The organism is Akkermansia biwaensis (genome assembly GCF_026072915.1).
Taxonomy (GTDB): Bacteria; Verrucomicrobiota; Verrucomicrobiia; order Verrucomicrobiales; family Akkermansiaceae; genus Akkermansia; species Akkermansia biwaensis.
Genome location: NZ_AP025943.1, coordinates 1,556,665 through 1,614,335, shown reverse-complemented (window position 1 = coordinate 1,614,335; position 57,671 = coordinate 1,556,665). Strand labels below are relative to the sequence as shown.

Annotated in this window: 42 protein-coding genes (2 of these 42 only partly in view); 26 read left to right on the top strand and 16 right to left on the bottom strand. The window is 57.3% G+C overall.

From position 1 onward, the window contains the following. The 8 genes from carB to OQH67_RS06545 form a co-directional block, all read left to right on the top strand. Window positions 1–2,547, top strand: the 3' portion of a protein-coding gene (gene carB, locus OQH67_RS06580) for a carbamoyl-phosphate synthase large subunit (protein ID WP_215434110.1). Its footprint begins 657 nt before the window's first position; only the last 2,547 of its 3,204 coding nucleotides appear in the window; its start codon lies off the left edge, out of view; it ends in the stop codon at window positions 2,545–2,547. Between the two features lie 30 nt (window positions 2,548–2,577). Further along, window positions 2,578–3,684, top strand: a complete 1,107-nt coding sequence (gene carA / locus OQH67_RS06575) for a glutamine-hydrolyzing carbamoyl-phosphate synthase small subunit (protein WP_215434111.1) — start codon at window positions 2,578–2,580, stop codon at window positions 3,682–3,684. 157 nt (window positions 3,685–3,841) lie between these two features. Continuing rightward, window positions 3,842–4,909 (top strand): GDP-mannose 4,6-dehydratase, encoded by a 1,068-nt coding sequence (gene gmd / locus OQH67_RS06570; RefSeq protein WP_215434112.1) that lies wholly within the window; start codon window positions 3,842–3,844, stop codon window positions 4,907–4,909. Window positions 4,910–4,911: 2 nt separating this feature from the next. Beyond that, window positions 4,912–5,991 carry a GDP-L-fucose synthase family protein gene (locus OQH67_RS06565; protein ID WP_215434113.1) on the top strand — a complete coding sequence of 360 codons (1,080 nt, stop codon included), beginning with the start codon at window positions 4,912–4,914 and terminating at the stop codon, window positions 5,989–5,991. Between the two features lie 52 nt (window positions 5,992–6,043). Then, window positions 6,044–7,384: a Na+/H+ antiporter NhaC family protein gene (locus tag OQH67_RS06560; RefSeq protein WP_215434115.1), complete on the top strand. Its 1,341-nt coding sequence runs from the start codon at window positions 6,044–6,046 to the stop codon at window positions 7,382–7,384. Between the two features lie 118 nt (window positions 7,385–7,502). Continuing rightward, window positions 7,503–8,753 (top strand): hypothetical protein, encoded by a 1,251-nt coding sequence (locus OQH67_RS06555; protein ID WP_215434117.1) that lies wholly within the window; start codon window positions 7,503–7,505, stop codon window positions 8,751–8,753. Window positions 8,754–8,849: 96 nt separating this feature from the next. After that, window positions 8,850–9,773: a type I phosphomannose isomerase catalytic subunit gene (locus OQH67_RS06550; protein ID WP_215434119.1), complete on the top strand. Its 924-nt coding sequence runs from the start codon at window positions 8,850–8,852 to the stop codon at window positions 9,771–9,773. A gap of 145 nt (window positions 9,774–9,918) precedes the next feature. Further along, entirely contained in the window at window positions 9,919–10,650 is a 732-nt protein-coding gene (locus OQH67_RS06545; protein WP_215434121.1) for a peptidoglycan recognition protein family protein, read from the top strand. A 351-nt stretch (window positions 10,651–11,001) separates the two neighbouring features. Here OQH67_RS06545 and OQH67_RS06540 read toward each other — a convergent pair whose 3' ends face one another. Continuing rightward, the gene (locus OQH67_RS06540) at window positions 11,002–13,332 is read right to left on the bottom strand and encodes a glycoside hydrolase family 95 protein (protein ID WP_215434123.1); all 2,331 of its coding nucleotides are present in this window, start codon (window positions 13,330–13,332) and stop codon (window positions 11,002–11,004) included. Window positions 13,333–13,600: 268 nt separating this feature from the next. Between OQH67_RS06540 and OQH67_RS06535 the strand changes: the two genes are divergently transcribed. Further along, the gene (locus tag OQH67_RS06535; RefSeq protein WP_215434124.1) at window positions 13,601–14,758 is read left to right on the top strand and encodes a metallopeptidase domain-containing protein; all 1,158 of its coding nucleotides are present in this window, start codon (window positions 13,601–13,603) and stop codon (window positions 14,756–14,758) included. Window positions 14,759–14,979: 221 nt separating this feature from the next. Here OQH67_RS06535 and OQH67_RS06530 read toward each other — a convergent pair whose 3' ends face one another. Next, window positions 14,980–16,866, bottom strand: a complete 1,887-nt coding sequence (locus OQH67_RS06530; RefSeq protein WP_215434126.1) for an LTA synthase family protein — start codon at window positions 16,864–16,866, stop codon at window positions 14,980–14,982. Between the two features lie 147 nt (window positions 16,867–17,013). After that, entirely contained in the window at window positions 17,014–18,150 is a 1,137-nt protein-coding gene (locus OQH67_RS06525) for a radical SAM protein (RefSeq protein WP_215434128.1), read from the bottom strand. Window positions 18,151–18,359: 209 nt separating this feature from the next. On the opposite strand from OQH67_RS06525, the gene OQH67_RS06520 reads away from it, so the two are divergent. After that, window positions 18,360–19,331, top strand: coding sequence for a uracil-DNA glycosylase (locus OQH67_RS06520; protein ID WP_265145405.1), 972 nt, complete (start codon window positions 18,360–18,362; stop codon window positions 19,329–19,331). A gap of 213 nt (window positions 19,332–19,544) precedes the next feature. Here the strand turns inward: OQH67_RS06520 and OQH67_RS06515 are convergent, their stop codons facing one another. Next, a complete protein-coding gene (locus tag OQH67_RS06515; RefSeq protein WP_215434131.1) occupies window positions 19,545–20,606 on the bottom strand; it encodes a tyrosine-type recombinase/integrase in 1,062 nt (353 codons plus the stop codon). Window positions 20,607–20,920: 314 nt separating this feature from the next. Here OQH67_RS06515 and OQH67_RS06510 point away from each other — a divergent pair, with 314 nt between their 5' ends. Together OQH67_RS06510 and OQH67_RS06505 are read left to right on the top strand one after the other, a co-directional pair. Continuing rightward, window positions 20,921–25,003: an autotransporter outer membrane beta-barrel domain-containing protein gene (locus OQH67_RS06510; RefSeq protein ID WP_215434133.1), complete on the top strand. Its 4,083-nt coding sequence runs from the start codon at window positions 20,921–20,923 to the stop codon at window positions 25,001–25,003. Window positions 25,004–25,077: 74 nt separating this feature from the next. Beyond that, entirely contained in the window at window positions 25,078–25,500 is a 423-nt protein-coding gene (locus OQH67_RS06505; protein ID WP_215434135.1) for a hypothetical protein, read from the top strand. A gap of 159 nt (window positions 25,501–25,659) precedes the next feature. Here the strand turns inward: OQH67_RS06505 and ilvD are convergent, their stop codons facing one another. Then, window positions 25,660–27,336 carry a dihydroxy-acid dehydratase gene (ilvD, locus tag OQH67_RS06500; RefSeq protein WP_067570568.1) on the bottom strand — a complete coding sequence of 559 codons (1,677 nt, stop codon included), beginning with the start codon at window positions 27,334–27,336 and terminating at the stop codon, window positions 25,660–25,662. 215 nt (window positions 27,337–27,551) lie between these two features. On the opposite strand from ilvD, the gene OQH67_RS06495 reads away from it, so the two are divergent. Together OQH67_RS06495 and OQH67_RS06490 are read left to right on the top strand one after the other, a co-directional pair. Next, complete coding sequence (locus tag OQH67_RS06495) at window positions 27,552–28,256, top strand: response regulator transcription factor (RefSeq protein ID WP_215434137.1); 705 nt, start codon at window positions 27,552–27,554, stop codon at window positions 28,254–28,256. Between the two features lie 12 nt (window positions 28,257–28,268). Then, window positions 28,269–29,498, top strand: a complete 1,230-nt coding sequence (locus OQH67_RS06490) for a sensor histidine kinase (protein ID WP_215434139.1) — start codon at window positions 28,269–28,271, stop codon at window positions 29,496–29,498. Window positions 29,499–29,960: 462 nt separating this feature from the next. Here the strand turns inward: OQH67_RS06490 and OQH67_RS06485 are convergent, their stop codons facing one another. Continuing rightward, on the bottom strand, window positions 29,961–30,674 hold the full coding sequence (locus OQH67_RS06485) for a hypothetical protein (RefSeq protein WP_215434141.1): 714 nt from the start codon (window positions 30,672–30,674) through the stop codon (window positions 29,961–29,963). A 177-nt stretch (window positions 30,675–30,851) separates the two neighbouring features. Here OQH67_RS06485 and OQH67_RS06480 point away from each other — a divergent pair, with 177 nt between their 5' ends. Further along, the gene (locus tag OQH67_RS06480) at window positions 30,852–31,652 is read left to right on the top strand and encodes a hypothetical protein (protein ID WP_215434143.1); all 801 of its coding nucleotides are present in this window, start codon (window positions 30,852–30,854) and stop codon (window positions 31,650–31,652) included. A gap of 105 nt (window positions 31,653–31,757) precedes the next feature. Here the strand turns inward: OQH67_RS06480 and OQH67_RS06475 are convergent, their stop codons facing one another. The 6 genes from OQH67_RS06475 to OQH67_RS06455 form a co-directional block, all read right to left on the bottom strand. Beyond that, window positions 31,758–33,047, bottom strand: a complete 1,290-nt coding sequence (locus tag OQH67_RS06475; RefSeq protein ID WP_215458906.1) for a hypothetical protein — start codon at window positions 33,045–33,047, stop codon at window positions 31,758–31,760. 128 nt (window positions 33,048–33,175) lie between these two features. After that, entirely contained in the window at window positions 33,176–34,645 is a 1,470-nt protein-coding gene (locus OQH67_RS06470; RefSeq protein WP_215434146.1) for a hypothetical protein, read from the bottom strand. Beyond that, the gene (locus OQH67_RS06465) at window positions 34,627–36,984 is read right to left on the bottom strand and encodes a ligand-binding sensor domain-containing protein (RefSeq protein WP_215434148.1); all 2,358 of its coding nucleotides are present in this window, start codon (window positions 36,982–36,984) and stop codon (window positions 34,627–34,629) included. Before OQH67_RS06465 ends, OQH67_RS06470 begins: the two co-directional genes overlap by 19 nt. Window positions 36,985–37,283: 299 nt before the next feature. Continuing rightward, window positions 37,284–37,388 carry a hypothetical protein gene (locus OQH67_RS13130; protein ID WP_012420149.1) on the bottom strand — a complete coding sequence of 35 codons (105 nt, stop codon included), beginning with the start codon at window positions 37,386–37,388 and terminating at the stop codon, window positions 37,284–37,286. Between the two features lie 40 nt (window positions 37,389–37,428). Next, on the bottom strand, window positions 37,429–38,304 hold the full coding sequence (gene hisG / locus OQH67_RS06460; RefSeq protein ID WP_067570581.1) for an ATP phosphoribosyltransferase: 876 nt from the start codon (window positions 38,302–38,304) through the stop codon (window positions 37,429–37,431). Window positions 38,305–38,369: 65 nt separating this feature from the next. Beyond that, a complete protein-coding gene (locus tag OQH67_RS06455; protein ID WP_215434149.1) occupies window positions 38,370–39,653 on the bottom strand; it encodes an aminopeptidase P N-terminal domain-containing protein in 1,284 nt (427 codons plus the stop codon). A gap of 155 nt (window positions 39,654–39,808) precedes the next feature. On the opposite strand from OQH67_RS06455, the gene OQH67_RS06450 reads away from it, so the two are divergent. Further along, the gene (locus tag OQH67_RS06450; RefSeq protein WP_215434150.1) at window positions 39,809–40,543 is read left to right on the top strand and encodes a hypothetical protein; all 735 of its coding nucleotides are present in this window, start codon (window positions 39,809–39,811) and stop codon (window positions 40,541–40,543) included. Here OQH67_RS06450 and lgt read toward each other — a convergent pair. After that, window positions 40,540–41,598 (bottom strand): prolipoprotein diacylglyceryl transferase, encoded by a 1,059-nt coding sequence (gene lgt / locus OQH67_RS06445; protein WP_215434152.1) that lies wholly within the window; start codon window positions 41,596–41,598, stop codon window positions 40,540–40,542. The two genes, OQH67_RS06450 and lgt, sit on opposite strands and share 4 nt — an antisense overlap. Next, complete coding sequence (locus tag OQH67_RS06440) at window positions 41,595–42,689, bottom strand: M42 family metallopeptidase (protein WP_215711667.1); 1,095 nt, start codon at window positions 42,687–42,689, stop codon at window positions 41,595–41,597. Before OQH67_RS06440 ends, lgt begins: the two co-directional genes overlap by 4 nt. Window positions 42,690–42,882: 193 nt before the next feature. On the opposite strand from OQH67_RS06440, the gene mul2A reads away from it, so the two are divergent. The 7 genes from mul2A (at window position 42,883) to rho (ending at window position 52,488) form a co-directional block, all read left to right on the top strand. After that, window positions 42,883–43,599 carry an Amuc_1102 family pilus-like protein gene (gene mul2A, locus OQH67_RS06435; RefSeq protein WP_215434156.1) on the top strand — a complete coding sequence of 239 codons (717 nt, stop codon included), beginning with the start codon at window positions 42,883–42,885 and terminating at the stop codon, window positions 43,597–43,599. A gap of 73 nt (window positions 43,600–43,672) precedes the next feature. Continuing rightward, on the top strand, window positions 43,673–45,514 hold the full coding sequence (gene mul2B / locus OQH67_RS06430) for an Amuc_1101 family PilM-like pilus complex protein (protein WP_082770028.1): 1,842 nt from the start codon (window positions 43,673–43,675) through the stop codon (window positions 45,512–45,514). 29 nt (window positions 45,515–45,543) lie between these two features. Continuing rightward, window positions 45,544–46,500 (top strand): Amuc_1100 family pilus-like protein, encoded by a 957-nt coding sequence (locus tag OQH67_RS06425; protein WP_215434161.1) that lies wholly within the window; start codon window positions 45,544–45,546, stop codon window positions 46,498–46,500. Window positions 46,501–46,534: 34 nt separating this feature from the next. Further along, window positions 46,535–47,548, top strand: a complete 1,014-nt coding sequence (locus tag OQH67_RS06420) for an Amuc_1099 family pilus-like system protein (protein ID WP_067570598.1) — start codon at window positions 46,535–46,537, stop codon at window positions 47,546–47,548. Window positions 47,549–47,619: 71 nt separating this feature from the next. Continuing rightward, complete coding sequence (locus OQH67_RS06415; RefSeq protein WP_215434163.1) at window positions 47,620–50,352, top strand: Amuc_1098 family type IV pilus outer membrane protein; 2,733 nt, start codon at window positions 47,620–47,622, stop codon at window positions 50,350–50,352. 95 nt (window positions 50,353–50,447) lie between these two features. Next, on the top strand, window positions 50,448–51,053 hold the full coding sequence (gene coaE, locus OQH67_RS06410; RefSeq protein WP_215434165.1) for a dephospho-CoA kinase: 606 nt from the start codon (window positions 50,448–50,450) through the stop codon (window positions 51,051–51,053). Continuing rightward, a complete protein-coding gene (gene rho, locus OQH67_RS06405) occupies window positions 51,046–52,488 on the top strand; it encodes a transcription termination factor Rho (RefSeq protein ID WP_215434167.1) in 1,443 nt (480 codons plus the stop codon). Before coaE ends, rho begins: the two co-directional genes overlap by 8 nt. Before the next feature lie 240 nt (window positions 52,489–52,728). Here rho and OQH67_RS06400 read toward each other — a convergent pair whose 3' ends face one another. Together OQH67_RS06400 and OQH67_RS06395 are read right to left on the bottom strand one after the other, a co-directional pair. Further along, window positions 52,729–54,663, bottom strand: coding sequence for a heavy metal translocating P-type ATPase (locus OQH67_RS06400; RefSeq protein WP_215434169.1), 1,935 nt, complete (start codon window positions 54,661–54,663; stop codon window positions 52,729–52,731). Window positions 54,664–54,742: 79 nt separating this feature from the next. Next, the gene (locus OQH67_RS06395) at window positions 54,743–55,720 is read right to left on the bottom strand and encodes an ROK family protein (protein ID WP_067570606.1); all 978 of its coding nucleotides are present in this window, start codon (window positions 55,718–55,720) and stop codon (window positions 54,743–54,745) included. 144 nt (window positions 55,721–55,864) lie between these two features. Between OQH67_RS06395 and tadA the strand changes: the two genes are divergently transcribed. From tadA to OQH67_RS06380, 3 genes are all read left to right on the top strand, one after another. Further along, window positions 55,865–56,422 (top strand): tRNA adenosine(34) deaminase TadA, encoded by a 558-nt coding sequence (gene tadA / locus OQH67_RS06390; protein WP_082770030.1) that lies wholly within the window; start codon window positions 55,865–55,867, stop codon window positions 56,420–56,422. Beyond that, complete coding sequence (lipA, locus tag OQH67_RS06385; RefSeq protein ID WP_336296851.1) at window positions 56,323–57,411, top strand: lipoyl synthase; 1,089 nt, start codon at window positions 56,323–56,325, stop codon at window positions 57,409–57,411. Before tadA ends, lipA begins: the two co-directional genes overlap by 100 nt. Before the next feature lie 64 nt (window positions 57,412–57,475). Continuing rightward, window positions 57,476–57,671 carry the beginning of a cytochrome c peroxidase gene (locus OQH67_RS06380; RefSeq protein ID WP_067570610.1) on the top strand. The gene runs 1,184 nt beyond the window's last position, so the window shows 196 of its 1,380 coding nt (coding positions 1–196); the start codon lies at window positions 57,476–57,478; its stop codon lies off the right edge, out of view.

Sequence of the window (57,671 nt, the reverse complement as noted above, 5' to 3'; positions counted from 1 at the left end):
GAAGTCATGCGGGACCGCGCGGACAACTGCGTGGTGATCTGCTCCATTGAAAACATAGACCCCATGGGCGTGCACACCGGGGATTCCATCACCGTGGCCCCCATCCAGACCCTGACGGACCGGGAATACCAGGTCATGCGGGACGCCTCCTTCGCCGTCATCCGGGAAATCGGCGTGGAAACGGGCGGCTCCAACATCCAGTTCGCCATCAATCCGGCCAACGGCCGCATGATCGTCATTGAAATGAACCCGCGCGTCTCCCGCTCCTCCGCGCTGGCCTCCAAGGCCACCGGGTTCCCCATCGCCAAGCTGGCCGCCAAACTGGCCGTGGGCTACACGCTGGACGAACTCAGCAACGACATCACGCGGGAAACGCCCGCCTGCTTTGAGCCCACCATCGACTACGTAGTGACCAAGGTTCCCCGCTTCACCTTTGAAAAATTCAAGCAGGCGGACGAACACCTGACTACCTCCATGAAATCCGTGGGCGAGGCCATGGCCATCGGCCGCACCTTCAAGGAATCCCTGCAAAAGGCCCTGCGCTCGCTGGAAACGGGCCGCTGGGGCTGGGGATTCGACGCCAAGGCGCCGCAAAACCCCTCCGCAGAGGAAATCACGCGGAAGCTGGCCGTCCCCACGGCGGAACGCATCTTCTGGATCCAGACGGCGTTCAGCAGCGGCTTCTCCCTGGAAGAAGTGCACCAGCTCACCCAGATCGACCCCTGGTTCCTGGCCCAGATGCGGGACCTGGCGGAAGCCGGCGGCCGCCTGGCCTCCCTGGACCTGCGGGAAGCCAAGAAGCTGGGCTTTTCAGACCGCCAGATCGCGCTGGCGCGCGGTACTACGGAAGAAGCCGTGCGGCAGGAACGCCGCGAACAGGGCATCATTCCCGGCTACCGCCTGGTGGACACCTGCGCCGCGGAATTCGAGGCTTACACCCCCTACTTCTACTCCACCTACGGGGACGAAAACGAAGCCCGCGACACGGGACGGAAAAAAATCCTCATCCTGGGCGGCGGACCGAACCGCATCGGCCAGGGCATCGAATTCGACTACTGCTGCGTGCACGCCTCCATGGCCCTGCGGGAAATGGGGTATGAAACCATCATCGTCAACTCCAATCCGGAAACCGTCTCCACGGACTACGATTCCTCGGACAAGCTCTTCTTCGAACCCCTGACGCTGGAAGACGTGCTCCACATCTGCGGGCAGGAAAAGCCGGACGGCGTCATCGTCCAGTTCGGCGGCCAGACGCCGCTGAACCTGGCCAACGCCCTGGAAGCCCATGGCGTGCCCATCATCGGCACCAGCCCGAAGGCCATTGACCTGGCGGAAGACCGAGAACACTTCTCCGCCCTGCTCAGGGAACTGGGGCTGAAACAGGCGGAAGCGGGAACGGCCACCAACGTGGAAGACGCCGCCGCCATCGCCGGACGCATCGGCTATCCGGTGCTGCTACGCCCCTCCTTCGTGCTGGGCGGCCGCGGCATGATCATCGTGTATGAGGAAAAGGAACTGCGCCAGTACATGAGCGAAGCCGTGGAAGCCTCCGAGGAACGCCCCGTACTGATCGACCGCTTCCTGGAAAACGCCGTGGAAATAGACGTGGACGTCATCGCGGACCGGGAGCGTGCCGTCATCGGCGCCATCATGCAGCACGTGGAACCCGCGGGCATCCACTCCGGGGACTCCGCCAGCATGATCCCGGCCATGGGCATCTCCATGAAAATGCACAAGGAAATCACGCGCGCCTCCAAGGAACTGGCCCGGCGCCTGAACGTCTGCGGCCTGATGAACATCCAGTTCGCCGTGAAGGACGAACAGCTCTACGTCATTGAAGTGAATCCGCGGGCTTCCCGCACCGTGCCCTTCGTCTCCAAGGCCATCGGCAAGCCCCTCGCCAAGATGGCCGCCCAGATCATGGCCGGCAAAACGCTGGCGGAACTGGGCTTCACCCAGGAAATCACGCCGGAATACCACTGCGTGAAGGAAGCCGTCTTCCCGTGGGGCCGCTTCCCGGGCATCGACGTGGTGCTGGGGCCGGAAATGAAATCCACCGGGGAAGTCATGGGCATTGACCCGGACCCGGACATCGCCTTCGCCAAATCACAGGTCAGCGCCTTCAACCCCCTGCCCACGGAAGGAAAGGTCTTCATCTCCGTAAATGACCGGGACAAGGAGCGGGTGCTCCACATGGCCCGCCAGCTGGCGGACATGGGCTTCACCCTGTGCGCCACGCGCGGCACGATGATCCACCTGCTCCAGCACGACATCGAATGCGAACGCGCCTACAAGGTGAACGAGGCGCGCCGCCCGAACATCGTGGACCACATCAAGAACGGAGACATCGACTTCATCATCAACACGCCCGGCTCCCATGACGCGCGGGCGGACGACATCATCATCCGTTCCTCCGCCATCGCCGCCAAGACCTCCTACTGCACGAACCTGGCCTCCGCCCAGGCCTGCGTGAACGCCATTGAGGCGCTGAAGAACAGGAACCTCCAGGTGTGCACCATCCAGGAATACCACGCCCAGACCCTTTAACCCCATACCACACAGCATTTTTATATCATCATGAGAGCCATTCTCGCACTGGAAGACGGGAGCGTCTTCATCGGTTCGCACTTCGGAACCACGGGCACGGAAGTAGGGGAAGCCTGCTTCAACACCTCCATGACCGGCTACCAGGAAGTCCTGACGGACCCGTCCTACAGCGGGCAGATCGTCACCATGACCTACCCGCTCATCGGCAACTACGGCATCAACCCGGAAGACAACGAATCCGCCGGGGCGCAGGTCAGCGGCTTTGTGGTGGCGGAACTGGCGAAGCTCCATTCCAACTGGCGCGCCACGGAAGCGCTGGGCCCGTGGCTGGAAAGGCAGGGGGTCATCGGCATTGAAGGGGTGGACACCCGCAAAATAGCTAAGCACCTGCGCTCCGCCGGAGCCATGCGCGCCTGCCTCACCACGGAACTGGCCCCGGAGGAAGCCGTGGAAGCCGCCAGAAAGGCCCCTTCCATGGAAGGCTGCAACATCGTGGACAAAATCGGTTCCCACCCCATGACGCCGGAGGAAGTGGACGCGCTGGTGACGGATACGGAACTGCCCCCCGTGGAACACGACATCGTGGCCTTCGACTTCGGCATCAAGTACAACATCCTGCGCCAATTGAGGGAAAACGGCTTCCGCGTAACCGTGGTGCCCGCGCACACGACGGCGGAGGAGGTGCTTGCCATGAAGCCGGACGGCGTCTTTCTCTCCAACGGTCCGGGGGACCCCGCCACGCTGACGGACATCCACCGGGAAGTGGCCGCCCTGATCGGGAAAATCCCCATGTTCGGCATCTGCCTGGGGCACCAGATCATCTCCCACGCGCTGGGGGCGAAAACCTTCAAGCTCAAATTCGGCCACCGCGGCGCCAACCACCCGGTCAAGGACCTTAAAACGGGCAAAATCAGCATCACCTCCCAGAACCACGGATTCGCCGTGGACCCGGCCACCGTGCCGGACGACGTGGAAATCACCCTGCTGAACCTCAACGACAACACGGTGGAGGGCATCGCCCACAAGACGCTGCCCGTCTTCAGCGTGCAGTACCATCCGGAGGCCGCCCCCGGCCCCAGGGATCCCCAGTACCTGTTCCGGGACTTCAAACAGATGATTGCCTCACGCGGGCTGTAGGCGGAGCACAAAAAACGGTCACTCTTCATGCCGGCGCATTTTTCCTCGTCACTTCCGGAAAAATGCGTTATCTCTTACCCGCGGCTCTGAATGAACGGAGCCGGTTTTCCGGTTCACAAACGTTCCGGCGGACGAACCCTGAACAGACATTCCATCCATGAGTAAAATTGCATTGATCTCCGGCATCACGGGGCAGGACGGCTCCTTTCTGGCTGAATTCCTGATTGAAAAGGGCTATGAGGTGCACGGCATCCTGCGCCGCTCCTCTTCCTTCAACACGGGCCGCATTGAACACCTGTACCTGGACGAATGGGTAAGGGACATGAAAAAAAGCCGCCTGGTCAACCTGCACTACGGAGACATGACGGACTCAAGCTCCCTGATCCGCATCATCCAGACCGTCCAGCCGGACGAAATCTACAACCTGGCCGCGCAAAGCCACGTGAAAGTCAGCTTTGACGTGCCGGAATACACGGCGGAAACGGACGCCGTAGGTACCCTGCGGATGCTGGAAGCGGTGCGCATCCTGGGCATGGAAAAGAAATGCCGGATCTACCAGGCGTCCACGTCCGAACTCTTCGGGCTGGTGCAGGAAGTCCCGCAGAAGGAAACCACCCCGTTCTATCCGCGCTCCCCGTATGGCGTCGCCAAGCAATACGGCTTCTGGATCACGAAAAACTACCGGGAATCCTACGGCATGTTCGCCGTCAACGGCATCCTGTTCAACCATGAAAGCGAACGCCGCGGGGAAAACTTCGTCACGCGGAAAATCACTCTGGCGGCCGCCCGCATTGCCCAGGGGATGCAGGACAAGCTCTACCTGGGCAACCTGAACGCCCTGCGCGACTGGGGCTACGCCAGGGACTATGTGGAATGCATGTGGCTGATTCTCCAGCATGACGTTCCGGAAGACTTCGTCATCGCCACGGGGGAAATGCACACCGTGCGGGAATTCTGCACGCTGGCCTTCCGGGAGGCGGGAATCGAACTGGAATGGGAGGGGAAAGGCGCGGAAGAACGCGGCCGGGACAAAAAAACGGGCAACATCCTGGTGGAAGTGGACCCCAAATATTTCCGGCCCGCGGAAGTGGAACAGCTCCTGGGCGATCCCACCAAGGCCAGAACCCTGCTCGGCTGGAACCCCACCTCCACGCCGTTTGAGGAACTGGTGCGCATCATGGTCCGCCATGATATGGAATACGTCAAACACGTCGATTTCCGCTAAGCATGGACAAAAATAGCAGGATATTCGTGGCCGGGCACCGCGGGCTGGTGGGGTCCGCCATCTGGAAAGCGCTGGAAAGCCGGGGCTACACGCATCTCATCGGCCGCACCCACCGGGAACTGGACCTGGAAGACCCGGCGGCCGTCCGGGAATTCTTTGACCGGGAAAAGCCGGAATACGTCTTTCTGGCGGCGGCGTTCGTAGGCGGCATCGTCGCCAACTCCCGCTACCGGGCGGACTTCATCTTCCGGAATCTGCAAATCCAGCAGAACGTCATCGGGGAAAGCTTCCGCCACGGCGTTTCCAAGCTCCTCTTTCTGGGGAGCACCTGCATTTATCCTCGGGAGGCTCCCCAGCCCATGAAGGAGGACGCCCTGCTCACCTCCCCGCTGGAATACACCAACGAACCGTACGCCATCGCGAAAATCGCCGGGCTGAAAATGTGCGAAAGCTTCAACCTCCAGTACGGCGCCAACTACATTGCCGTGATGCCCACCAACCTGTACGGTCCCAACGACAACTTTGACCTGGAAAAAAGCCACGTGCTGCCGGCCATGGTCCGCAAAATCCATCTGGCGAAATGCCTGGAGGAAGGGGCCTGGGACGCCGTGCGCCGGGACCTGGACATGCTCCCTGTGGAACAGGTGGACGGAAACGCCTCTGAAGAAGCCATTCTGGCCGTACTGGGAAAATACGGCGTCACGCCGGGAGCCGTGGAACTGTGGGGGACGGGAACGCCCCTGCGCGAATTCCTGTGGAGCGAGGACATGGCGGACGCCTGCGTCTTCGTGATGGAAAACGTGGACTTCCCCCAACTGCGCGGTGAAGGTCCGGAAATCCGCAACTGCCACATCAACATAGGTACAGGGAAGGAAATCTCCATCCGCGGACTGGCGGAACTCATTGCCGGAACGGCAGGCTACCGGGGCAAAATCACTTTCAATACATCCAAACCGGATGGCACCATGCGCAAACTGACGGACGTTTCCAAACTCCATTCCCTGGGCTGGAAACACCGCGTGGAACTGGAACAGGGCATTGCCTCCATATACCGGTGGTACCTGGACCGCCGGAGTTCCTGAGCCGCCGACCGGGGAACAGACATCCCTGCCCCGCCGCCTCCCTTTCCGCCACATGCACCACGCCTTTCACAACGATTCCGGAAACCCGGCCCCCAGCCTGTGGGCGCTGAGCCCCCTGCTGGTGTTCTTCCTGCTCTACCTGGCCATCTCCGTGGCGGTGCAGGACTTTTACGCCGTGCCGGTCACCGTGGCGTTTACGGCGGCGGCCATCTGGTCCATAGCCATCACGAAAGGGAAAAGCATCACGGAACGGGTGGACCTGTTCTCCGCCGGAGTGGCCAACCGGAACATCCTGATGATGATCTGGATCTTCGTGCTCGCGGGGGCCTTCGCCCAGTCCGCGCGGGACATGGGGGCCATAGACGCCACGGTCCGACTCACCCTGCACCTCCTGCCGGACAACCTTCTCCTGGCCAGCGTCTTCATCGCCTCCTGCTTCATTTCACTCTCCGTGGGAACGTCCGTGGGAACCATCGTGGCCCTGGCCCCGGTAGCCGTGGGACTGGCGGAAGCCACAAACGTCAACACGGGCATGATGACGGCCATCGTGGTGGGGGGCGCCTTCTTCGGCGACAACCTCTCCTTCATTTCAGACACTACCATCGCCTCCACCCGCACGCAGGGCTGCGCCATGCGGGACAAATTCCGGGCCAACGTCAAGGTGGTCCTGCCCGCCGCGCTGCTCGCCCTGGCCTGCTACATGCTGGCGGGCTGGAATGTCCAGGCGCCGGCGGCAGGCGCGGACGTGCAGATAGAATGGCTCAAGGTGCTCCCCTACCTGCTGGTGCTGGCCACGGCTCTGGCGGGTGTCCACGTGATGGCCGTACTGACCCTGGGGCTGCTGGCCACGGGAGCGGTCGGCGTAGGCATGGGCTACTTCTCCTGCATGGACTGGTTCCGCTCCATGGGCGACGGCATGACCGGAATGGGGGAACTCATCATCGTCACGCTGCTGGCGGGCGGCGTGCTTGCCATGATACGCTTCAACGGCGGCATCGCCTACATCATTGAAAAAATCACGCGCCATATCCGGGGAAGGCGCGGAGCGGAATTCAGCATTGCCGCGCTGGTCTCCCTCGCCAACCTCTGCACGGCGAACAACACCATCGCCATCATCACGGCGGGCCCCATCGCCAAGGACATCAGCGACCGCTTCAACATCCCGCCCAGGCGCAGCGCCAGCATTCTGGACACCTTCTCCTGCCTGGTCCAGGGAGTCATTCCCTACGGTGCCCAGATGCTCATGGCCGCGGGCATTGCGCAGGTCTCCCCCCTGCTGATCATGAAATACTTGTACTACCCCCTGATTCTGGGGGCCTGCTCCGTGACGGCCATCATTCTCGGCGGGAGGGCGGACCGGAAACATGCCGCCGGCCCGGAAAATCCGGCCTAGGCATTCGGGAAAAATCCCTCTCCCGGAACGCGGGGGAAAAGGGTTCCTGTTACCGACATGTTACTCTTGTTATCCGCATGTTACTCAACATATGGGGCAAACATGTTATCATACATTCATGAGCCTTCATATAGAACCCACAGAAGAAGCAGTAGAAACCCTGCGCAAGGAAAGGCGAAAAAATTACATTGCCGCACTGGCAACATCCATTCTCTCCGTAGTCCTTGCCGGGGCCATCCTCTACTCCCTGACCATCATCATCGCCGCGCCCGAGGAACCCAAGGTCGTAGGCTACATCACGCCTGACGACGCGCCGCCTTCAGATACGCCGCCCCCGCCGGAAGTGCAGAGGGAAACTTCCTCCGCATCCCATGCGGAAACTCCCGTCAAGGTAGTGGTGGCCGCTGCGGCCGCCCCGGTGAACCTGCCCAAGATCGACATTGACCCTCCCGACGAACCCGTCATGCTGGAAGAAGGGAACATGCTCGGCATGGGGAACGGATTCGGCCCGGATTTGGGAGACTCCACCTCCGCCTTCGGTTCCAAGGAACCCGCGGGCAGCACGCTGGTAGGCACCTTTTACGATACCAAGCAGACGCAGGGCGGACGCCCCACCGACCTGTCCCAGGAACAATTCTGCTCCATTCTTTCCCGCTTCGTGAACCGGGGTTGGAATGAAGCCGACCTGAACCGGTTTTACAAATCCCCCCAGCAGCTTTACGCCGCGCAGTTCTACGTTCCCCGGACCTCCGCCAGTGAGGCCCCCAAGGCCTACGGCTGCGCGGACAAGGTGAAGCCCAGCCGGTGGATCGCCATCTACCGGGGGAAAGTGCGCGCGCCCAAATCCGGAACGTTCCGCTTTGTGGGCGCGGGGGACGACGTAATCGCCGTCCGCTTCAACAACCAGAACGTATTCGACTACGGCTGGTTCCAGGCCTCCCTGGGCAAAATGACGGCGGCGCAGGACATGAAATGGATCAACGCCATGCAGAACAAGCCCGGCAACGACGCCCTGAAAAAGGAACTCAGGGACGCCGGAATCAACGTGCCGCCCTCCACCTTCTACAAATACTCCACCACCAAGCACTGGAATGACACCATGGGCGGCGTGGTCGCCGGGAAGACGTTCACCGTCAAGCAGGGAGATGTCTATCCCATTGAAATCCTGATCAGTGAAATCCCCGGCGGGGAATTCGGCATGACCCTGCTGCTGGAGGAAGTGGGCATGGAACCCATGAGCAAGGACCCCAAGACGGGCGCCCCCATCCTGCCGCTGTTCCGGACCAATTACGGCGTGCCCAAGCCGGACAAGAACAAGGAACACGTGCCTTTCGACGAAATCGGCATCGTCTGGGAATCCGTGAAATAACGCACGGAAAACCTTTCGTTCCCCCACATTCATGCTCGCAGGCCTCCTGCGGGCATTTTGCTTGTCTGGAGGCCGGGGATGCCCTAGCCTCCGGACATGATGCAGCCCTTCCGCTTCCATTCGATCTACCAGCCCCGCATCTGGGGCGGACAGCACATGAGAACCCTGCTGGGACGGGACCTTCCCGACCGGGAAACGGCCTACGGGGAAGCCTGGGAAATCAGCGACAGGCCGGAAGCCATGAGCATCGTGAAGGAAGGCGAATGGGAGGGCCTGCCCCTGCACCGGCTGTGGGAGGAACACCGGGAGGAAATCTTCGGCCCCGGCTATGAACGCTTCCCGCGTTTTCCGCTGCTGTGCAAAATACTGGACGCGCGCGAAAACCTTTCCGTCCAGGTGCATCCTCCGGAACGCACGGCGGAGGCATGGGGAGGAGAAGTAAAAAATGAAGTCTGGTACGTCCTCCACGCGGAACCGGACGCCCTGATCTACGGAGGCATGGAGAAATCCGCCACGGAGCAGGACATATACCGTGCGGCGGACGCGGGCCGGATGGATCAGCTCATCCGCTCCGCCCATCTGAATGCCGGGGAACACCTGTACATTCCCGCCGGACTGGTTCACGCCATCGGCGCGGGCCATCTCATCGCGGAAATCCAGCAAAACAGCGATACCACCTACCGTCTCTACGACTGGAACCGGACGGACGCCTCCGGCCGGGGGAGGGAACTACACCTGGAACAGGCCCTGGACTCCATCCGTGAATTCAGGGAACTCAGCCGCGATCCACGCTACCTGTCCGACACGCCCCACTTCACCTCCCGGGAATACCGCCTGGACAGGGGGGAACGGTTCATCCCGCAGGACCCCTCCCGCTTTGCCGTGCTGACGGTGCTCCGGGGCGGCGTGGCCTGGGACGGCAGGGAGGCCAGGCAGGGGGAATTCATCCTCTCCCCCGTCCGGTCCGCCGCCGTAACGGCCGCCGAACGGGACACGGTTCTCCTCTCAACGACGGTTTGAACAGTCCAATATGACAAAAAGGGTGAAGAATTCCGCACAAAGCCGGGGCTTTCACACTTTTTCGTTGCAAAGAAAGAGGGCGGCTCTTAGTTTGGACTAAACTTTTCCTGCACCAGTCTACCATTCCTTGCCCTCCGAAGGTCGTATGAACAACCTTTCCACCATCGCCACGTATCTTTCCCGTGTTTCCGGCCAGCTCCAGCCCATGCTGGAAAAAGTCCAGGGCATGGACCGCAGGACATTCCTGCTGGAAGCCGCCGCCCTGCTCGCCCTGACAAGCTGCGCGGAAACCTCCGGCAAGGCCGGCCCGGCGCCCATGATCTCCTTCACCCCCTCCAGCGTTCCGCTGGTGAAGCGTTCCCCGCGCCAGCTCCTGGCGGAATGCAACGTGCAGCCGATGCTCATGCCCAAAACCTCCCCCCTGCGCCGGCGTTCCTCCCGCATGAAGCCCCGCTTCATCACCATGCACAACACGGAAAACCCGTCCGCAGACGCCATGCAGCACGCCCGCGCCCTGAACAACGGAGCCCTGCGGTGCAACTGGCACTACACGGTGGACCCGTACGTGACCATGCAGCACCTCCCTTTGAACGAAACCGGCCGCCATGCGGACCGCGGCGGCCCCGGAGACATGTACTCCATCGGCATTGAAATGTGTGAAAAGCGCGGACAAAGCATCGTCAAAACCTTCGACCGCGCCGCCAAGCTGGCCGCCTACACGATGTACTCCCAGAACATCCCGCTGCGCAACGTGGTGCCGCACTACTACTGGACGGGCAAGCGCTGCCCCCATCTGCTGCTGGACAACGGCAAGCCCGGCTTCAAATGGTCCTGGTTCATCTCCCGCGTGGACTACTACCACCGTTGCATCAGTTGAGTTTCCGTGCTCTGCCGCAAACCGGCAGGATGAGTCCCCAGCGAATCCCGGGGAAAAAATCCTGAAGGCGCGCCCATTGCCCCTATCCGCAGGTGCGGAAAATTGACCCGTCCCTGATCCGGCCGCACCGCAGAATCCATCCATCCTCCTGCTTCCGGATGGAGCGCTTCCCATCATCCCGGTTTGAGGCCGCGTCTTCTTGATGCCCTTAATGAATGACCCGGAAAGAAATACCCTGCGGGCCAACCCGCAGGGTAATGATGAAAACCGGAAACCGGACAGGGAAATCCCCGGCACACCGCGCCGTCAATTCTCCACGCGCCGCTTCCGCCTTTGCTGAAATCCCAGCTTTTAGCCCTTCCTGTCTGCGGCGGGCACTACCGCCGCCTTGGGTTGCAGCGGCAGGGTCTTCACGCGGGTTACGCTTCCGTTGACGCGCACGGGCACCACCCTGGGCTGCTCGGAATAAAGCTTCACGTTGCCCACCTTGCCGTTTTTCCAGGAGAAATCCACGGTAATGTTGCCGCGGGCCTTCAACCCCTTCACGGAACCGGACGGCCACGCATCCACAGGGGAAGGCATGATTTCAATGCCGCCTGCGTGGGATTGCAGCAGGATTTCACACACGCCGCCCACGATGCCGAAGTTGCCGTCCATCTGCATGGGCGGGTGCGTCGTCAGCATGTTCGGAAGAGTATTGTACTTGAGCAGGCCCTCAAACATTTCATGAGCCTTGTTTCCGTCCCCGAAGCGCGCCCAGAGGGCCGTGCGCCAGGGCCACGTCCAGGAACGGCGGCTGTCGCCGGTCGTGCCGCGCCATTCCAGGGAAAGGCGGGCGGCCTCCGCCAGCTTGGGCGTCTTGAGCTTGGTAATCTGGTTGCCGGGGAAAACGGCAAAGAGGTGGGACGTATGCCGGTGGTCCGTCTTGGGAATGCGGTCGATCATCCATTCCTGAAGGTTGCCTTCCTTGCCGATCTTGTTGCCGGCCAGCCTCTTCAGCTTGCCTTCCAGGCTCTTGGCCCAGGAGGCGTCCTTGCCCAGAATGCGGGCGGCCTTGATCGTGTTGGTGAAAAGCTCCGCAATCAGCTGCTGGTCGTGCATCACGCCGTCTTCACGGGGGCCGTGTTCGGGAGACCATCCATCCGGAGCCACCAGGGTGCCGGCCTTGATATCGGCCAGTTCCTTCTGCTGCTCTTCATTCAGGGGCTTGCCGCCGGACAGGAAGCCTTCGCCTTTCGCGCCCAATTCCTTCAAATGGTCTTCCCAGAAATGGCAGATCTCCTTCATCAGGGGATAGGCCTGTTTTTCCAGATACTTCCTGTCCCCGGTGAAGGCATAATGTTCCCATATGTGCAGGGCATACCAGGCATTGCCCGGAATGTTCCAGGCCCATCCGTTGCCGCCGAAGATGTTCTGGGAGGTGCGCACCGTCCAGCCGCGCACCGGCTTTCCGTCCTTGGTATTGAACTTTTTATTGGCCTGGGAGGCGTCCCGGCAGCCGGGAGCCATGGCTTCCACGTAATCAACCAGCGCCTGGTGGCATTCAGAAAGGTTGGCGGGTTCCGCGCCCCAGTAGGCCATCTGGACATTGATGTTGTTGTGATAGTCGCAGGCCCACGGCGGCTTCACATACTCGTTCCAAAGACCCTGGAGGTTGGCGGGAAGGGTTCCGGGCCGGGAGCTGGAAAGCAGCAGATAACGGCCGAACTGGAACATGGTTTCCTCCAGGTCGGGATCGGACGGCTTATTCTTGTAGGCTTTCAGGCGTTCCGGAATGGGAAGTTTGGCCACCTCCGGCTCAGTCTTGCCGAAGTCCACTTTCACGCGGTCGAACATGGACTTGTACTGGGCGATATGCGCCTGTTTCAGCGCGGCATAATCCGTGGAGGCGGATTTAGCCGCGTAACGGTCCAGCTTCCTGGAGGGTGCTTCCCCCTTCCAGTCTTTCTTGTAATCCATCAGATAGTCCGTTTCCATGGCGATGACGACCGTGCAGGAATCCGCGTCTTTTACGGAAATCCTGTCCCCGGAGGCGGAAACGGTGCCGCCCTTCGTGCGTATCAGAACACGGCCTTCAAAATTCATGCCGTTCTTCAGGGTTCCCTTCCACGTGAGTATGGGGCCTTTGGCGGAGATGTCCGCATCCACCTGGCAATTCACGGAAAAGTCCGCATTGAAACTGCCGGGCTTGCTGGCGCGGTAGTTGATCACCAGAACATTGGCGGGAGTGCTGGCGAAAGCCTCACGGTCATAGGTCACGCCGTCGGATTTGTAATTCACCTTGTAGATGCCGTCGCGCAGATCCAGGGCGCGGGTGAAGTCCTCCACGGACACGGAGGCGGGCTGGTCCCCTTTCTTGAAGTCCACGAACAGGTCGCCGAAAGGCATGTAGTTGCCGAACTGGTTGGTTCCTGCATCTGGACCGTAGCCGTAGCCGCCCCCCGGATTGGGGCCGCCGGACCAGAGGCTGATCTCGTTGAGGGCAAAACGTTCACGGTTGGGGGCGCTGAAAATCATCGCGCCCACGCGGCCGTTGCCGATGGGATAGCCTTCCGCTTCCCATACGGCTGAGGGCTTCTTGTACTTGCCAAAGCTGCCGTCGGGGTTCTTGTCCGCCTGAGGATAGACGACCACGGCAGGCTTGTCGTCCCAGATCAGGTTGGAGGCGGAAGGTTTGTCCAAGGCGCTCCAGCCTAGCGATACCGCACTTACGGACAAAGCGGAGAAAAGAAGGGATTGAAGATGCATTGCTTTAATTAGACTGTCATAAAAGTACCCTTCCTGCAATCTCTATCTTTCAGCTTTCTTCATGATGCGTCAAAAAAAAGACCAGAACTGTTCCGAGGGAGAAATATCCAGTCTTTAGTCCCTTTCCGTACGCGCCTTTCCTGCAAAAAAGAGGGCAGGGAATTTCCTTGCCTTTCCCCGGAGGCTTCATACCGTTACCATCATGTTGAAACGGTTTGCCTCCATTCTTCTCTCCCTTCTCTTTCTCGGAGCTTCTTCCGGACTGGCCGATGGCAAAGTTCCAGTCCCGGATATTTTGAAAAACCGCATTCCGCTGAAAAAAACGGAGCACCAGCTCAACATCGTTTATTTCCTGGGCAGCGATACGGCCCCCGTGCCGGATTACGAACGCCGCATCAGCGAACTGATGCTTTACCTCCAGCAGTTTTACGGAAAGGAGATGCAGAGGCACGGCTACGGAGCCAGGGCCTTCGGGATGGACATCAAGTCGCCCGGCCGCGTCAACATCATTGAATACAAGGCCGAGAATCCGGCCAGCCATTACCCCTACGAAAACGGCGGCGGATGGAAAGCGGCCCAGGAAATTGAAAAGTTTTTCAAGGCCAATCCGGACAAAAAGAAAAGCCAGCACACCCTGATCATCATGCCCACATGGAACGACGACAAGAACGGCCCGGACAATCCCGGAGGCGTTCCCTTTTACGGCATGGGCCGCTATTGCTTCGCCCTGGACTACCCGGCCTTCGACATCAAGCACCTGGGACAGCCGACCAAGGAAGGGAGGCTGCTGACCAAATGGTACGGCGGCCTGGCTCATGAACTGGGCCACGGCCTCAACCTGCCCCACAACCACCAGACCACGTCCGACGGCAAGAAGTACGGCACCGCCCTGATGGGAGCGGGCAACTACACGTTCGGCACCAGCCCCACGTTCCTGACCCCCGCCAGCTGCGCCCTGCTGGACGCCTGCGAGGTGTTTTCCGTCACACCCGGCCAGCAATACTACCAAGGCAAACCGGAAGTGGAAGCCAAGAACATTTCCATCTCCTTCAAGGGGGACCAGATCCTGATTTCCGGAAACTACAAGAGCCCGCAGACCGTCAAGGCCCTGAACGTTTACGTCCAGGACCCTCCCTACGCCGTCAACCAGGATTACGATGCCGTCTCCTTCTCCGAACGCCTCGGGAAAAAGAGCGGAAAGTTCTCCATGAAGATCGACAGAAAGGAACTGGATGGACTGAAAGACAACGAATTCCGCATTTCCCTCATGTTCGTGCTTGCCAACGGCCAGCAGATACAGAAGCACTTCAAGTTCCTGCGGGACGCCCTCCAGGACTACAAGGACACGGACAAATCCTGATTAAATCCTGGTTCCTGCGCCCTCCGTATGGGCGGACAGCAAGCTGAATCAAAGAAAAAGATTCCTTCTACGGGCATTCATTCTCCCCGCCAGAGGCCGAACACCCGACCCAGGCCTTCACCAGGCAGGCGCATGCACCCGGCGGCGCAGGACGGCTCCCGGAATCTTCCGTCTCCGGAAAACCGTGCATTCATCCTGGCGCACATCAGGGGAACCAGTGATTATTCCTTCAGGTGCTTTCGCCAGTCGGAAGCGTTCTGATAGTAATAAATCGCTTCCTTTTCAAGCTCCTTCATGCGGTCGTCCGGGGCCACTTCATTCCCGTCCCGGTAGAATTCCGCGCCGCGCTGGGGCTTGAGCACCACCATGTCGTCCCCCCGCAAGTAGCCGATGTACTGGTAATTGCTCACGAAGTAACGGGAACGGTACGAGGGTTTCAAGGCATCCTTGCCATAGAAGGAGGCGTCATAAGGCCATTTCAATAGGCCCAGAAGCGTGGGAAGCACGTCTATCTGGCTGATCGCCGTCTCCCGCCGTTCCGGCTTCAGCAGGGCCGGAGCGTAAAAAATGGAGAAAATGCGGTGCGTTTCCGGATTGAGCGATTTTTTTCCGGCGCTCCCGGCGCCGTGGTCGGCCACAAAAACGAACAGTGTATTGTCAAACCAGGGCTTGCTTCTGGCTTCCTCCACAAAGGCCCCCACGGAATAATCCGCGTATTTCACGGCTCCCAGGCGTCCGGTGTGGGAGGGAATGTCAATGCGGCCCTCCGGATACGTATAGGGCCGGTGGTTGGACGTCGTGAATACCACCTGCAGGAACGGCACTCCGCGTCCGCAGGACTCATCCGCCTCACGGACGGCGCGGCGGAACAAGTCTTCATCACAGACGCCCCAGATGGTGGAATGGGTCACCTCGGAATCATCCATGGAGTTGCGGTCCATTACCTGGAACCCGTTGTTGCCGAAGAAATAATTCATGTTGTCAAAATAGCCGTACCCCCCGTAAATCCATTTGAGGTCATATCCCTTTTCCTTGAAAATGGAACCGATTGTCCGGAGGTTTTCATTGCCCTCCCGCCGCACGATGGACATGCCTGGCAGCGGCGGAATGGAGGTGCTCACCGCCTCCAGCCCCCGCACGGAGCGGGTGCCCGTGGCATACGTGTTCGGGAAAAAGATTCCCTCCCGGCCCAGACGGCTCAAGCATGGGGTGATGTCCTCCCCGTCCTTCCGGCATTCATTCAGGAATTCCGCGCCCATGCTCTCCATAATGACCACCACCACATTGGGGCGGATGGCCTCCGCGGCGGGGCGCACCTGCCTCTTCACGCTTCCGGAGGCGGCATCCGGTACGGAAGTATCGTCCGCCGTGAACTCCCCGGCCAGAAAAGCCGCGGCATCCTGGTCCGGCAGGGTCTTGTAATAGGTCCGGTAATCCAGTTCATTCTTGATGAAAGCGCTGAACAGGCTGTAAAGGCCGTCCTTGGCCATTTCCGAATTATAGCGGTTGCCTACGGCATCCGCGTCCTTAATATCCACCAGCCAATAACCGCCTGTAACACACAGCAGCAGGGCGGCCACCACGCAGCCGCGCTTCCATCCGCGGGGAGCTTCAGCATTCCCGGGAATCAGGAAGCGGCGCATGCCCCACGCCGCGAGTACGGAGACGGCCAGAATGCCCAGCAGAATGGGAATAATGGGGTAGGATTCGTAAATGTTCCCGATCACTTCCTTGGTGTAAATCAGATAATCAACCGCAATGAAGTTGAAGCTGGCCTCAAACTCGTTCCAGAAAAAAGCTTCCGCCACGTCTTCAAACAGGCTGGCCAGCGCAAACAGGAAAAACCACGCCAGGGTGATCCAGCGGTCCGCCCTGCCCCCGGCCTTGCTGCGGGGCAGAAGCCACAGATAAATGGCATAGGGCAGAAGCCAGTAGCACATCGTGATCAGGAACTCCGTTACAAAAACATACCCCGTTTTCAGCAAAGGCAGAAAACCAAAATCCATGTTGCGGTATTCAAAGAACACCGTAAACAGGTTTTCCACCACTTCAATCCCGAACGCAAACAGGAGAAACGGCCAAAACCTGCCCCAATAATAACGAATCATGGCCTCCAGAAATATGGTGGAGAAAACAAGCCGTCAATGCCACATTACAACATCAGGACGGCAAGGCTGTCATCCGGTCTCGGGCACAGCATTCCTCCCCTGCCGGAAGGCAGGAACGCCCGGCAGACTGCCTTGAAAATTCTGGAATTAGACCACGTCCAACCCTGAATCCCAATCCTTCCAGACGGGTTCCAGTCCGGCTCCCCGGATGGCGCAGACCACCTGTTCCGGAGAACGCTGGTCTGAAATCTCAAATTGCTCCGTCGCCTTGCATTGCCCCTTCTTTTCCTCCGGCAAATCCACCACGTTCCCCCGCACCGTCAGGTGGGCCGTGGCCGTTCCCACCCCCGTATAACCGCCCGGTTCCGTCCGGGCAATGGCGGACATATGGGTCATGCCCAGATGCATCAGCGCGTTTCTCATGGGCTCCGGCTCACGGGTGCTCACGGACATGCCTATCTTCGGGAAGCAGATGCGCAGGGCGGTCATAAGCTGGACAAAATGGCGGTCATCCAGCATCAGTTCCGGGTCAGGCTCATATTCATAATTCCCGGCATAGGGCCGCATGCGCGGAAAAGCCACGGAAAGGGCGGCTTTCCAGCAGTGCTTCTGCAAATAATCCAGATGCGCGGCCAGGGCCACCGCCTCCCGCCTCCACGGGGCCAGCCCGAACAGCGCGCCGATCTGGATGCGCCGGAACCCGCCCTGGTACGCCCGTTCCGGACAGTCCAGCCGCCAGTTGAAATTCTTCTTCATCCCCGCCGTATGCAGCGTTTCGTAAACTTCCCGGTCATAGGTCTCCTGATAGACGGCCAATTGTTCCGCCCCGTGATGCACGATTTCCGCGTAACGGTCATCCGGCAGGGGGCCGATTTCCAGCCCCAGGGAGGGGATGAACGGATGCAGGGCGTCCAGGCATTTCTGAATGTACCCGTCCGAAACGAACTTGGGATGCTCCCCGGCCACCAGCAGGATGCTGCGCAGCCCCAGGCCGTGCAGGTAGCGCGCCTCCTGAACCACTTCATCCACCGTCAGGGTGGTGCGGATGATGGGATTGTCCCGGGAAAAGCCGCAATACTTGCAATTATTGATGCACTCGTTGGACAAGTAGATGGGGGCGAACAGCCGGATCGTCCTGCCGAAATGCAACCGGGTCAGCCGCCGGCTCTCCTGCGCCATCGCCTCCAGCCGGGCGTCGCCCACAGGTTCCAGCAGGGACATGAAACGGCGCACGAGGGGAGAGGGATGGGCCGTCAGGGCGCTTAATTCTTCAGAGAAGGACATAAGATAACTAATCAGGAATGAGAGACGGGCGGTCCCGGTGCGGAATCTCCGCACAAGGGCCGGAAAAGCCCAATTTGCTCCCTTCTGCGCCGGGGATTCCATCCTTTACCGTGTCATTTCCCGGTGCGGCGGGATTCCGGGAGAAAAGGAGAGGCTGCAAATCGTCGTGACAGACGGCCTTCCGTGGACTAATCTGGCCTTATCCTCCCATGACCTCCACGCCGAACAGCCTTTTCCGCCATTACCTCGATTCCCTGATCCAAAGGGGAACCACACGCGCCAGCCTGACGGAGGAGGCCCGGGACGTCCTGAGAACGTGGTACCTGACCGCCAAAAAGGGAGGCCGCGCACATTCCCCGTCTTCCCCGTCTTCCCCGTCTTCCCCGTCTTCCCCGTCTTCCCCGTCTTCCCCGTCTTCCCCGTCTTCCCCGTCTTCCCCGTCTTCCCCGTCTCCGCGACCAGAACCGGAACCCGTAAAAACACCGCCCCCGGGCACAGCTCCGGAGCTTTTCCCGGAAGAGCGGAAACCGTCTTCCTCCATCACGCTCCCGGAAGGAACGATGGAAGACAAGCTGCAATACCTCAGGGATCTGGCACAAAACTGGAAACCTGCACGGGACCTCAACTCCCTGCGGGACACGATGGTCTTCGCCACGGGCAATCCCCATACGCAGCTCATGCTGATAGGCGAAGCGCCGGGATACTATGAAGAAGTACAGCGGGAACCCTTCGTGGGCCGGGCCGGAGAAAAGCTCAACCAGATTCTGAAAGCCATGGGGCTTTCCAGAGACATGGTTTACATTTCCAACATCGTCAAATTCCGTCCTGCCCTGCCGAACCAGAGAACCAACAACCGCGCCCCTACGCCGGAGGAAATAGAAGCCTGCCTGCCCATCATCATGCATGAAATCCAGGTCATCCAGCCGAAGATGATCATTGCCCTGGGAGGCACCGCCGCAGTCGGCCTGCTGGGGGAACAGGGCTCCGTCAGTTCCATGCGCGGCAGGTTCCACGACCTCAACGGCATTCCCGTGCGCGTCACCTACCACCCCAGCTACCTGCTGAGGTCCGACAATCCGCGGGAAAAGCGCAAGGTATGGGAAGACATGCTGGCCGTGATGGAACGGATGGGCATGCCTGTCTCCGAAAAGCAGCGCGGCTATTTCCTGCCCAGGGAATGAACTCCCTGCTCCCTTTTACCATGCCGCAGCCAAACCGGAAGAACCCGGCGTCCTGTCCCTGATGCGCCTCAGCGTGCCGAGCGCCATTTACAGAAACCGTGGGAATTCCGCCGCAAGACGCCATGCGCCCCGGCTTTCATATTCCCTCCCGCGCCGTGTCCGAGCTGGGTACCATGAAGAAACGGCAAAAGCGCCCGGAACAGTCAGGCTTCCCTATCCATGGAGTTCCTCCTTTTCCGGCACTTCCCAGAACAGGGCCGCCCCCTCACGGCTTACTCCCTCCATATTCAAGTACCGTGCGCGCAGCAGGGTGGAGGAACGGTGCCCCATTTCCATCTGAAGAAGGGGAAAATCCCTGAACCATTTGGCATGGTAGGAAGCGTAAGTATGCCTCAGAACGTCCGGCCTCCATGCCCGGAACCTGCCGCCGCTCCCCCACCCTGCTTCCTTCCTGAATCGCCGCCAGCGCAAAGGCCAGTTCGGCGGGCATAAAGGCCTGTTCCCCTCCGGAATGCCATACCCTGTCAAAAGCCGTTCCAGAACGGGCTGAACGGTAACATGGCGCGCGCCGCCCGTCTTGCTCGCCAACGGTCTTACGGAAATCACCCTTTCTTCCATATCCACATCGCACCACCGGAGGCGGGCCACCTCCCCCGGACGGATTCCGGCATACATCATGATCCAGACAGCAGGAGCGCAATCACGGAATTCGGGAGATTCCGCTGCGTTCCTCAGGCATTTTATCTCCTCAGGATTCAGTACGGCAATGACCTGCTCACGGAAGGAAGGGGCATCCACGCGCAGCAGAGGATTTTGCCTGCACCACCCGCGCCGCAGGGAAAGACTCAGAATTCCGCTCATCACTGCCCGCGCCTTGTAGCGCTGCCTGCCGGAAGAAAAGGCGGATTCAAGAAAACGCGAACAATGTTGCGGGGTCAGTTTCCTGACCGGGAAGTTCTTTAATTCCGGGCATCTGCGCATCAGCGCGCCGGTAAAGTACCTGATATCCCGCAAGGTTGTGGGGCGCCGGCCGCACTTCACTTTCAGCGTTTCATCCACCGCGGCCGCAAAGGATACCGTCTGTTCTCCGTTTTTCAGTTCCTCCGCTCCCAGCTCAATGGCCTTTCTGGCGCGGCGCATGCTGCATCGGGAACCGCCGCAGCGCTGCACCAGCTCCAGAGCCAGGGTAGCCGCCTCCACCATATTCAGCCCGCTCCCTTTCAACAACATTTCCGCCGCCAAATATTCGGCGCGATTTTCGACATGTTCCCTCATTCGAGCAATGTAATTGTAAAATAATGTTTTATGCGTCACAGGATTGACAATCCTGATAGCAAGTAAAAAAACTACAATATTTCATATTTTATGGCGGTTTTAGAATTAATTCATCATGTACAAATTTCAATCTATTTGTTAGATTAAAAACATCGACGCTCCTATCCGGGAAAAAGGAAAGAGGATTTTCTAACAATATGTAAACGAGGCAAATGCATTCACGAACACAGGATTGTCAATCCTGTATGTAGGTGGTGGAAAGAAAAAGGCATTTCTATCCCTTTTCTTCCCGATGAACACAAACATACCAAATCATGAATCCTCGTTTACCACTACCTCTGCGCCGGGCTTTACTGACAGCCATGTGCGCCCTCGGCTGCCAAGCTTTCGCAGCCGAAGAATATACCGCTTCCAATCTGGAAGAATTTCAGGAAGCCTGGAACCAGCTTGCTGATGGAGATACGCTCAGGATCACCGGAACCATTGACTTTCAGGGAACGGACCTGACGGCATTGCCCGCAGACGCCCGCATCACCCTTGCCTCGGACGGCCATGGCACCGTCTCCAATTTCAACTACGGGGACATGTCCGCAGTCTCCATGCAGAATGTGAATGTAAGAGGAGAGGGAACCGTCCGGGTCGGCAGCATGACGGACGGCATGCTCAGCGGAACGGATGAAAGTGGAATCATCCTTTCCATAGAAAGCGGCTCCACCCTGGACGGCACATGGTTGTTACTGGAAAACAACAAGCTGGTAGCGGGAGACGGCGTCTTTCTTGACGGAAACAATGTCACCACCGGACATTCCACCTCCATAGAGACAAGAATCGACCCCGAAACGGGAGCCTTCATCTCCACGGTTGTCACCAATACTCCAGGAGAAATTGCCATGGAACTGGGAAAGGATGTCCAGATCGACGAAATGGACTTGTCCATGAACGACGGCGTCCGCGGTAAAATTATCTCCCATGGAGATATTTCCCTGTCCGATTCCACTCTCATCTCCACTGGGGCCGTCAACACGACATCCGTTTATGAAGACGAAGATTCCAAAACCCTGATCGGCAAGTCGGAATCCGTGGGAGCCACGGGGGGCATCGATTTCAGTGCCGGCGCCGTTACGATGACTGATACCGACCTGAGTACGGCAGGAGACGGCGACCTCTATACCGGCGGCGACATTCTCCTGGGAGACGGCAGCGACATTTCCGCCACGGACCGGGCGGAAATCACCACGGGAGCCCTGGTGCTCACGTCCGGCATTTCCATCCAGGACAACCAGGGCCGCTACCAGCCCGGAACCAGCATTCAGGAATCCATGGGTTTGTACGGCGACATATTCATCGGCAGCAACAGCTCCATCGAAAATTATGATCTGGATGCCGAAGGCTCCATCTTCATAGGAAATGGCGCGGAACTGACCTCTGTCACGCTGGACGCCATTTCCGTGGAACTGGATTCCGTCTCCATCTTTGAAAAGGAAGACGGCACCCGGACCGTATACATGACCACTGCCGTGGGCGACCAGGCCACTGTCTCCATCGGCGACCATTCCACCCTGAATGACGTGGACATTTACGCAGAGGGCGGAGACATCTACATTGGCAGCAACACCACCATCACCGGGGACAACGACCTTTCCGGCAGCCAGATGGCCGACATCTGGGCAGCGGATACGGTGGGAGACATCGACGATGAAGGCGTTTCCACCCGCGGGACCATTTCCTTTGAAGGAACGCTCAAGCAGAATGCGGACGGCGACTACGTTCTGGCCTCCGGAGAATACAGCGAAGGCACCTACGGGGGCAGCATCGTCATCGGCAACAACGTCACCCTGACCATGACCACCGTCGCGGCGGAAAATACCATCACGCTGGGTGACAACGTCACCTACCAGGGAACGGAAGATGCCTCCGTTTACCACATGAGCGCCTTCAGCGACTCGGACAACAGCCTCATCCAGGCCAGCATCAGGGACACGGATGAAAACGGAAACATCCTCAACGGGACCGTCACCATTACGGAGCGTGAGAACAAAATCACCACGGGCCGCAACAATACGTTCATGAACAGCACGGCTCCGGGCAGGTCCGCCGCCATGGATATTTCCAGAGGGGGAGCCCTGTATGCGCATGGAGACATCGTGATCGGAGAAAACAACCGTTTCATTGACAACTCGGCCTCCGGGTCCGGGGGAGCCGTTTTCGCCCAGAACAACATTGCCGAGACAATGGCCTACGTTGACGGGGAACGGACCTCCAAACTGACCACGGAAGTTCTGGACATCGTCGTAGGCAACGGTTCCGTCTTCTCCGGTAACCGGGCCGGAGCCAACGGAGGCGCCATCGCCTCCGAACTGACGACCAACCTTGCCTGGCAGGAAGGCGACAATGTGGACGACCTTTTCGAAAACGAAGGGGCCAATATCTGGCTCGGTAAAAACACGGTTTTCACGGATAATACCGCTGGCAGCCTTGGCGGCGCCATTCACCTGATGGAAGACCGCCTTCTGGTCATCGGCTCCGGTTCCTTTTTCGACGGCAACATGGCGGGAGGTGAAGCCAATGACATTTTTGCCGAAGACGGAGCTACCATCGTAGTCAATACCGACGCGGACGCAACCACCCTCATCAATAGCGGCATTTCCGACGCCGACTATTTCACCCTGGATGACGATCCGGAATGGATCCGCGGCTCCGCCAGCCTGGTCCAGCTGGGAGGCGGCAACCTGCTCTATGGCGGCAGGGACCAGGAAGACAACGGATTCGGCGGCGACTTCCTCCAGTATTCCGGAGCCGGTTCCCTGATCGTGGGCCATGTGGCCGAAATTGACAACGAACTTGTCGTGGAAGGTGCCCAACTGGGCGTTGAAGACCTGACGGACTATGAAATCAACGGCAAGGGCATCATCCTGACGGACAACTCCACCCTGGCCGGCGATACTCTGAAACTCAACGGGAATGCCGTGGTGGAAGTGGGGGAAGGCTCCTCCCTGCTGCTCAACGACATCACGTTCAACGGCAATTCCTCCGTCAAGCTCTGGCACATTGACGAAGCGGGCAATGGACGGGATCTTACCCACACGGCCTCCGGCATCTCATCCGTGGACAACGTTACCATTACCGGGGCGGATGCGGCCGGGCTGCCCCTGTTCAACTCCGCCTTCGTTTCCACAACGGCCGCCGCCAATGAGGACGGCACCATCCGGCTGTCCCAGAACATGAAGGGCGTGGCTTCTCCCATGCAGGGATATTCCGGCAACGTTTCCGGAGTGGCGGCAGGCATGGAGCAGGCCCGGATGAACGTGCGGGACGGCTCCGCCGCCCACAGGTTCTTTGAAAACCTGCTGGGAACCTCCAGCGCGGATGCCGCGGCAGCCATGATCCAGTCTGTCAGCGGAGAAACCGTGGTCAATGCGGCCTGGGCCTCCAATGACGCCCTCAAGGGCTTTGCGTCCCTCGTCCGGACGCAGGGGGCACTTTCCGCAGCCCAGGGTCTGAACAGCCCGGCTGCCAGGCCCGTGCAGGCCGTGGATGCCAAGGGTTCCCCCATCGCCATGGCTCCCGTAGCCTCCGGCCGCGGCTCCGTATGGGTTGGCGGACTGGGCTCCTGGACGGACCAGAACGCCCGCCACGGTATTGACGGGTACAAGTACGATGCGGGCGGCTATGCCGTCGGCGCGGACTTCAAGTTCTCCTCTTCCGCCCTGGTGGGGATGGCCGTCGGCCAATCCTTCGGCACTTTCCAGGACAAGGGAGGCTTCTCCAGCTATGATGCGGATTCCTTCATGGTCATGGCCTACGGCCGCTATACTCCCTCCCGGAACAAGAAACTGACCCTGGACGGATACGCCGCCTTCGGCACCACCTCCTTTGACGGAAACGCCCGCGTAGCGGATACCTCCGCCCATGGGGAGTTTGACGCGGGCTCCTTCGGAGCGGCCGTTTACGCCACCTGGACGGAAGAGCTGGCGAACAAGCTGGTCATCGCACCCTTTGCCGGGCTGGAATTCATGACCGGGAAGACGGACAGCTTCACTGAAAGCGGCGACCTGGCACGCACCTTCAGCGGAGCCCGCGCCCAGAACTGGACTCTGCCCGCAGGCATTACCGTGTCCCGCACCTTTACCGCAGGCACCAAAACCACGCTAACACCCGGAATCACGGTGGCCGTGGCACAGGACCTCAGCCGCATCAATCCCAAGGGCACGGTCGGCAGCGATCTGGGGTCCTGGACGGCACGCGGCGTCAACAAGGGACGCACGGCCCTGCGCGTCAGCGCAGGAGTCAGCGCCACCTTCGGCAGCCGCTGGGGCGCCCGCATCGGGTACTCCCTGGAAAGCCGCGCCGGCCTGACAGCCCAGGGTATCAACGGTTCCGTCAGCTACTCGTTCTAACGGAAAGCCGTTCCCGCCTTCCCGGTCTGCTACCCGGCCGGGAGGCAATTTTTTACTTGGACATATTCTTTTCCATGAACTCATCAACCTCAATCCGCCCCGCCATTCTTCTGGGCTGCGCATGTCTGCTGGCTTCCTGCGGCGGCGGTGCCGGCAAATCGGACTCATCCGCCGTGGCCCCTCCTCAGGCGCTGGAAACAGACAGCACCATCGTGATGACGGACGGCCACGGCGTATCCTACAAAATCACCTCGTCCAGCACCCTGGAAACGGGTGACGGCATCTTCTCCGGAACATACACGTATGCGCCCGGCGCCGCTTCCGCCCGGTTTTCCATGACACTGACCGAGAAAGACCGCGAACATCCCCGGACCGTTAAAAGTTCCGGAGAAATGACCTTTACCTCCGCCACGGAAGGAACCTACAGGGTAACAGACTATGATTCCTCCGCCATGTCCCCGGTAGGTCTGAGCGGCCCCTTCAGAATCACCAGGTAATGCATGCTTTTTCGGTATTATGTTGATAGCGGAGCCGCTCCCCCTGGAAGGGAGCGGCTCTCTTTTTGAAGGAAACTCCGTGAAAAAACAAAGCCGGGCGGAAATGAAAAGCCGCTTTCCCCGGAGGAGGAAAGCGGCCGAAAATAAAACGGATGGCATTTATTCACCGCTCTGGAGAACGGCGCCGCGGCTGGCGTTGGTGGCCAGCTTGCGGTAACGGCTGAGCCAGGAGGAGGAAACTTTGTTGTACGTGGGCTTCCACTCCGCACGGCGGCGTGCGATCTCATCCTCCGTGAGACAGGCGTTCAGCGTGCGGTCCGGAATGGAATACTCAATGATATCCCCGTCCTTCAGCAGGCCGATGAGGCCGCCTTCCGCAGCTTCCGGGGAGATATGGCCGATGCAGGCGCCGTGCGTGGCTCCGGAAAAACGGCCGTCCGTGATGAGCGCCACTTCCGCGCCCAGGCCCTGCCCCATGATGTAGGAAGTGGGCGCCAGCATCTCCTGCATGCCGGGGCCGCCCTTGGGCCCTTCATTGCGGATGACAACCACGTCGCCGGACTTCACCTTCCCGGCAAGGATGCCTTCACAGGCGTCTTCCTGGGACTCGAAAATCACGGCAGGCCCGCGGAAGCTCATCATGTCCGGGTGCACCCCGGCCTTTTTCACAACCGCGCCTTCTTCCGCCAGATTGCCGAACAGGATGGCCAGGCCGCCGTCTTTGGAATAGGCGTTTTCCAGCGGGTGAATCACGGTTTCATCCGTGATTCCGCATCCTTCCACGGTTTCTCCCAGCGTCTTGCCGCTGACGGTCATGGCATCCAGATGGAGGGAGCCGGGAATCCTGGCGATCTCATGGATGATGGCGCTCACGCCGCCGGCGCGCAGCACGTCCTGCATATGGAAGCGGGAGGAAGGCGCCACCTTGCAGATGTTCGGAGTGCGGCGGGAAATGTCGTTGATGCGCTGGAGGTCATACTCCACGCCCGCTTCCCGGGCGATGGCCAGCGTATGAAGCACGGTGTTGGAACTGCCGCCCATGGCCATGTCGATCGCAAAGGCGTTGTCAATGGCGTCACGGGTCACGATGTCCCTCGGCAGGGGGCCGTCCGCCTTCGCCATTTCCACGGCGCGGCGCGCGGTCTGCTTCCAGAACTCCTTGCGCTCCTCGGACGTCGCCAGCAGGGAGCCGTTGCCGGGGAGGGCCAGCCCGATCACCTCGCTCAGGCAATTCATGGAATTGGCCGTGAACATGCCGGAACAGGAACCTGCGCCAGGACACGCGCGGCATTCCAGGGAATGAAGTTCCGCCTCATTGATCTTGCCCGCCTTGAAACGGGCCACGGCTTCAAACACGCTGTTCAGGTCCAGCACGGCGCCGTCTTCCGCCATGCCCGCTGCCATCGGGCCGCCGCTGCAGAAAATGGTGGGGATATTGCAGCGCAGGGCGCCCATGATCATGCCGGGAACGATTTTGTCGCAATTCGGGATGCAGATCATGGCATCAAACGCATGGGCGCTGAGCATCGTCTCCACGCTGTCCGCAATCAGTTCGCGGCTGGCCAGGGAAAACTTCATGCCGCCGTGCCCCATGGCGATGCCGTCACAGACGCCGGGCAGGTTGAATTCCACGGGGGTGCCCCCCGCCTTGCGCACTTCCTCCTTAATCAGCGCGGCTACCTTGTTCAGATGGACATGGCCCGGAATCACTTCATTGAAAGAATTGCAAATGGCGATGAACGGACGGCTCAAATCCTCATCCGTCATCCCTGTGGCGCGCATCAGACTGCGGTGCGGCGCACGCTCGAAACCTGCTTTAACTTTATCGCTTCGCATGGCAATATACTATGGTGCGGGGCAAGTGTACCATATGAAGGCGGGAAGAGAAGTTGAATCTAGGCCAGTCTTGCAAAACGGAAGCGCTTCCGTTACAATCCCTTCACGGAAGGGGCGGGAGCCGCGCCCCGATCACCGTCCTCGGCAGGGAAATGTGAACAAATCGTCACACCTATTCTCAAGACACGGCAGCGCCTTCATCCTAAAAAACAGTCATGGCAACCATCCTTATCGCTGAAGACGATCACGCCATTTCGGACCTCGTCGCCTACAACCTGGAACGTGCCGGACACGTCCCTCTGGCGGCCTACGACGGCCTGACGGCCCTGGAAGTGGCCCGCAGGGACAAGCCGGACCTCATCCTGCTGGACCAGATGATGCCGGGCATGGACGGGCACGGCGTGCTCCGGGAACTGCGCCGCGACAGCCGCACCCAGGGCATTCCCGTCATCTTCCTGACTGCCAAGGCACAGGCGGAAGACCGCATTCAGGGGCTGGAACTGGGAGCGGACGACTATGTGACCAAACCATTCAGCCCCAAGGAGCTTGTTCTGCGCGTGGCCAGCGTGCTGAAGCGGTGCGAACACACGCCGGGCAGCGTCATCGCGGAGTACGGCCCCTTCACTTTTGACAAAAACGCCCTGAAATTCTACATCGACAAGGAAGAAGTGGATCTGACGGCCACGGAATTCAAGCTCATGGTGTACATGATCGAGCGCGAGGGGCAGACCCTGAACCGCAACGACCTGCTCAGCTGCGTGTGGGGGTACAGCCACCAGGCCCAGAGCCGCACATTGGACACGCACATGAAGCGGCTGCGCCAGAAGCTGGCCCCGTATGCGGACTGCATTGAAACCGTCCGCAGCATCGGCTACCGCTTCCTCCTGCCCGGACGCCGTCCTCGGCAGGAGCCTGCCTAACGTCTTCACGCCATGTCGGCCGTTGACTACATCCTCATCCTCCTGCTGCTGGCCTCCCTGTACCTGAACTGGCACCTGGTACAGACATGCCGGTCAGCCATGAAAGCCAGGAAAAAGGCTCTGAGGGACGCCCAGCGCCTGTTGAAACGCGGGGAAGAGGCCCAGGAACAGGCCATTGCGGACAAACGGCGCTTTCTGGAAGCGCTGGGGGAGGCCTTCCTGCTCATCGGCCCTTCCGGACACATCGTGCTGGCCAATACGCTGGCGCGCGAACTCTTTCAGGAAGAACGCTTGGAAGGCCGCAAAGTCGGTTCCCTGGTGTGCAATCAGGAACTTCTGCTCCACGTGCAGGAAGCCTTTGACACGGACGGTCCCGTCACCAAGGAATTCACCCTCAGCGCCATCAACTCCCCCGGCGGAGTGCAGAACGGCATCACGGCATGGCATCTGGACAGCGCCATCACGGATACCCCCATCAGGGAAAAGCGCATCCTGCTGCGCAACGTCACGCAGAACTACCTCACCAACCAGATGAGGAGGGACTTCGTGGCCAACGCCTCCCACGAACTGCGCACGCCTCTCACCATCATTGTGGGATACCTGGAAAACCTGATGGAAGACGAGCTCATGGAGGAAAGACCGGCCCTGGCCCGCAAATTCATCGGCATCATGCACCAGAACAGCCAGCGGCTCATGAACATCATTGAAGACATGCTCATGATCTCCAAGCTGGAATCCGGCCACAAGGCCATCCTGAAAGAGCAGTGGTTCCGCCTCACCTCCTGCGCGGACGACGTCTTCTCCCGGCTGGACTCCATCCGGGAGAAAAAGCAGGCCGCCCTGCACATGGACATCCCCGCGAAATGGGAACTGTACGGAGACCCCTTCTACTGGACGCAAATCCTGTTCAACCTGGTGGAAAACGCCCTCAAGCAGAACACGGAGCCGGACCTTTCCGTCACCGTGGCCGCCTCCCTCGCGCCGGACGCCTGCGTCATCACCGTGACGGACACGGGCGTGGGCATTCCCGCGGAAAGCCTCCCCTTCCTCTTCAACCGTTTCTACCGGGTGGAAACCCATCACTCCTCGGAAATCAAGGGAACGGGACTGGGCCTCTCCATCGTCAAACGAGCCGTGGAAGCCCATGACGGAACCATCACCGTCACCAGCGTTCCCCACCAGAAAACCACCTTCACCATCACCATTCCGCTGAAACGGTTCCGAAAAGGAAAAGAGGCATAAGATTCCGATGTGGAGCAACCAGACATGGTTACTGTTGAATCCGGGAGAAGAAACATACTCTCCAACCCGGCGGAATGGCTTCAAGGTTCACGGAAGCGGCCCATGTTCAAGTTCTACTCTTCTACGCCAGGAAACAATTGGATGGTTTTCCATTGATGGCACTTTCTATATCCATTCATGTAGTAGGAACATCAAAGTTGGCGATCAATTTATCCCATCTTTTTTCAAATTCACCCTCTCTAAAAATTCCTTATGGAACATCCGGATTTCCCTTCGGATCATTTTATAATCCGGATACTGTTTTTCCAAATCCTGCTGTTTCTGTACTTCTCCACAGGTTGCAGTCTTTTTTAATACACTAGTCTATTGGCCATATAAGTTTGGACAATCTCAAACCGCGTCGACGATGAACTAGTCCGGAAGAAACGATTCTTCCGTGCAAATGGAAAGTAGCATCGCTATTCAATATCCATTCTGAGCCTCTGCATAACGAACCAGCGCTTTTTTATCGCCCAGATGGTCAGCTGCTTTCAGCCCTATTTCCGCCATCTTCTTACGAAGAGAGGGCTTGTCGGCCTCCTTCAGCCATGCAGTCAGACATGCATCGGCCCGGGCCGACAATTGCTTGTCCTTCCACAAGTCAATCACTTGTCCATAAAACCCAAGAAACTGCAATGCCGTTTTCTCACGACTCAGCAAGTGGGGAAGCGCTTTTTCCAACACGGCGCATGTCTGCACTCTTACCTTCCGGTCCACTTTGTTCTGTTGATAAAATTTCAGCCAGTTTTTGAAAAAGCTTCTCTTGGTCTTCACTTCATAGGACAGCTTTCCCGCCATGTCCGGAATATCCTGCCGGGCCAAGGCACAGAAATTGCGCATATAGGCATCTACGGAATCCCATGATTCATTTTCCGCCAGCAATCGGGGATAGACGGCATAACCATTCGCCTTTTTCCAATCAATCCCCAGTTCCCTCTTCACAAAATACTCCCACAGGGTGGGATTACCGGGAAAAGCTTTCTTAAACTGTTCCAACAAAGCCAGCTTGTCTTTCTCTCCCAGACGTCCTTTCTTCCTCATTAAAGCCTGCCATGCGGAATAATTGGAAGGATTTCGCTTCAACGCCTCTTCCAACAATACTTCGGACTTCCGAGAATCGGCAGCCAGAAGAGACAAATAGTAACATAAATTGGAGGAGGAGGCATTCTCCCCCTTCCAAAAACGAGGCAATTCCGTAATCGTGGAAACGGCACCCTTCCACGGTCCCCCGGAACCGCCCTCCGACCATATCCATCCATAAATATTATTCCCTATTTTCCATTCTCCATCCATTCCCTTCCACACAAAAGCGCAATGCCCCGGCTGGCCGATCGTGTAGGAAGGAATTCCCTTTGCCTTCACAAACCCGGCAGCCCCTTTGGAAACGGCACCGCATACTCCTCCATATTCCACGTAAATCTGCAAAGAAACAGGTTTATGATCGTAAAACGCTCCACCGGCATGTACGCTGACCCCCTGTTTGTTCTTCATCCGGTAAGGAATAAAAGAACAAGCCGCATACCCGGCATTCTGAGCTTTAAAAGTTTTTTTCCGGGACGAATATTCCTGAGCCCAGGCAAGTTCTTCAATACTTTCCCTGCCCTGGAAAAGAATACCAAATTCCCACGGCTCCAGTGTAATGAACTGCGGAAACAATTTCTTTTCCGCAAAAGACTTTTTGTAAAAATCATACCGCGCTTCGCACTCCTCCGGTTCCCGGGACGAGGAGGCCAGCGCCGCGCCCAATGCCATGTTGAAACCGACCCCGGCAAGTTCTTTCCCTTCCTTCACCCAGATACTTCTCAATACAGCCAGCGTATCCTTTCCCGATGCCCTGGCAAACGCCAATTTTTCAAACGCCTCCGGATGATCCAGCAGCCATTTCACGAATTCCCTGTCCTTCAATTCATGAAGGATATAAGTCCTCTCCTTCCCGACCAACGCAAAGAAATGGGCCATATGGCAAGCCTGCGCCAGTTCCGGGTCCTTCAACAGGGATTCCAAGGAAAACGTTTTTTCCGCCTCCAGTTTCTTTTGAACATATTCCCGGCACAGCCCGGCAATACTCCGCACATCTCCACCCTCCATCTGCCATGCCAGACGCTGAAGAGGTAAGCTGCCGGCCTGCAATGTCCATGAAAAAATCAGGAATAATAATAAAAAATTAAACATATTTAATCTTTATGTGACAATAACATTCCCAATATTTTTACAAGAATATTACCGGACTACTTCCGGGGTTTCGTATAATTCAATATTTTTTTTCAACGCTTTGTCGATGATTTTAGCCAAAGGCAACACGGACATTTTCATGTTCTCACTCTTCAACATCACTGCTGTATTGCCACGCACAAAACAAATCCACGCATTCTCCGAATCGGCCACCGGCATCCCCAATTCATTCAAAATCGGCTTTACACAAAGATCATAATCCCCCACCAGTCCCGGATGCACGCGGGTCATGCCGGCGATCCGGTCCACATCAACACGCTGTCCGTATTGATTACACTGCATCGCAAAAAGGGAGCACAAAGCTTCTGCTCGAGATCCCAAATGGGCTATCATGTAATGTACAATGTATTCCTGATCTTCCTGTTTTATCGTAAACTTTCCACTGATTCCGTTAGTATGCGTCTCATCGTTCCGGGCATTTGGTTCAAAAGGAACATCCATATTTTTCCGAATCCAGCCCAGTGTTCCTATGCCGTTGCTGATGTTTGGAAAGATCTCTCTTTTTTCCTTTGCACCGGCTTGACGGATGATTTCCATCGTATTTAATTTTCTGATCAATTTTGAACCTCTCCCGTTTATGCCATCACAAATCCCGGGAGCCATTTTCGATTTGGCTTCTCTTTTCAAAAGACTCATCCGGATGGACCTTTTCCGGGGACCGAGTTTGCTTATCGCTTCAAGATGACGCGCTCGAGTCGGGAAAAATCCAAATTTCCTCTTTCCAGCCAGGGCATCCAATATTTCTCCTGTCAACTGAATAGCTTCCTCATTCGTCAATTTTAGAGAGGAAAAAGGATCTATCCATAACGAGTAGCCATCTCTCTCCACAGAGTAAAGACTTCTGGGAACCATATCCTTCCTGACAAGCATCGTTGAGCCGTTTTCATGTATCTGATAGATGAACAGTCCATGGTGTACATGCGGCATACGACTCGCCATCTCCATGAAATTCTTCATCGTTACCTGTCGGCTGTATATTCTGTCAGGAGAATAAAAAATAGTGAATTTCATATATACTTCACCGAATGAATCTACGACGCTCCACATTTTATCTCCTTTGTTCCCCACGATATAATAGTTAAGAGAGGAGCGTAATCCGAAAATATTCCCCGTATGCGGCGGTTTTTCTACAGATTCTTTTTCATCTATATCAATCTCCTCATATAAATTCCCAAGGCTGATTTTTCTTTCTTCAGGAGAGATATCCAGCGAAACCTTTTCCCATTTCATGCCAGGTTCAATTCTCCAGGCTATCTTGTTCAGATAGTAATCCTCCAAGGCAAAAGGAGGCTCTGGCTTTAACGTTGATTGCCCATATGCACCCTGACAGAATATACATAGAAATGCTATCACACATAGGCCGAAACGACTAGCCGGACACATGGAATTCATCATCATTATTACATCTATTTAAATTCAAAGCTTCGGAGATCTGGATCAGTGAAATCACTTCGTTTTCCATCCTTTAGTTTTTGATCAATATAGTTATTTTCATTCATATTTGTTGGACCGCCTCCCCTCGGAACAGGATCATGAACATGACTTTCAAAAATACAATAAGCATGTCCATCCCACCAAGTCTTGTCCTCCAATTGACCCGTTACAGGGTTACGAACCTGGCCTGTCTCCTTCCAATTTACACCTTTGGTGATAACGCCTCCATTTCCCAATACACCGGCTGCATATTCCATCAATCCTGCGGCCTCTATACAAATAATCTCTGCATTACTATTGCAAAAAGCATCTACCATCTTGCTTATGGACAACGGCATGGGAGATTGCTGCTGATCTATATAAAGAGAAGTCCGTTTATTTTCCTTGGGATTCCAGCCATCATGATATGTTGAACTCTGAGAGATTCCTCCACTCAATTTATCCATCAATTCGTTATTGTTTTCAGCGCCCCCAATTTCCCATTTGTCAAATGCCGCTTTCAGTAAATTTTTCCACGGTTTGTCCTGACTATTTCCTTCATTCAATAATACATAATAGGAAATATCCATTTTTTCTTCCAGTGATAATTCCACATCATATATTTTAAATTTCCATACATTCTGGTCAAATGGGTCTTCAGGCCCACGATGGCATTTTTGTGGAGGAACTTTTTTTCCTTCTACCTTATCCCTAGCCTTCCCTCCTTTGACGGAAAATTCTTTTTTTTCTGTTTCCAATATGTTCCCTTCACACCACGCCACCAAGGTTTCTATGGTTTGCGGCAAAACTTCAAATTCAGGAATGTAAGAGATTTTTCTACCTGCATAAAAACCTATTGGAGGTTGTTCTTTTTCCTCATTTTCGTCATCTTTAATAAATTCAGGGGTTGATACTGGCTTCCCTCGGAATGTATCCAATATTTTGAAGCCGCTTCCCCCTCCCGTTTCACTAAATACGGCTGATTTCAATGTTATCTTGGGAGCAATGGCTTTCTGTTTGGCTTGCCCAGGAATACGTATTTTCTTCCCTCCCACAATAATTGTTTGAACTTTAACCTCAACTTCAAATTCATTTCCCCATGTTTTCTCAGTTGTCTCAAATTTTGCAATCTTCTTATTTTCATCCCGAATATCAACATCTCCTCCAGATTTCCATTCATACGTTCTCTGTGGAGGCCTGATCATTTCTTCATATCCGGAATTGTTGGGTTTGAATTGTGTTATCGCCTTCAATGAAAAATTTTCTGTTGATGAATCATTTTCGCATCGTCCCACAATTAAGGTTTCCCCATCCGGCGTCATTTGAGACTCACCAAGTTCTTCAGGAACTATCTTTACCTTAAATTCATATATTCCATCTGCACCAAAAACTTGTGCAGAAAATAAACAGCATGTCAGCGGCAATAATTGTCTCAAAGTCATTTTTAATGTTCTTTTAACCATTTTTTCATTTCTTCAACGCTCACTTCCGGCTTAAGTGCAGAATCGGCACGGTACTGCTTCCAATCAATGTTATTTCTTTGCATTTTTTCCACTTCTTCAATGGAAAAAGGAATCGTAGTCTCAGGTGCGTAATGGGACCATTCATTTGAACGATAGAAGACGAAACAATCCTGCAGGCTCTCCCACGCGTTCTCCATCTGCCTTTTAAAATAATTTTTATCCCTGTCATTCCATATCTTCAAATGCCAGCGCCAGTTCATTTTAACATGATCCAAACCACCTAAAGTCAACAAATGGCGATAAATATAAATTCCTTGCCTCCGGCTCTCCCAAATTTCAAGAAGGTTTTTCCTGGCCACATCCTGGCTTGCCGCCCAGCTTGCTAATAGAGTTTCAGGCAACTTGTGCAAATCTTGTTCTTTCAAAGAAGGTGGATAAGGAGCCTTTAAACCGTAGGGGACAGACATCTTCCCAATGCTATTATAACGTATCCAAGCTTTTTTTGTTTCATCCAGAGAAGAAAGAAAAATACCGTTGATCGTTGTATTGACGGAATAATTCCTAACCAGTCGGATGTAATAACATCCTTTTCCATCCAGAATAAAATTCTTGTAAACTCCGCCTCCTGAAAAGGACTTAACACGGCCCCTGGCCTGGACGGGCATACTGCTGGTTGTAGTCAAAGCCTCCATCAAATACTGAAGAGGATTCCGGCCTTTCTCCAACTTCGCGTTTCCTGTAGCCATATCCAGGTTGAAATCCGAAGTCATTTTGCGTACTTCAATGAGATAATCCCGCATCCCATTGCGGAGATCGTACTCCGCAAGCGGAGTGGGATCATAAAAATAAAGAGATAAAAGGTGTCTCCCTTCGGGAACAGTAACAATGGCGCCCAAATCGGGACCATCAAAAGTGGAAGGATAATCTTCCCCACCATCTCCCCATGAAGCCAGCGTTCTTGTAGTACTCTCCGGACAATACAGGATGCTACGCATTCCGGGTTCATTTATATAAGTAACAGCGCCTTTCAACCATGTTGCGTTTGCATGCGGCCCCCGGACTGGCAAGCATCCATAGGATGGATCAAAAGAATACTCTATATCACCTATAGGAGAATTAGCCGCACACAACAGGGCGTACCCCTGTCCGTAACGCCCGCACCAATCTCCCTGCGTGGCCCAATCCTCATACCAGTAGCAGGTATCGAATTTTTCTTCTGGAGACAGACTCGTGCGACCGGCAGGCAGACTTGCCATCTGCCGCATTGCCGGGAGAAGCGGTGGGCGCGGATGATCCGCGGAGGTTATCCTCCCAGATGCCGGTGAAGGTCTCACGGCCGTTTTCCCTGCCTTGACCAAACCGTGTCCGTGTGTTCCCGCATACAATTCTCCACCCGGCAGCACTACGAAGCAGGTCGTATAAATAGGGGCCTTTTCTTCTACTTCTTTCTTTAAATCCACTTCACGAATCGTCAGGGACGGTGTCCGAACAAAACAGGCCCCCGATTCACGGAATCCAACCCACATTCCTCCGGGAACCGGATAAAAACAAGTGACGTAGTCTTCCGGTAGCAACGAGGAATCAGATAAAGAACCCGCTCTCCTGTTTTTGCGCTTGTCCCCTGTGTCCAGCCAGAGGCCAGCATTTTTTCTTTTATAGTCACGGCCTCTTAAAAAATTCCAGTCATGCAGGCTCCTTCCATAGCCAAGACCGGCAATCGTTCCCACCCACACAGATCCACCTGCTGCGCAAACGGCATTACTAAAGTTGGAAGGCAGTCCTTTTCCACGCGCTTCCACAGGTTGGCGAATACGCTGCTCCTTATCCCAATAAAACTTTGTCTGTACCATTTTCCAATCCGAATATCGGGAAGCAGGGGATGCATACCCTATGCCGTTTGTCAAAAAAGCAGCCCACAGCCCACCCTGCTCATTGAAGGACAATGATACGATCTGATCCTCCGGCAAGCCGTTGGCACGTGTGAAGTCCTTCCATTCTTCCGTTTCAGCGGAATAAATGGTCAATCCTCCGGACGTAGCTATGGCTACATCACCATTCAAGGGAGATACCGCCAGAGCCGGAACACGCTCACCCAGCAAGGCATTGTTCTGATTATACTGCATCCAGCTTTCTCCATTCCAGACGGCCACGCCCTGATTATCCGTACCGGCCCAAATACGCCCCTGCCGGTCTTCCACCAAAGAAAGAAAATTGACCGTCCGCGGCAGACCATTTCCCTTTTGTTTTTCCCAATGATCCGAATCATGAGAAAGTTTCAACAGTCCCTCCCCCTCCGTCGCCACCCACAGATCTCCTGACCTGCTGTACAGCGCGGCCATAACAAAAGCATTGGGACACGGCGGAATATCCCTCCCTAAAGCAACCGCTAGCAAGTAACAAAAACACAAGGCTCCGGCAAAGACAGATGTTGTTATTTTTTTACTTATTAAATACACATTCTATTTATTACAAATAAATCCTAAATGTCAATACATATGCTTTAAATTAGCAAAATAAAATCAAATTGTTGCCGTGAAGCCGTCCAAAAGAAAAACGGCGCCCTTCCGTGATACGGAGGACGCCGGGATTTTCCGGAAATCGGATTGACTGCCAGTTTGAGCAGCGAAGCGCACAAACCTTAGGACTTGTAACGCAAACGCTTCTTGTGACGGTTCTGACGCATGCGCTTGCTGCGCTTATGCTTGTTGATTTTTGCTTTACGGCGTTTTTTGAGCGATCCCATGATTGTGGTTCGTTTGTTGTTTTACTATGGTGAGAAAAGGTTAATAAACCAGTTTGTTGAGCGGGTATTCAATGATGCCTTCCGCTCCCAGGGACTTGAGCCGGGGAATGATATCCCGTACGGCGGATTCGTCAATGACTGTTTCCACGGCCAGCCAGCCTTCTTCCGCCAGATGGGAGATGGTGGGGCGGCGCAGGGACGGCAGGGCCTCCACCAGGCCGTCCAGGGCGGCGGCGGGAAGGTTCATCTTCAAGCCCACCTTTCGGCGTGCTTCCAGAGCGCCCTTGAGCATGAGCACCATGGCTTCCAGCTTCTGCCTCTTCCATTCGTCCTCCATCGTTTCCTTGTTGGCGATGAACTGGGGATAGGAGGTCATCAGGGTGTCCACGATGCGGAGCTTGTTGGCCTTGATGGAGCTGCCCGTTTCCGTGATGTCCACGATGGCGTCCACCAGTTCCGGCACCTTCACTTCCGTGGCGCCCCAGGAGAATTCCACATGGGCCTTGATGCCTTTTTCCTGAAGCCAGCGTTCCGTAATGCCCACGCCTTCCGTGGCGATGCGCTTGCCCTGCAGGTCTTCAGCACAAGTGATGGGAGAGTCTTCCGGAACCACCAGCACCCAGCGGGTGGGTCTGGAGGTGGCCTTGGAGTATTGGAGGTCCGTCAGCACTTCCACATCCGCGCGGTTTTCATAGATCCAGTCGCGTCCGGTGATGCCGCAGTCGATGAAACCGTCGTTGACGTAACGGCCGATTTCCTGGGCGCGGATCAGGAAGAGCTCCAGATCGTCGTCATCGGAAGTCGGGCGGTAGCCGCGGCTGGATACATAGATGTTGTAGCCGGCCTTGCGGAACAATTCCACGGTGGAGTCCTGCAAACTGCCTTTGGGAAGTGCTATTTTGAGTTTCTTCGACATGATGGGACGAAAATGAAAACCCACGCGAGCCTCATTGTCAAGTTCAGAACCTCATGCCGGTTAATTTAACGGGCCATGAGCCGTTCTATGTCATCCGGCAGCAGCGGCACGTCCCCCAGCAGGTCCGTGTTTTCCGTCTCGCCGATCAGGATGTCGTTTTCCAGGCGGATGCCGATGGATTCCTCCGCGATGTAAATGCCCGGCTCCACGGTGAAAACCATGCCCGGCAGCACGACGGGGTTGCTTTCCCCGACGTCGTGCACGTCCAGCCCCAGGAAGTGGGAACATCCGTGCATGTAATATTTGCGGACAATGGGGGGATCAGCCGGGTTTTCCGCCACCTGGGCCGGAGTGATGAGGCCGAGCTTGACGAGTTCCCCCGCAGCGAAGACGCGTACCAGGCGTTCGTATTCGGATTTGAGGATTCCGGGCCTCAGGATGCTTTTGGCATAGGTCATCATGTTCAGCACGCTTTCATACACGGCGCGCTGGCGGGGCGTGAACTTCCCGTTCACGGGAACGGTACGGGTCATGTCGGAATTGTAGTTGCCGTATTCCGTGCCTATGTCCATGAGCACCAGGGCGCCGTCTTCACACCGCTTGCTGTTCTGGATGTAGTGCAGCACGCAGGTATCCTTTCCGGAGGCGATGATGGGCAGGAAGGAGAATTTGCGGGCGCCCCTGCCGATGAATTCGTTGGAGAGGAAGCCTTCTATCTGCCATTCCCCCAGTCCCGGCCTGATGAAGCCGAGCAGCGCACGGAATCCTTCATTGGTGATTTCACAGGCTTTTTTGAGCGCTTCAATTTCCTCCGGCTTTTTGATCTGGCGCATCAGGGAGAGGATTTCATAGACGTTTTTCAAAACCACGTCCGGGAATTTTTCCTTCAGCTCCTTGGTCATGCGGGCATTGCGCGTTTCCACCGGGCAGGTGCAGCGGGGATGCTGGTTGGCCTCCACAAAAACCATTCCGGCGGTCGGCACCAGGCGGTCCAGCAGGGAGTCGTATTCCTTCGTCCAGCGCACGTCCTGAATGCCGCTCAGTTCCCGGGCCTGTTGCTGGGAGAGCCGCGCGCCTTCCCAGATGGCGATCTGTTCGTTCGTCTCCCTCAGCAGCAGGATTTCATCCCACCCGTCTGCCCGGATGGTCATGATCAGCACGGATTCCTCCTGGTCGATGCCGGTGAGATAAAAAAGGTTGGCATTCTGATGCAGGGCGAAGGTGCCGTCGGCATTGGTAGGGAATACGTCGTTGGCGTGCAGGATCAGCATGCTGCCGACAGGCAGCCGGGAGGCCAGTTCCTTACGGTTGCCGGAATAAAAGGAGGAGGGAAGCGGCTCGTATCTCATACCGACAGCATGCTCCGCTTTTCCGGCTTGTCAATCATGCATCGGGACAGGTGCATTGCATGGATTCAACGGCCTTCCGCAAGAAAAGAAGAGCGTTCGGAAGGAATCGGGTCATACCCCCTAACAGGAGTCTTTCGAATTCCGTCACACCCTGCATGTCCGGAACGGTTTCACGATTTTTTCTGCTGCTGGGCGCCGGACTGGCGCTTTCCTGCTCCAATTCCCAGAAACTGCCTTCCTCACCCCTGATCACCCATCCCCTGCACCCGGATTCCAGGCAAAGCTGCTTTGAAGGGGTATGGTACAATCCCACGGAACAGGCCATTTGGAGCACCCCAAAATTGAACGTGTACGTAGCGCCCGTCAATATCAATTACATCAAGACACAGTTCCCGAAGGAAGCCCCGGCGCTGGCGGAACAGTTCAGAACGGAACTCCAGAAGGACATCGCCAGAGTCCTGGAAGAAAAGAACAGACAGACCGGCGGCAAAATCAACTGGAAACTGGTTTCCCGTCCCACGAAGGGCTGCATCATTCTGGACGTGGCCATGGTGAAGCTGAAAGCCACGGACGTGGACGGCAACATCATGTCGGACCTGGTTTCCCTGGTCTCCCCTCTGCCGGGAACATCCCTGCTGCTGGGCAGCTGCATGAGCGGGGACGTGGGTATTGAAGGGCGTCTTGTGGACACGCGCACGGATGCCGGCATCATGGAGTTCAAAGCCTATAATACGGACCCCATCACCCTGTTTTCCGTCAAGGAGTTTGAACGCTTTGCCTTTGACAAGCGGAACCTCCGGCTTTTCGCCAGCGGAATTTCCTCTATTTTCAAGGATGGCCCTTCAAGCTACATTCCCAAGACGGGTCAGATTGATCTGAACCCGTTTTAAGCGGATTTCTTCTCCTCGTCCGCGGCAGATTTTTCCGCGGGATCATAGAAAACGCAGTCCTGCACCGTCTTCCGGGTCTTGAAAGCATACACCAGAAAGGCAAGACCCACGAAAATAAGGAATACGGAAAGGAACTGGCCGCGCGTCATTCCCATGGAGAACGGGGAGTCAGGTTCCCGGAATTCCTCGCAGACGATTCTGCCGATGGCATAGACAATGGCGAATACGCCGCAAAACACGCCGTTCCAGGCACGCGGGAATTTCACCCGGATGAACCACAGGATGGCAAAGAGCACCACGCCTTCCGCAAAGGCCTCATATAGCTGGGAGGGGTAACGCGCATGGCCCTCCATCACCTGGGCCACGATTTCCTTGACGGCAGGGGTATCCCTGACCCTGTCCGCCACCCAGGCGGCATTCATTTGCTCCGGCACGGAGATGCCGGAAAGATACATTTTATCCAGCAGTCCCGGCTCTCCATAAATGCGGGAGGCCACCTGCATGAACAAGTCCGGGTCCTGTGCGAGTTCCCCCGGAAAGATCATGCCCTGGGAGGAGCCGGGAGGAACAATGCGCCCGTACAATTCTCCGTTGATGAAGTTGGCCATGCGCCCGAAGAACAGGCCGACGGGAGCGACAATGGCCAGGCCATCCAGCAGGGCCACCCATTTGACACGGTGCTTCCAGGCATAATAGAAGGTGTAAAGCCCCACGCCGATCATGCCGCCGTGACTGGCCATGCCGCCCTCCCACACGCGCAGGATCACGAAGGGATCCGCCAGGAATTGGGCCCAGCCGTGATTGGGTATATGGTAAAAAAATACATAGCCCAGCCGGCCTCCGAAGAGCACGCCGAAGATCGCCACATAAGTCACAAAGTCGGCCAGCCTTTCCTGCGGAACGGGGTACAGCTTCCTGCGGGAGAGCCAGGAAAGCAGGAAATACCCGGCGATAAATCCCAGCAGGTAGGCAACGCCATACCAGCGCAGGGCGATGGAATCCGTAAACTGCCAGATAACGGGGTTCAGGTCGTGTACATAGGGAGACGCACTCATGAATGTTCCTTTCCGGGCAGGTATTGGGTAAGGCTTTCCACAGCTTCGCGGTTCAGGCCTCTTGCCAGGGCTACCGTCAGCTCCGTTGCGGCTCGGTAATCGCGCAGGTCCAGCACCCCGTTATGGGCATGAATGTACCGGGTGGGGATTCCCAGCACGATGCAGGGCACTCCCTTTCCGGAGAGATGAAGCGCTCCGGCATCCGTGCCGCCGGAACGCCGCACGGTGAGCTGGAAGGGGATGGACGCCTTCACGGCCACTTCCTCCGCCAATGCGGCCAGGCGGGGATTGGTGATGGCCGTAGGGTCAAACAATCTGATCTGCACGCCGCCCCCCAGAGCTCCCTGGGAGTCGCCGGAGGAAAATCCCGGGGTATCGTCCGCGGGGGGAGCCTCCAGGACAATCACGCAATCCGGCTTCATGGCGGCGCCCGCCGTTCTGGCTCCACGGGTTCCCACTTCCTCCTGCACCGTTGCGGCGGCAATAAGCGTGTTGGGGTGCCCTTCCCGGCACAGTGTCTTGAAAGCCTCTACCATGACGGATAAACCGGCACGGTTGTCAAATGCCTTGCCCATGACGCGGAACGGATTTTCCAGATGGGAAAAGGCTGCGTCAGGCACCACGGGGTCTCCCAGGCGGATGCCGAATTCGTTCTTCACCTGCTCTGCGCTTTCAGCCCCCACATCCACAAACAGGGCATCCATGGCCATGACGGTGTTGCGCTGGCCTTCCGGCAAAAAATGGGGGGGCCGGGAACCGATCACTCCCTGAATGCGGCGTCCGGAGCGGGTTCTCACCAGAACGCGCTGGCTCAGCAGGGTATGCGGCCACCAGCCGCCGATGCCCACCAACTGTAGAAAGCCGCCGGCTGTAATATTCTGAACGAGAAAGCCTATTTCATCCATATGGGCCGCCAGCATCACGCGGGGACCGGAATCCCCGCTGGTGCAGAACAGGCAGCCGGAACCGTCCGCGGAAAATTCCCCATATCCGGAAAGTTCCTGCGCCACAAGCGCCCTCACTTCATCCTCATGTCCTGAGATACCGTGGGCTTCCGAAAATTTTTTCAGCAGATCCGAATCAATCGCCATGGGCCGAGCATGTGAAAACGCCCTTCCCAGGTCAAGCCCGCAGCCGTGCCGCATGATTTTTTCTTGACCGGATGCTTGCGGCCCTCAAATACCGCAAGCAAATTTTCCCTGCCGTTTTCATGAAAGAAACAAGAGATTTTTGCTAGCCACAATCCGGTTTTTGGTGTAACTAATCAGGGAATCGAATTGTGCTATGAAATCCATCCTTACTTTCATCACGGCTATGCTGGCTGCCGTGCTTCTTATTCCTGCGGCATCCGCACAAAGCACGAGCAACCCAAAAACGCAGGTGCGCGTTACCCTGGACAAGCTGTCCCTGTACATGCGCCAGTCTCCGAACGTGCCCACGCAGGACGATCCGCGGTCCCTGCCCAAGCCGAAGAGGTGGGCGGATTTTGAAGTGCCTTTCAAGGTGGAAGCTTCTCCAATGCCCAAATCCGGCTACATTGATTCCCTGACGTTCAAATTCTATATTGCCGTGGTCAATCCGGACCGCGCGCGCCAGTACCTGAAACTGTACAAGGAAATCAAGTACGTCAATGTTCCGGTGGGTGAATCCACCTACGCTTCCGTTTACCTTTCCCCCTCCTCCGTCAAGCGCATCACCGGCTCGGAAGGCGGCCGCGGCAAGTGGGTCAAGTATGAAGGCGTTGTCGTGGAATATAACGGCAAGGTAGTGGCTACCTATTCCTCTGAACGCGGCAAGATGGAAAAATGGTGGACCATCCAGTCCCCCAGCATTGTGGAAACCACCTATTATCCCCTGCTGAACAAGGATGAAACACCCTTCTCCGTATATTGGTATGACCGTTATCCGGAAATCATGAAGCCCAACCTCCACCAGGGAGGCTCCGCTCCGGAACCTTCCGGCTTCGGAACGCCGACGCCGCCGGAAACCGACGATCTTTGATCTTTTGTATCGTTCCGTTCCGGCTTTTCCAAGACCGTACACATTTCACTTTTTTATTTAACAGAAATCACCCATGGCTAATTCACGACAAATCGTCGCATTAAACGTAGGTTCCCAGCGAGTATCAATGGGCGTCTTTTCCAAGACGAATAAAAACGACCTCATCCTGGACCGCTACGCTACGCGTCTCATCGTACTGGATCCGTCCGCAGAAGGCATGCGCCTGGCAAAAGTGGGGGAGGCCGTCGCCGACCTCGTCCAGGAGCTCCGCGTCAAAGGCGGCGTTGCCAATTATTCCGTATCCGGACAGTCCGTTTTCATCCGCTTTGTCAAGCTTCCCGCCCTGGACGACACGGACGTTGAACAGCTCATCCGGTTTGAAGCCCAGCAGCATGTCCCCTTCCCGCTGGATGAAGTCGTCTGGGACTACCACCTCCTGCCGGCCCAAGGGCTGGAACGCGAGGCCGTCCTGGTCGCCATCAAGGCGGAAGACCTGGATTCCCTGAACGATGAAATCACCTCCCATGGACTTTCCACCGGCAAGGTGGACTGCACGCAGACCTCCCTGTACAACGCGTACGTGGACAGCTACCCGGAAGAGAAGGAGCCCGTCATGCTCATCGACATTGGCGCCAAATCGACCGACCTGATCTACAGCGAACAGGGCCGCTTTTTCACCCGCAGCATTTCCGCGGGCGGTATTTTCGTCACTTCCGCCATCGCTCGTGAATTCAACCTGTCCTTTGTGGAAGCCGAACGTCTGAAGATCACCAGCGGACTCGTTTCCATGAGCAACGGACAGACGGAAGGGCTGGACCCGGCCACGGCCAACCTGGCTACCATCATCCGCACGGCCATGACCAGGCTGGCTTCCGAAATCCAGCGCACGACCAACCACTACCGCGCCCAGATGAAGGGGAGCGCGCCCGTGAAGGCCTACTTGTGCGGCGGGGGCTCCTCCCTTCCGTACACCAAGGAATTCCTGGAAGACAAGCTGGGCATACCGATTTTCTTCTTCAACCCCATGCACAACGTGGGCGTAGGTTCCGGCGTGGACGTGAACACCATTTCCCGTGAAGCCTTCACCCTGGGCGGCATGATCGGAACGGCCATCAACGCCGTTGACCGAGCGTCCCTCAACATTGACCTGGAGCCCACCGCAGTGGCTAAAAAACGGGCCAACCAGAAGAAAATGCCCGCCATCATCACCGGGGCCGTCATCGCCGTACTCGGCGCGGCTGCCTATGCGGTCACGGGCTACATGGGTGTGGAAAAGGCCAAGCAGACCCTTTCCGGCGTATCCCCCACCGTCAGTTCCATCAAGTCCGAACAATCCGCCCTGCGCCTCAAGGAGCAGGAATTGAAGAAAATGGACGCCACCCTCGCCTCCTACCAGCAGCTGACTCTCCAGCGGTACGGCTATGCGGACATTATCAAACATCTTCTGGAACAGTCGGAACACAAGAATTACCCCTATTGGTTCACGGATTTTGAACCTGTGGCGCACTTCAATCCGGAGGACGCCACCCAGATCACGGGCTACTCCGTCATCAAGGACTCCTTCCTTTCCGACAAAAACACCTCCCTGGTGGAAAACATCAGGACGGAGACGGCCGCAAACTCCGCCAGTGATGAAGAGGAAAATGCCGTTTACAGCGTCAATGCCATCCGTCTGACCGGCCTCGCCAAACGATCCGACGGCGGCCAGAAGCTCATTCAGGACCTCCAGGCCAAAATGGATGCGAACAAGGATTCCCTATTCACATTCAAGAATGGAGACAGGAAACTCGAAGTCCGCCAGATCATGGAACTGGGCGCCAAGGACGCCAAGATAGACGCCGCGGCAGGGGCCTTCGTTCCCTTCAAGCTGGTGCTTCCGCTGAAAACGCCCATTCCCGTACATTTTAACAAGTAAGACTACCCAACCCCAACAAGATATATTTTATGAGCAATTGGATTACAGACAACAAGCCTGCCGCTATGGTAGCGGGCGTGGGGCTCCTCTTATTCCTTGGGCTGTCCGTGGCTGGGTACATGGCTAATTCCGAACGCAGTGACCTGGATAAGAAAATCAAGTCCGCTTCCCAGGAAATCAAGTCGGCCAACGCCGCGGCAATTACGCCGAGCCATACGTCCAACAAGGAGCTGGAAAAGGAATTGAACCGCTATGCCAAGGCCATCGGCAATCTGGAAACGGCATACAAGCCCTTCATGGCTTCCTCCGTGCTGGCTCCCACCACCCCCACGGCGTTCCAGAATGAGCTGAAGGCCTTCCGGGAATCCCTGATAGCCTCCTGCAAGGAAAAAAACATCCAGATTACGGATACTTCTTCCTGGCTTGGATTCCAGCTTTACAGCACCCAGGCTCCCTCCGTGCAGGCTACGCCCACGCTGACCTTTGAAATGAAGGCCATCAACAGCCTGGTCAACAAACTCACAGACTGCGGGCTGACCAAATTCATCAAGGTTTACCGTTCCCAGCTTCCCATTGAAAATCCGGCGCGGAACACGGAAGATGAGGAAGATTCAGACCAGAAGGCTCCCTGGACGGGCATGCCGCTGGAAATCGCCTTCCAGGGCGACCGGGGAAGCGTTCTGAAAGCCATGAACGCCATTACGGATTCCCAGGAATACCTGTTCACGGTCAATTCCATCAGAATACGCAACGAACGGATGATGCCGCCGCCCATCACCAATCCGGCAGCCGCACAGCCTGCCTCCGCACAGCCCCAGACGGGAGCGGCGAGCCTGACTCCGGCGGGGGAAGCGGCGGCTCCGGCCGAGCCCCCCATCCAGCAAATAATCAAGCCCTACATGGGCAAGGAACAAGTGATGGTCCAGGTTTCTCTGAACCTGGTTCACTTCGCACAGCCCAAGGCGCAGGAACCGTCTGAAGACTAATTACGGCAATCAATTCGCAGAAAACAATTTCACCATGTCTGAAAAACAAAACTACGACAAGATCCTGATGGTCTCCGGCATCGTTCTGGGCCTGGGGGTGGCCGCTTACGGCGCCTGGACCTTCATGAAGCTGGACGACCAGTACAAATTTACCACCCGTGTTTCGGAAAAACCCGTGGAACCGCCCTCCGGCATCAAGAAGGCGGAAACAGTCAACCAGGAAATCTCCGCTTCCCACGAACTCAAACCCATCGTCCAGGAAACCCAGGAATATGTGGGGTTCGTTGCCCCCAACCTCTGGATCAAGACGGGGGGGACGGAACCCTTCGATATCGTGTCCGGACCGCCCATTCACGGGAATATCCCCAATAAATGGTTCCTGGACAACGGGCTGGAAGACATTTTCATTTATTCGGATGTCTTGACCCGTGACCCGGACAACGACGGCTTTACCGTCCAGGAGGAATACGAGGCCAAAACGCATCCCAACGATCCCAACAGCCACCCGCCTCTCATCAACAAACTGTATGTGGACGAAATCAAGCAGTTCGGCTTTTACCTGGTCTTCTCACAGGCGGACGGCAACGATTTCACCTTCAAGGGGCAAAATCGCGCCAGACAGGACCTGTGGAGAAGCACCGTCCAGCTCAACGGCCAGTTCGGGGCCAGGAAGAACACGAATGAAAAGCCCAGGTTCGAGCTTGTCAGCGTGGCCAACAAGGAATTCAAGAATGAAAGCCTCAACATGGTGGAAACGGACCCCGAAGCGACCGTCAAGGATTTGAAGCCGACCAAGAACGGCCAAACCTACACGGTCAGAAGGGGAGCCAAGTATTTCATACCCATCATTGATAAGAAAGTAAACCTTACTATTGCCGCCGGTCCCAAACGGGATACCAGCTTTGAAGTAGAGGAAGGCGCCGACTTCCAGATACCCGGTGACACCAAGCAGACTTACACGCTGAAAACCGTTGATAATGCAACGCAAACCGTAACCATTGCCAACAAAACAACAGGAGAACAAACAACACTGAGCAAGAAAAAATAGACCCGGATTTTCACTTTTCTAAAAAAAAAGCTTCACAAATCCGAAAAACATGTAAAAAGAAGAACCTAACTATGGACCACGCACCACTTTATCAATCGAAGCGTTCTCTGATCGCGCTGATGGCCATTGCCGCGTCCTGCCCTTTTGCGCAGGCCGGTGAGGATTACGGCAGCGTCGGAGCCTCCAGCGCCTTGGGTACCTCCTATGCTGGATACTATGCTGCGGGCCAATCAGACGCGGCACGCCGCGCCATGGCACGCCGCGAGGCTCAAACCCAGGAAGCAATGCAGCTCCTTTCCGAAGGCCGTGAATTGTACCGCGAAGGCAAGTACAAGGAAGCCCTGGACAAATTCAATGCCGCCTACAGCACGCTGCCCGCCGCACCGGTCAACGACCAGCGCAGGCAAGCCATCGCCAACAACATTGGCGACGCCAGCATCGCCGTTGCGCAGGAATACATCAAGGTAGGCCGCTATGATGAAGCCGACAAGCTCCTCCAGGACGCCATCCGGCTCAATCCCAAGAAAGCCGCGCTTGCCAAACAGACGCTCGAATACATGAAGGACCCGATTCGCACGAATCCGGCGCTCACTCCCGAACACGTCAAGAACGTGGAAAAGGTGAACACCCTCCTTCACATGGCCTATGGTTACTATGACCTCGGCGAATATGATAAAGCCATCGCCGAATTCAACAAGGTTCTTACGATTGACCGCTACAACGTTGCGGCGCGCCGCGGCATGGAAACGGTAAACCGACGCAGGTCCGCCTATTACCGCGCTGCGTACGACGAAACCCGCAGCTCCATGCTGGCGGAAGTGGACCAGATCTGGGAACGCCCCATTCCGGTTGAAATTCCGGATGGCCCGGAGAATATCGGCCCTGGTCCCGACACCGGAGTCAGCGGCGCCACCGCCAACCTGATGAAGCTCAAGAGCATCATCATTCCCTCCGTTTCCTTTGAAGACACCACGGTGGAAGATGCCATCGACTACCTGCGCAGGAAGTCCGTGGAACTGGACCGTACCGGCGTAAACGGAGAACGCGGCATCAACTTTGTCATCAATGACGCCCAGCCCGTGGGCACCACTCCCGTGGCCACCGTTCCTGCGGATGATCCCGGCTTTGGTGAAGACGGCATGGAATCCACGGAACCCGCTCCGGTGGCGGCAGCTCCCCAGGAAAGCATCCGCACCCGCAAGATCGGCCAGTTGAAGCTCACCAACGTTCCGATGCTGGAAGTGCTCAACTTCATCTGCCGCAATGCTGGCCTGCGCCAGAAAGTGGAAGACTATGCCGTCACCATCCTTCCCGCCGGCGGCAATGACGTGGACCTGTACCAGCGTACATTCCCCGTGCCTCCCGGCTTCCTCCGTTCCCTGTCCAGTTCTCTGGGCGGCGGCGACGACGGTGGCGACACCGATCCCTTCGGAAGCGGCGACAGCTCCTCCTCCAGTATCAAGCCCCTGCCTTCCGCTTACAACCTGCTCAAGAAAGCCGGTGTGCAGTTCCCGGAAGGGGCATCCGCCATCTTCAGCGCCAGCAACGGTACCCTCATTGTCCGCAACACGCAGGGCAACCTGGACCTCATTGAACAGCTTATTGAGCAAACCCGCGGTGAATCCCAGCAGGTGCGCATCATGACCAAGTTCGTGGAAGTAACCCAGGAAAACACGGAAGAACTCGGCTTTGACTGGATTGTCACTCCGTTCTCCGTCAGCAATGACCGCAGCACCTTCCTGGGCGGCGGCACCAGCGAAGGTTCCGGACTCAATTCCAGCGATTTCACCCAGTCTCCCGGCGGCGTCAGCGGCTGGCCCGTAAACAGCACCAACACGGACTCACACGGAAACGGCCTGGTGAACGGCCTGGTGGGCGGCAACCGCACAGGCGACTTCGCCATCTCCAAGAACTCCGTGGACAACCTGCTCAACAGCACCAACCGTTCCGAAGCCACGCAGAAGAGCCCGGCTCCCGGCATCATGTCCCTCACGGGCATTTATGATGAAGGCTCCTTCCAGATGCTGATGCGCGGCCTGTCCCAGAAGAAGGGTTCCGACGTCCTCACCGCTCCGAGCGTTACCGCCAAGTCCGGCGAAACGGCCAAAATTGAGATCATCCGCGAATTCTGGTATCCCACCGAATACGAACCCCCGGAACTTCCCAACAACGTCAGCAGCTGGGGCGGCAACAACAACCGGAACAATATTCTGGACGATGTCCTCAATAACAATCCGGCCCAGGTGACCAGCTTCCCCGTCACTCCCGCCACTCCCGGCGTGTTTGAAATGAAGCCCGTCGGCGTTACCCTGGAAGTGGTGCCCACCATCGCGGAGAACAAGTACATCATTGACTTGAGCTTCAAGCCCAGCATCGTGGAATTTGAAGGCTTCGTGAACTACGGCAGCCCGATTCAATCCACCGGCGTGGGTTCCGACGGCAAGCCGATGTCTCTGACCCTGACGGAAAACCGCATTGAGCAGCCGATCTTCTCCAAGCGTTCCGTTGAAACGTCCCTGTTCATCTACGACGGCCACACCGTGGCAATCGGTGGTTTGATCACGGAAAACGTCCAGACGGTGGAAGACAAGGTGCCTATCTTTGGCGACCTGCCCCTCGTCGGCCGCTTCTTCCGCAGCAACTCCGACAACCACATCAAGAAAAATCTGATGATCTTCGTGACCGGTCAGATCATTGATGCCACCGGCCAGCCTGTCCGCGGGAATTCCCTCCCGACGACTGCCGCCGGCGCGGAAAACGCGTTGCCGTCCACTGAAGGAGGCCTGTTGCCTCCTATTATGTAGTCAGCGTGCATAAAGTCCATACCGGAGCGGGTGAAAGGGTGACCTTTCACCCGCTCTTTGCATCCCAACCTGACGTCTTTCCCACTTTGCTCATCATGAAAACACTGGTCGTCACCGGCGGAATCGCCACAGGCAAATCCACAGCCATCCGCCTGCTCATGGAAATGGGCGCACCGCATCTGCGCCTGTTTGACTGTGATGCGGAAGCAGGCAGACTGCTGGACAGCGGCCTTCTGAAAGACGCCCTTATCCGGGCGTTCGGCCCCGGCAGCGTGGACGGCGCGGGACGGGCGGACAGACATTTCCTGAGAGAGCTGGTCTTCCGCAATCCGGAAAGCAGAAAAATTCTGGAAGGACTTATTCATCCCCTGCTGCACCAAGAATGTCTTGCGCAAATGCAGGCGGCGCGGCAGAATGCGGCGGTAAACGGGTTTGTCATTGACGTGCCGCTGTTTTTTGAAACATCGGCGCGCTACCATCAGGATGCCGTATGCGTGGTAGCCGTTTCCCGGGAAACGCAAAAGGCTCGCCTAGCCCTCAGGAACGGATTCCGCGAGGATATGATTGAGGCTATTCTGGCCGCCCAGCATCCCATTATGGGAAAGGTGGCCAAAGCCGATTTCGTGATCTGGAACGAAGGCCCCCCCTCCCTGCTCCAACAACAAACCCAAAGATTTCATCAACACTTTTTCCATGACTGAAGAACGCGAAAACAAGCCGCTCCCCGACGAAGAAATTCCCCAGGCCGACTCCGCACAGAACGCGCCCGCTCCGGAACAGGCTCTTCCGGTCCTGCTCCCCGCCCCGGCGGAAGAGAGCGCTCCGGACGTGCCGTCCACCCCGGAATCCGCGCAGGAGGAACCGGAATCCCGGCCCATTCTGGAACAGATCGACATCAACGAACTGCGCCGGCGGCCCCTGAACGACCTCCAGGAAATGGCGGAAACCCTCCCCATCCGGAACTCCTCCTCCCTCACCAAGTCACAGCTTGTGTTCGAACTGGGCAGGCAGCTTCTCGCCAAGGGCCATGAAGTAGTCGTCTCCGGTGTCATGGAGCAGGCCAAGGACAATTACGCCATGCTGAGGGATCCGGTCAAAAGTTTCCGCACATCCCCGGACGATATTTACCTGGGCGGCAACCTGATCAAGCCCCTGCATCTGCGCGTGGGCCAGTTGATCAAGGTCAGGCTGCGCAAGCTGAGGCCCCATGACAAATACCTCTCCGCCTCCGCCGTCATCAGCGTGGAAGGCATTCCCGCGGAAGAATACAGGGCGTCCCAGGATTTTGAACGCCTCACCCCCCTCTTCCCCAAGGAACGCCTGCTGCTGGAAAACAAGGAGGTCAATTCAGCGGCCATGCGCGTGCTGGACCTGATGACGCCCTTCGGCAAAGGGCAGCGCGGACTCATCGTGGCGCCTCCCCGCGGCGGCAAGACCGTTCTTCTGAAAACGATCGCGCGCTCCATCAGGGCCAACTATCCCCAGGTGGAACTGATCGTTCTTCTTCTGGACGAACGCCCGGAGGAAGTGACCGATTTTGAAGAGACCGTGGACGCCCCGGTTTATGCCTCCACCTTTGACGAACCTTCCCGCCGCCATGCCCAGGTCTCCGACCTCGTCATCGAACGCGCCAAGCGCCTGGTGGAAATGGGCCGGGACGTCGTGATCCTGCTGGACTCCCTGACCCGCCTGGCACGCGGCTACAATGCCAATCAAACGGGCGGCCGCATCATGTCCGGCGGTCTCGGCTCCAATGCCCTGGAAAAACCCCGCAAATTCTTTTCCGCCGCGCGCAATGTGGAGGAAGGCGGCAGCCTGACCATCATCGCTACCTGCCTGGTGGACACGGAATCCAGGATGGACGAAGTGATCTTCGAGGAGTTCAAGGGTACGGGCAATCTGGAAATCCGCCTGGACAGGGAACTTTCCGAACGGCGCATTTATCCGGCCATTTCCCTTTCCCAAAGCGGCACCCGCAATGACGACAGGCTGTATAACGAACAGGAGTTCGTCAAAATCATGCAGCTCCGCCGCCAGCTTGCCATAAAACCCGGCTGGGAGGGTCTTCAGGCCCTGCTGCAAAATATTTCCAAAACCCAGAACAACGCGGAGCTGCTTCTGACCGGCCTGCGTTAAAACCCAGCATCACGGGCTTTTCATTCCTCCAGCCTCCGTGCCGCACCCGGCACGGAGGCTTTTTGATGAATCAAGGGCAAAAATGAGGAAAAAACCTTCATCCCTTCCTGCCCGGATTCCATGCTGCCGCTTGCTGCAGATGAACAGCGGGAGAACAGGAAAAGGCATGAATTCCCGTCACACGGCCCTCAAGTTGCCATGTCTGCCAAAGTCACGCCGGAAGGGACAGGAAAGCCGCCTTTATTCCTTTCCCTGCCGGGTTTTTACGCGGAAAATGCGCATGGAGTTGCCGACGGCAAGCAGGCAAACGCCCACGTCCGCCATCACGGCGGCCCACATGCCGGCCAGGCCCAGAATACCGAGAACCATGACCAATATCTTGATTCCCAGAATCATGACGATGTTCTGCACAATGATGCGCTCCGTTGCCATGGAAAGGCGGATGGCTTCCGGGACGGATACGGGATCACCTTTCATCAGCACCACGTCCGCCGCCTGAAGGGCGGCATCCGATCCCACTCCACCCATGGCGATGCCTATGTCCGCCCCGGCCAGGGACGGCGCGTCATTCATGCCGTCCCCCACAAAGGCTACCAGGCCATCTACGCCTTTCAACTCCTGGATATGCTCCAGTTTCTCCGCCGGCATCAGGCCGCTGAATACTTCATCCAGTCCCAGCCTGTCCCCCACTTCCCTACCGGCGGAGGAAGAATCCCCCGTCAGCATGACCAGCCTGTTTACGCCCAAATCCCTCAATTCCCTGACGGCCAGGGCCGCTCCGGGCTTCACCTGGTCGGACATGCGCAGACGCCCCAGCAGCACTCCGTCCAGGGCCACGTAAATCGTGGCACCGCGTTCCTCCAGGTCATCGACCGCCACACCGGCATCCTTCAAAAATGTCTTCTTGCCCGCCAGAACGGACCTGCCCTCCACCCGGGCGGAAACGCCTCCGCCCGTCATTTCCACCATATCCGCCACACGCTCCGGAAACAGGGCGCCTCCATACGCTTTCACAATGGAACGGCCCAGAGGATGGGAAGCGGCGCTTTCCGCGTGGGCCGCCCAGTACAGCAGGCTTTCCGGGGATACCCCGGCGCACGGCAGAACTTCATCCACGGCAAACACGCCTTCCGTCAGCGTCCCCGTCTTGTCAAACACCACGGTCTTTACCTTGCGCAGCGCATCCAGATAGCTGCTGCCCTTCACCAGGATTCCGTTGCGCGCCGCCCGGCCTATCCCGGCAAAGAAACCCAGGGGGACGGACAGCACTAGGGCGCACGGACAGGAAATCACCAGCAGCACCAGGGCGCGGAAAAGGCCGTCTCCCCAGCTTCCGCCAGTCACAAAGGGGTAGCACAGAAACACCAGGACGGCAATGGCGATAACCAGCGGCGTATAAATGCGGGAAAACCTGCTCAGCCTTCCCTCAATGCGGGACTTATTGCCGGAAGCGGCTTCCACCAGTTCCTGCACCCGCGCCAGGGCGGAGTGCTTCCAGTCACGGTCCGTGCGCACGTACAGTACGCCCTGGCCGTTGATGTATCCGGCCATGACGGAGGTTCCCTCCCCCGCCTCCACCGGCAGGGATTCCCCGGTCATGGCGGAAGTGTCCAGCACGGAATGGCCGCCCACGATCACGCCGTCCAGAGGGATGCGCTCCCCGGCCCTCACTTCAATCAGGGTACCCGGCTCCACCTCCGCCGGAGGGAGGTCCCGGACGATGCCGTCCTCTTTCACATGTACCGCATCCGGCCTCAATTTCATCAGTTCCCTGACGGAACGGCGGGAACTCCCCACGGCGCGCTCCTGGAGGTATTCCCCCACCCGGTAAAAAAGCATTACCCCCACGGCCTCGGAATAATCCCCCAGGAACATGGCTCCCAGGGAAGCGATGCTCATCAGGAAGTTTTCATCCATGGCGCGCCCGTGCCTCAGTCCGATAAAAGCCGTTTTCAAGACATCCCACCCGATCAGCAGATAGGCTCCCGCATACGCCGCCAAGCCGAACCAGGTATCGCCCCCCGCCACCAGAGCCGCGGCAAACAGGGCTATCCCCAGGATGGCGGGCACGGGCCTGATTGCCCCTTCCGTTCCGCAGGAACCTCCCGAGCAGCAACACCCGGTCCCGCAGGACATTTCTTCAAAAGCGTGTTCGTGGGAATGTTCCTTGCTCATGGTCTGTTCCGCTTGTACGCCCGCTCCGCCGCTATGGCAAGCCTCTTGTTAGTTATGCCTAACACAAGGTTTGCCAGCATTATTCCCGTTTGAACCTTTCCAGAACGCCATGCCCCAGGAATTCGTCCATGGCCATGGCGCCGGCTCCCAGCAGCCCGGCTTCCGAGCCGAACCGGGCAGGCAGGATCACCAGATCCTCCATCAGCAGCGGGAACATCTGGGCCCTGAGATTGGCCAGCAAGGACTTCATCAGCAAGTCCCCGGCCTTGGCCACGCCGCCGCCAATGATGAAGGCGTCCGGCACCAGCGTGTACATCAGGTTCATGATCAGGCAGGCCAGTATTTCCGCGGTATCCTCCCACAATTGCAGGGCCACGGGGCACCCGGCGCGGGCGGCGACGTCCAGGTCCCGCGGAGTGCATTCGTCCACCTTTTTGTCAATGCCCGCTCCCGCATACCGTCTGACGGCCTCCGCCGCCAATTCATTGTTGCCGATGTATTCCTCAATGGCGCCGCGGTTGCCGAAGGGCCCCGTCTTCCCCTGGTAATGAATACTCGTCTGCCCGAACTCCGCTGCGGAAATCCGCCTGCCCCGCAGGATGCGGTCGTGCAGCACGATGCCGCCCCCTATGCCCGTTCCCATGGTGAGGCACACCAGGCTGGACATGCCGCGGCCGGCCCCCAGCTTCCATTCCGCATAGGCCATGCAGTTGGCGTCGTTGTCCAGCACGACGGGAAGCCCCACCGCGCGCTCCATCATTTCCTTGACCGGGATTTCATGGTCCCACACCTTCACGTTGGTAAGCTGGTAGAGCACCCCCTTGTAATAGTCGCACCATCCCGGCATGCCCATCCCCATCACGCAGGCGGTGGGAAATTGCTCGCGCAGGCCCAGTGCCGTCGCGACCATGGCGTCAATGATCGCCTGGGGGCTTTCAAACATGGTGGTTGGAATGCGGTCGGCAGTTGCCAGAATGCGGTCGCCCGCCGTGACGCCCATCTTGATGCTGGTTCCGCCAAAGTCCACGGCCAGTGCGCAGGGTTCTGAAAAGCTCATGGTTCATACTTATGCCAGCATCCCCCCGGAATCAACGCAAAAACGCATTCGCGCCCATCCCATTCCGTCCTAGGACCAACTTCTTGTATATAGTACAATAAACATCCATTAAAAAGGGCTTGCCAGACGGCCTTCGCCCAGTTCATGATAAACGCCGCAATGATGGAAATGCCCGGTTCGGACGAGTGGTTCATGCGCCAAGCGATGAAGGAAGCCAGAAAAGCCCTGGCCAGGGGGGAAGTGCCCATCGGAGCCGTCGTGGTCAGGGACGGCCATGTGATCGCCCGCGGCTGGAACCAGGTGGAAACGCTCAAGGACGCCACGGCGCATGCGGAAATGATCGCCCTGACGGCCGCCCAGGAAGCCCTGGGGGACTGGCGGCTGGAAGGCTGCACCCTGTACGTCACCAAGGAGCCGTGCCCCATGTGCGCGGGAGCCATCGTGCACTGCCGCCCGGACCGTGTGGTATTCGGCTGTCCGGACGCCAAGACGGGAGCCGCCGGAGGGTGGATCAACCTCCTGGACTCCAATCCCCCCCTCAACCACAGGTGCGAGGTGCAGTCCGGAGTGCTGGGGGAGGAATGCCTGTACCACCTGCAGCAATTTTTCCGGGAGGCCCGCCTGCTGGCCAGGGAGAAAAGGAAACAAGCCGGAGAACTTCCCTCCTCCCCGCAGGAGGATGGCGGGAAAGCCCCCGAATAAACCACTTTGCATTTGCCAAAAAGGCCGACTCACGGCAAGCTAACGGTTCTATGGAACCCCGGCACGACAACGAAACTACGGGCGACACGGAACGCAAGCCCTCCTGGATCAAGGTACGCCTGCCCAACGGCAGGGAATTCTGGGACGTCAAGCAGCTCGTGGAAGGCAAAAACCTGTTTACCGTCTGCGAGGAAGCCCACTGCCCCAACCGTTACGAATGTTGGAACCAGGGCACGGCCACGTTCATGATCGCCGGGGAGCGCTGCACGCGCGCCTGCGCCTATTGCGCCGTCAAGACGGCCAAACCCTTCCCTCTTGATCCGGAAGAACCCCGCCATGTGGCGGACGCCGTCGTGCATATGAAGTTGCGCCACGCCGTCATCACCATGGTGACCCGGGACGACCTGCCGGACGGCGCGGCCGCCCACTTTGCCGAGGTCATCCGCGCCGTCAGAAAAGTCAGCCCGTCCACCATCATTGAAGTCCTGGCTTCAGACCTGAATGAAAAAGCCGCCTCCATCCAGACGCTGATGGCTGCGCGCCCGCACATTTTCGGCCACAATCTGGAAACGGTGGAACGCCTTACCCCCATCGTGCGCTTCCGTGCCCAGTACCGCCGCTCCCTGCGCGTCCTGAAAATGGCGCTGGACTGCGTAAACGGGAAAGTGGCGACCAAGAGCGGTATCATGCTGGGCCTGGGAGAAACGGAGGACGAGCTGTTCCAGTCCATGGACGATCTGCTGGAACACGGTGTCACGGTGCTGACCCTGGGCCAGTATCTGCGGCCCACGCGTAACCACCTGCCGGTGGTCCGGTACATCCATCCGGACGACTTCGCGCGGTATGAGGAAATAGCCCGCGCCAAAGGGTTCAGGCATGTGGCGTCCGGCCCGCTTGTCCGCAGTTCCTACCACGCCGCCAATTTCAAACCGGAGGCGGACGTTCTGGAAGCCATCAACGAAGATTTGAGAAAGGCGGGAGAACTTTAGAATAAATCTTGATTTCCTTCGTCCACTCTTTACCATACAACCAATTCCTGCAACCGCGAATCTTATGAGTAAAACACGTTCCTTCCTCCAGGCCGGAGCCATTCTGGGCGGCACCGTCATCGTGACGGCCGCCGTCGCCCCGCTGTTCCTGCCCAATCAGAACACGAAAGATTTGACGTCCGCCGAAGCGGCGGAAATTACCGCCCATACCATGGATACCAAGTGCGCGGACTGCCACAGGCCCGGCACCGAGGTTCCGG

What these genes read in the sequence shown, in the direction of transcription:
- OQH67_RS06530 (WP_215434126.1), bottom strand. Translation starts at nt 16,866, where the DNA reads ATGATTCGTTATTATTGGGGCAGGTTTTGGCCGTTTCTCCTGTTTGCG.
- mul2B (WP_082770028.1), top strand. Translation starts at nt 43,673, where the DNA reads ATGGCTAATTCACGACAAATCGTCGCATTAAACGTAGGTTCCCAGCGA.
- OQH67_RS06550 (WP_215434119.1), top strand. Translation starts at nt 8,850, where the DNA reads ATGATGCAGCCCTTCCGCTTCCATTCGATCTACCAGCCCCGCATCTGG.
- OQH67_RS06400 (WP_215434169.1), bottom strand. Translation starts at nt 54,663, where the DNA reads ATGAGCAAGGAACATTCCCACGAACACGCTTTTGAAGAAATGTCCTGC.
- OQH67_RS06440 (WP_215711667.1), bottom strand. Translation starts at nt 42,689, where the DNA reads ATGGCGATTGATTCGGATCTGCTGAAAAAATTTTCGGAAGCCCACGGT.
- OQH67_RS06545 (WP_215434121.1), top strand. Translation starts at nt 9,919, where the DNA reads ATGAACAACCTTTCCACCATCGCCACGTATCTTTCCCGTGTTTCCGGC.
- rho (WP_215434167.1), top strand. Translation starts at nt 51,046, where the DNA reads ATGACTGAAGAACGCGAAAACAAGCCGCTCCCCGACGAAGAAATTCCC.
- hisG (WP_067570581.1), bottom strand. Translation starts at nt 38,304, where the DNA reads ATGTCGAAGAAACTCAAAATAGCACTTCCCAAAGGCAGTTTGCAGGAC.
- OQH67_RS06495 (WP_215434137.1), top strand. Translation starts at nt 27,552, where the DNA reads ATGGCAACCATCCTTATCGCTGAAGACGATCACGCCATTTCGGACCTC.
- OQH67_RS06525 (WP_215434128.1), bottom strand. Translation starts at nt 18,150, where the DNA reads ATGTCCTTCTCTGAAGAATTAAGCGCCCTGACGGCCCATCCCTCTCCC.
- gmd (WP_215434112.1), top strand. Translation starts at nt 3,842, where the DNA reads ATGAGTAAAATTGCATTGATCTCCGGCATCACGGGGCAGGACGGCTCC.
- OQH67_RS06555 (WP_215434117.1), top strand. Translation starts at nt 7,503, where the DNA reads ATGAGCCTTCATATAGAACCCACAGAAGAAGCAGTAGAAACCCTGCGC.
- lgt (WP_215434152.1), bottom strand. Translation starts at nt 41,598, where the DNA reads ATGAGTGCGTCTCCCTATGTACACGACCTGAACCCCGTTATCTGGCAG.
- OQH67_RS06450 (WP_215434150.1), top strand. Translation starts at nt 39,809, where the DNA reads ATGTCCGGAACGGTTTCACGATTTTTTCTGCTGCTGGGCGCCGGACTG.
- OQH67_RS06565 (WP_215434113.1), top strand. Translation starts at nt 4,912, where the DNA reads ATGGACAAAAATAGCAGGATATTCGTGGCCGGGCACCGCGGGCTGGTG.
- mul2A (WP_215434156.1), top strand. Translation starts at nt 42,883, where the DNA reads ATGAAATCCATCCTTACTTTCATCACGGCTATGCTGGCTGCCGTGCTT.
- OQH67_RS06415 (WP_215434163.1), top strand. Translation starts at nt 47,620, where the DNA reads ATGGACCACGCACCACTTTATCAATCGAAGCGTTCTCTGATCGCGCTG.
- OQH67_RS06515 (WP_215434131.1), bottom strand. Translation starts at nt 20,606, where the DNA reads ATGAGGGAACATGTCGAAAATCGCGCCGAATATTTGGCGGCGGAAATG.
- OQH67_RS06425 (WP_215434161.1), top strand. Translation starts at nt 45,544, where the DNA reads ATGAGCAATTGGATTACAGACAACAAGCCTGCCGCTATGGTAGCGGGC.
- coaE (WP_215434165.1), top strand. Translation starts at nt 50,448, where the DNA reads ATGAAAACACTGGTCGTCACCGGCGGAATCGCCACAGGCAAATCCACA.
- OQH67_RS06470 (WP_215434146.1), bottom strand. Translation starts at nt 34,645, where the DNA reads ATGGTTAAAAGAACATTAAAAATGACTTTGAGACAATTATTGCCGCTG.
- carA (WP_215434111.1), top strand. Translation starts at nt 2,578, where the DNA reads ATGAGAGCCATTCTCGCACTGGAAGACGGGAGCGTCTTCATCGGTTCG.
- OQH67_RS06510 (WP_215434133.1), top strand. Translation starts at nt 20,921, where the DNA reads ATGAATCCTCGTTTACCACTACCTCTGCGCCGGGCTTTACTGACAGCC.
- OQH67_RS06560 (WP_215434115.1), top strand. Translation starts at nt 6,044, where the DNA reads ATGCACCACGCCTTTCACAACGATTCCGGAAACCCGGCCCCCAGCCTG.
- OQH67_RS06480 (WP_215434143.1), top strand. Translation starts at nt 30,852, where the DNA reads ATGCCCCGGCTGGCCGATCGTGTAGGAAGGAATTCCCTTTGCCTTCAC.
- OQH67_RS06420 (WP_067570598.1), top strand. Translation starts at nt 46,535, where the DNA reads ATGTCTGAAAAACAAAACTACGACAAGATCCTGATGGTCTCCGGCATC.
- OQH67_RS06395 (WP_067570606.1), bottom strand. Translation starts at nt 55,720, where the DNA reads ATGAGCTTTTCAGAACCCTGCGCACTGGCCGTGGACTTTGGCGGAACC.
- OQH67_RS06535 (WP_215434124.1), top strand. Translation starts at nt 13,601, where the DNA reads ATGTTGAAACGGTTTGCCTCCATTCTTCTCTCCCTTCTCTTTCTCGGA.
- tadA (WP_082770030.1), top strand. Translation starts at nt 55,865, where the DNA reads ATGATAAACGCCGCAATGATGGAAATGCCCGGTTCGGACGAGTGGTTC.
- OQH67_RS06465 (WP_215434148.1), bottom strand. Translation starts at nt 36,984, where the DNA reads ATGGCCGCGCTGTACAGCAGGTCAGGAGATCTGTGGGTGGCGACGGAG.
- OQH67_RS06505 (WP_215434135.1), top strand. Translation starts at nt 25,078, where the DNA reads ATGAACTCATCAACCTCAATCCGCCCCGCCATTCTTCTGGGCTGCGCA.
- OQH67_RS06490 (WP_215434139.1), top strand. Translation starts at nt 28,269, where the DNA reads ATGTCGGCCGTTGACTACATCCTCATCCTCCTGCTGCTGGCCTCCCTG.
- OQH67_RS13130 (WP_012420149.1), bottom strand. Translation starts at nt 37,388, where the DNA reads ATGGGATCGCTCAAAAAACGCCGTAAAGCAAAAATCAACAAGCATAAG.
- ilvD (WP_067570568.1), bottom strand. Translation starts at nt 27,336, where the DNA reads ATGCGAAGCGATAAAGTTAAAGCAGGTTTCGAGCGTGCGCCGCACCGC.
- OQH67_RS06455 (WP_215434149.1), bottom strand. Translation starts at nt 39,653, where the DNA reads ATGAGATACGAGCCGCTTCCCTCCTCCTTTTATTCCGGCAACCGTAAG.
- OQH67_RS06520 (WP_265145405.1), top strand. Translation starts at nt 18,360, where the DNA reads ATGACCTCCACGCCGAACAGCCTTTTCCGCCATTACCTCGATTCCCTG.